General features: G+C 41.9%; 52 protein-coding genes, 1 rRNA gene, 2 pseudogenes and 1 riboswitch (1 of these 56 running past the window's edge). Of the genes and pseudogenes, 43 read left to right on the forward strand and 12 right to left on the reverse strand.

All coding sequences use genetic code 11. The features are described 5' to 3' along the window. Together rrf and H5123_RS16770 are read left to right on the forward strand one after the other, a co-directional pair. Positions 1–102 (forward strand): 5S ribosomal RNA (gene rrf / locus H5123_RS16765); the annotation flags it as partial. 1,026 nt (positions 103–1,128) lie between these two features. Next, entirely contained in the window at positions 1,129–3,495 is a 2,367-nt protein-coding gene (locus tag H5123_RS16770) for a bifunctional diguanylate cyclase/phosphodiesterase (protein ID WP_259395686.1), read from the forward strand. Here H5123_RS16770 and H5123_RS16775 read toward each other — a convergent pair. Together H5123_RS16775 and H5123_RS16780 are read right to left on the reverse strand one after the other, a co-directional pair. Continuing rightward, complete coding sequence (locus H5123_RS16775) at positions 3,461–4,435, reverse strand: alpha/beta fold hydrolase (protein ID WP_124017784.1); 975 nt, start codon at positions 4,433–4,435, stop codon at positions 3,461–3,463. The genes H5123_RS16770 and H5123_RS16775 overlap by 35 nt on opposite strands. Before the next feature lie 60 nt (positions 4,436–4,495). Continuing rightward, on the reverse strand, positions 4,496–6,304 hold the full coding sequence (locus H5123_RS16780) for a DUF885 family protein (RefSeq protein ID WP_182698743.1): 1,809 nt from the start codon (positions 6,302–6,304) through the stop codon (positions 4,496–4,498). 215 nt (positions 6,305–6,519) lie between these two features. Here H5123_RS16780 and add point away from each other — a divergent pair, with 215 nt between their 5' ends. Beyond that, positions 6,520–7,518 carry an adenosine deaminase gene (gene add, locus H5123_RS16785; protein ID WP_182698701.1) on the forward strand — a complete coding sequence of 333 codons (999 nt, stop codon included), beginning with the start codon at positions 6,520–6,522 and terminating at the stop codon, positions 7,516–7,518. Positions 7,519–7,589: 71 nt separating this feature from the next. Here add and hemN read toward each other — a convergent pair whose 3' ends face one another. From hemN to H5123_RS16800, 3 genes are all read right to left on the reverse strand, one after another. Next, a complete protein-coding gene (gene hemN / locus H5123_RS16790; protein WP_124017782.1) occupies positions 7,590–8,966 on the reverse strand; it encodes an oxygen-independent coproporphyrinogen III oxidase in 1,377 nt (458 codons plus the stop codon). 297 nt (positions 8,967–9,263) lie between these two features. Next, positions 9,264–10,013: an NRDE family protein gene (locus H5123_RS16795; RefSeq protein ID WP_182698702.1), complete on the reverse strand. Its 750-nt coding sequence runs from the start codon at positions 10,011–10,013 to the stop codon at positions 9,264–9,266. 44 nt (positions 10,014–10,057) lie between these two features. Then, positions 10,058–11,644: a metal transporter gene (locus H5123_RS16800; protein ID WP_182698703.1), complete on the reverse strand. Its 1,587-nt coding sequence runs from the start codon at positions 11,642–11,644 to the stop codon at positions 10,058–10,060. 316 nt (positions 11,645–11,960) lie between these two features. On the opposite strand from H5123_RS16800, the gene H5123_RS16805 reads away from it, so the two are divergent. The 3 genes from H5123_RS16805 (at position 11,961) to H5123_RS16815 (ending at position 15,971) form a co-directional block, all read left to right on the forward strand. Beyond that, positions 11,961–12,557 (forward strand): YhgN family NAAT transporter, encoded by a 597-nt coding sequence (locus H5123_RS16805; RefSeq protein ID WP_124017779.1) that lies wholly within the window; start codon positions 11,961–11,963, stop codon positions 12,555–12,557. 262 nt (positions 12,558–12,819) lie between these two features. After that, entirely contained in the window at positions 12,820–13,131 is a 312-nt protein-coding gene (locus tag H5123_RS16810; RefSeq protein ID WP_182698704.1) for a hypothetical protein, read from the forward strand. Further along, a complete protein-coding gene (locus tag H5123_RS16815; protein ID WP_182698705.1) occupies positions 13,128–15,971 on the forward strand; it encodes an immune inhibitor A domain-containing protein in 2,844 nt (947 codons plus the stop codon). The genes H5123_RS16810 and H5123_RS16815 overlap by 4 nt, the downstream gene beginning before the upstream one ends. Positions 15,972–16,052: 81 nt before the next feature. Here the strand turns inward: H5123_RS16815 and H5123_RS16820 are convergent, their stop codons facing one another. Further along, positions 16,053–16,640, reverse strand: coding sequence for a chorismate lyase (locus tag H5123_RS16820; RefSeq protein ID WP_124017776.1), 588 nt, complete (start codon positions 16,638–16,640; stop codon positions 16,053–16,055). A 128-nt stretch (positions 16,641–16,768) separates the two neighbouring features. On the opposite strand from H5123_RS16820, the gene H5123_RS16825 reads away from it, so the two are divergent. Together H5123_RS16825 and rlmF are read left to right on the forward strand one after the other, a co-directional pair. Next, positions 16,769–17,170, forward strand: coding sequence for a flagellar basal body-associated protein FliL (locus tag H5123_RS16825; RefSeq protein ID WP_124017775.1), 402 nt, complete (start codon positions 16,769–16,771; stop codon positions 17,168–17,170). After that, a complete protein-coding gene (gene rlmF / locus H5123_RS16830) occupies positions 17,170–18,252 on the forward strand; it encodes a 23S rRNA (adenine(1618)-N(6))-methyltransferase RlmF (RefSeq protein WP_182698706.1) in 1,083 nt (360 codons plus the stop codon). The genes H5123_RS16825 and rlmF overlap by 1 nt, the downstream gene beginning before the upstream one ends. Here the strand turns inward: rlmF and H5123_RS16835 are convergent. After that, positions 18,249–19,103: a formate dehydrogenase accessory sulfurtransferase FdhD gene (locus H5123_RS16835; protein ID WP_124017773.1), complete on the reverse strand. Its 855-nt coding sequence runs from the start codon at positions 19,101–19,103 to the stop codon at positions 18,249–18,251. The two genes, rlmF and H5123_RS16835, sit on opposite strands and share 4 nt — an antisense overlap. A 341-nt stretch (positions 19,104–19,444) precedes the next feature. Between H5123_RS16835 and H5123_RS16840 the strand changes: the two genes are divergently transcribed. From H5123_RS16840 to H5123_RS16925, 18 genes and pseudogenes are all read left to right on the forward strand, one after another. Next, complete coding sequence (locus H5123_RS16840; protein WP_124017772.1) at positions 19,445–19,912, forward strand: DUF3305 domain-containing protein; 468 nt, start codon at positions 19,445–19,447, stop codon at positions 19,910–19,912. After that, positions 19,909–20,604, forward strand: coding sequence for a DUF3306 domain-containing protein (locus H5123_RS16845; RefSeq protein ID WP_182698707.1), 696 nt, complete (start codon positions 19,909–19,911; stop codon positions 20,602–20,604). The genes H5123_RS16840 and H5123_RS16845 overlap by 4 nt, the downstream gene beginning before the upstream one ends. Before the next feature lie 142 nt (positions 20,605–20,746). Then, positions 20,747–22,426: a 4Fe-4S binding protein gene (locus tag H5123_RS16850; RefSeq protein WP_182698708.1), complete on the forward strand. Its 1,680-nt coding sequence runs from the start codon at positions 20,747–20,749 to the stop codon at positions 22,424–22,426. 10 nt (positions 22,427–22,436) lie between these two features. Next, entirely contained in the window at positions 22,437–23,102 is a 666-nt protein-coding gene (locus tag H5123_RS16855) for a molecular chaperone (RefSeq protein WP_182698709.1), read from the forward strand. Positions 23,103–23,152: 50 nt separating this feature from the next. Further along, positions 23,153–23,350 (forward strand): formate dehydrogenase, encoded by a 198-nt coding sequence (locus H5123_RS16860; RefSeq protein WP_124017768.1) that lies wholly within the window; start codon positions 23,153–23,155, stop codon positions 23,348–23,350. Positions 23,351–23,366: 16 nt separating this feature from the next. After that, on the forward strand, positions 23,367–26,216 hold the full coding sequence (locus H5123_RS16865; protein WP_124017791.1) for a formate dehydrogenase subunit alpha: 2,850 nt from the start codon (positions 23,367–23,369) through the stop codon (positions 26,214–26,216). A 25-nt stretch (positions 26,217–26,241) separates the two neighbouring features. Further along, complete coding sequence (gene fdh3B / locus H5123_RS16870; protein ID WP_124017767.1) at positions 26,242–26,838, forward strand: formate dehydrogenase FDH3 subunit beta; 597 nt, start codon at positions 26,242–26,244, stop codon at positions 26,836–26,838. A 48-nt stretch (positions 26,839–26,886) separates the two neighbouring features. After that, positions 26,887–27,903, forward strand: a complete 1,017-nt coding sequence (locus H5123_RS16875) for a formate dehydrogenase subunit gamma (protein WP_124017766.1) — start codon at positions 26,887–26,889, stop codon at positions 27,901–27,903. Between the two features lie 336 nt (positions 27,904–28,239). After that, entirely contained in the window at positions 28,240–28,629 is a 390-nt protein-coding gene (locus H5123_RS16880) for a septal ring lytic transglycosylase RlpA family protein (RefSeq protein ID WP_124017790.1), read from the forward strand. A gap of 292 nt (positions 28,630–28,921) precedes the next feature. Next, positions 28,922–29,270: pseudogene (locus H5123_RS16885) on the forward strand (DUF1287 domain-containing protein). A gap of 222 nt (positions 29,271–29,492) precedes the next feature. Beyond that, on the forward strand, positions 29,493–29,858 hold the full coding sequence (locus H5123_RS16890; RefSeq protein WP_182698710.1) for a GTP pyrophosphokinase: 366 nt from the start codon (positions 29,493–29,495) through the stop codon (positions 29,856–29,858). A 191-nt stretch (positions 29,859–30,049) separates the two neighbouring features. Further along, complete coding sequence (locus H5123_RS16895) at positions 30,050–30,982, forward strand: hypothetical protein (RefSeq protein ID WP_182698711.1); 933 nt, start codon at positions 30,050–30,052, stop codon at positions 30,980–30,982. 95 nt (positions 30,983–31,077) lie between these two features. Beyond that, positions 31,078–31,776, forward strand: coding sequence for a polymorphic toxin-type HINT domain-containing protein (locus H5123_RS16900; RefSeq protein WP_182698712.1), 699 nt, complete (start codon positions 31,078–31,080; stop codon positions 31,774–31,776). Positions 31,777–32,099: 323 nt separating this feature from the next. Next, positions 32,100–32,897, forward strand: a complete 798-nt coding sequence (locus tag H5123_RS16905; RefSeq protein ID WP_182698713.1) for an EcsC family protein — start codon at positions 32,100–32,102, stop codon at positions 32,895–32,897. Between the two features lie 328 nt (positions 32,898–33,225). Then, a complete protein-coding gene (locus H5123_RS16910; RefSeq protein WP_182698714.1) occupies positions 33,226–34,149 on the forward strand; it encodes a formate/nitrite transporter family protein in 924 nt (307 codons plus the stop codon). 233 nt (positions 34,150–34,382) lie between these two features. Then, positions 34,383–35,096, forward strand: coding sequence for a ZIP family metal transporter (locus H5123_RS16915; RefSeq protein WP_124017760.1), 714 nt, complete (start codon positions 34,383–34,385; stop codon positions 35,094–35,096). A 312-nt stretch (positions 35,097–35,408) separates the two neighbouring features. Continuing rightward, positions 35,409–36,278: a DMT family transporter gene (locus H5123_RS16920; RefSeq protein ID WP_182698715.1), complete on the forward strand. Its 870-nt coding sequence runs from the start codon at positions 35,409–35,411 to the stop codon at positions 36,276–36,278. A gap of 428 nt (positions 36,279–36,706) precedes the next feature. Then, positions 36,707–37,039 carry a multidrug efflux SMR transporter gene (locus H5123_RS16925; RefSeq protein ID WP_124017758.1) on the forward strand — a complete coding sequence of 111 codons (333 nt, stop codon included), beginning with the start codon at positions 36,707–36,709 and terminating at the stop codon, positions 37,037–37,039. Positions 37,040–37,246: 207 nt separating this feature from the next. On the opposite strand, the gene H5123_RS16930 is transcribed toward H5123_RS16925, so the two are convergent. Next, a complete protein-coding gene (locus H5123_RS16930) occupies positions 37,247–38,410 on the reverse strand; it encodes an iron-containing alcohol dehydrogenase (protein WP_182698716.1) in 1,164 nt (387 codons plus the stop codon). 253 nt (positions 38,411–38,663) lie between these two features. Here H5123_RS16930 and H5123_RS16935 point away from each other — a divergent pair, with 253 nt between their 5' ends. From H5123_RS16935 to H5123_RS16960, 6 genes are all read left to right on the forward strand, one after another. Next, entirely contained in the window at positions 38,664–39,533 is an 870-nt protein-coding gene (locus tag H5123_RS16935; RefSeq protein WP_124017756.1) for an AraC family transcriptional regulator, read from the forward strand. A gap of 58 nt (positions 39,534–39,591) precedes the next feature. Then, positions 39,592–39,915 carry a N(4)-acetylcytidine aminohydrolase gene (yqfB, locus tag H5123_RS16940; protein WP_182698717.1) on the forward strand — a complete coding sequence of 108 codons (324 nt, stop codon included), beginning with the start codon at positions 39,592–39,594 and terminating at the stop codon, positions 39,913–39,915. 355 nt (positions 39,916–40,270) lie between these two features. Beyond that, complete coding sequence (locus H5123_RS16945) at positions 40,271–41,608, forward strand: coproporphyrinogen III oxidase family protein (protein ID WP_124017754.1); 1,338 nt, start codon at positions 40,271–40,273, stop codon at positions 41,606–41,608. Positions 41,609–41,698: 90 nt separating this feature from the next. Continuing rightward, on the forward strand, positions 41,699–42,544 hold the full coding sequence (locus H5123_RS16950) for a PfkB family carbohydrate kinase (protein ID WP_182698718.1): 846 nt from the start codon (positions 41,699–41,701) through the stop codon (positions 42,542–42,544). Positions 42,545–42,821: 277 nt separating this feature from the next. Beyond that, entirely contained in the window at positions 42,822–43,514 is a 693-nt protein-coding gene (locus H5123_RS16955) for an MOSC domain-containing protein (protein WP_124017752.1), read from the forward strand. Between the two features lie 41 nt (positions 43,515–43,555). Next, positions 43,556–43,915 (forward strand): DUF4870 domain-containing protein, encoded by a 360-nt coding sequence (locus H5123_RS16960; protein WP_124017751.1) that lies wholly within the window; start codon positions 43,556–43,558, stop codon positions 43,913–43,915. A gap of 93 nt (positions 43,916–44,008) precedes the next feature. Here the strand turns inward: H5123_RS16960 and H5123_RS16965 are convergent, their stop codons facing one another. Together H5123_RS16965 and H5123_RS16970 are read right to left on the reverse strand one after the other, a co-directional pair. After that, complete coding sequence (locus tag H5123_RS16965) at positions 44,009–45,928, reverse strand: methyl-accepting chemotaxis protein (protein WP_182698719.1); 1,920 nt, start codon at positions 45,926–45,928, stop codon at positions 44,009–44,011. Between the two features lie 216 nt (positions 45,929–46,144). After that, on the reverse strand, positions 46,145–47,794 hold the full coding sequence (locus H5123_RS16970; protein WP_182698720.1) for an electron transfer flavoprotein-ubiquinone oxidoreductase: 1,650 nt from the start codon (positions 47,792–47,794) through the stop codon (positions 46,145–46,147). Between the two features lie 231 nt (positions 47,795–48,025). Beyond that, a riboswitch (molybdenum cofactor riboswitch) is annotated at positions 48,026–48,158 on the forward strand. Here H5123_RS16970 and moaA point away from each other — a divergent pair. The 11 genes from moaA (at position 48,146) to H5123_RS17025 (ending at position 56,816) form a co-directional block, all read left to right on the forward strand. Further along, positions 48,146–49,126, forward strand: a complete 981-nt coding sequence (gene moaA, locus H5123_RS16975) for a GTP 3',8-cyclase MoaA (protein WP_124017748.1) — start codon at positions 48,146–48,148, stop codon at positions 49,124–49,126. It overlaps the preceding riboswitch by 13 nt. Before the next feature lie 131 nt (positions 49,127–49,257). Next, a complete protein-coding gene (moaC, locus tag H5123_RS16980) occupies positions 49,258–49,689 on the forward strand; it encodes a cyclic pyranopterin monophosphate synthase MoaC (RefSeq protein ID WP_404948325.1) in 432 nt (143 codons plus the stop codon). 64 nt (positions 49,690–49,753) lie between these two features. Continuing rightward, positions 49,754–50,002 carry a molybdopterin synthase sulfur carrier subunit gene (moaD, locus tag H5123_RS16985; RefSeq protein ID WP_124017746.1) on the forward strand — a complete coding sequence of 83 codons (249 nt, stop codon included), beginning with the start codon at positions 49,754–49,756 and terminating at the stop codon, positions 50,000–50,002. 1 nt (position 50,003) lies between these two features. Further along, positions 50,004–50,471 (forward strand): molybdopterin synthase catalytic subunit MoaE, encoded by a 468-nt coding sequence (moaE, locus tag H5123_RS16990; protein ID WP_182698721.1) that lies wholly within the window; start codon positions 50,004–50,006, stop codon positions 50,469–50,471. Positions 50,472–50,579: 108 nt separating this feature from the next. After that, complete coding sequence (modA, locus tag H5123_RS16995) at positions 50,580–51,362, forward strand: molybdate ABC transporter substrate-binding protein (RefSeq protein ID WP_404948326.1); 783 nt, start codon at positions 50,580–50,582, stop codon at positions 51,360–51,362. Further along, positions 51,362–52,042, forward strand: coding sequence for a molybdate ABC transporter permease subunit (gene modB, locus H5123_RS17000; RefSeq protein ID WP_124017743.1), 681 nt, complete (start codon positions 51,362–51,364; stop codon positions 52,040–52,042). Before modA ends, modB begins: the two co-directional genes overlap by 1 nt. Continuing rightward, on the forward strand, positions 52,026–53,138 hold the full coding sequence (locus H5123_RS17005; protein WP_182698723.1) for an ABC transporter ATP-binding protein: 1,113 nt from the start codon (positions 52,026–52,028) through the stop codon (positions 53,136–53,138). Before modB ends, H5123_RS17005 begins: the two co-directional genes overlap by 17 nt. Positions 53,139–53,628: 490 nt before the next feature. Next, a complete protein-coding gene (locus tag H5123_RS17010) occupies positions 53,629–54,105 on the forward strand; it encodes a hypothetical protein (RefSeq protein ID WP_235781676.1) in 477 nt (158 codons plus the stop codon). A 13-nt stretch (positions 54,106–54,118) separates the two neighbouring features. Then, on the forward strand, positions 54,119–54,796 hold the full coding sequence (locus H5123_RS17015; protein ID WP_182698745.1) for a response regulator transcription factor: 678 nt from the start codon (positions 54,119–54,121) through the stop codon (positions 54,794–54,796). A gap of 67 nt (positions 54,797–54,863) precedes the next feature. Further along, positions 54,864–56,105, forward strand: a complete 1,242-nt coding sequence (locus H5123_RS17020) for a HAMP domain-containing sensor histidine kinase (protein WP_182698724.1) — start codon at positions 54,864–54,866, stop codon at positions 56,103–56,105. A 36-nt stretch (positions 56,106–56,141) separates the two neighbouring features. After that, on the forward strand, positions 56,142–56,816 hold the full coding sequence (locus tag H5123_RS17025; protein ID WP_182698725.1) for a TIGR01621 family pseudouridine synthase: 675 nt from the start codon (positions 56,142–56,144) through the stop codon (positions 56,814–56,816). A gap of 58 nt (positions 56,817–56,874) precedes the next feature. Here the strand turns inward: H5123_RS17025 and H5123_RS17030 are convergent. Further along, positions 56,875–57,075, reverse strand: a pseudogene (locus H5123_RS17030) (diguanylate cyclase domain-containing protein); the annotation flags it as partial. 45 nt (positions 57,076–57,120) lie between these two features. After that, a protein-coding gene (locus H5123_RS17035) for a diguanylate cyclase (RefSeq protein ID WP_182698727.1) crosses the window boundary here: on the reverse strand, positions 57,121–57,671 show its 3' end. The gene runs 658 nt beyond the window's last position; 551 of the gene's 1,209 nt are visible here — the last part of the coding sequence; its start codon lies beyond the right edge, outside the window; it ends in the stop codon at positions 57,121–57,123.

The raw sequence follows: 57,671 nt of genomic DNA on the forward strand, positions 1-57,671 counted from the left end.
AGCTGTGGCACCACCTGATCCCATTCCGAACTCAGAAGTGAAACACAGTATCGCCGATGGTAGTGTGGGGTCTCCCCATGCGAGAGTAGGTCATTTCCAGGCGCCAAATAAAACAGCAAGGCCACTCTAACCGAGTGGCCTTTTTGTTTTTGCCTTGAAACCTAAGCAATTAGTCAGTATGGCCAGTATGCCCATGCGAGAGTAGGTCAGTTCTAGGTGCTAAAGAACACAGCAAGGCCACTCTACTCGAGTGGCCTTTTTGTTTTGTGCCTTAAACCTAGGCAGTTAGTCAGTGTAGCCAGTATGCCCATGCCAGAGTCGGTCAGTTCCAGGCGCCTAATTGACTTGAAAGAGTCGTGAAATAGCCCGCTATTATGTAGCGGGCTTTTTACGTCTGTAATTTGAGCGTTAAAGCTGTTCTTGGGCCTAAGCCATTGACCAGTCTGGTTGATATGCCCATGCGAGTGTCCGTAATTTTACGTCTATAGTTAAAATATTTTCGAGTTATCTGATGTTTACCTGTGCACATTAAGTAAACCAGTATTGCTGTATGATCGATATGCTCAGATGAGAGATGATGGCTGTAAGCTACAAACTGATGTATCAGGCTTTTGTTCTAACTGACTAACATTGAACCTTAGTTAACCTAAATAACTTATTGTCTACTTGTTCACATTTGGCTGTTAGATGGTTAATCTAGTCATCTCATGGTTTTGCAGTTTGATTAGATAAAGCTCAGCGTTATGCAATAAGTTGTTTCGTTTGATTTATTTTAGAGTTCGTTACACCAATAATATCCTGAGTGTTTATTGTCATGGTGCATGTTTTATCTAGGTAAATAAAATTACACTTACAGCAGAAACAAGGTAGAGTATGTAGATCGATTTAAAGCTCCTAATAAATCAATAGTTTTTTATTTTGTATATGTTATTCGTCTTCATAACTATTGCTTTACTTGTTGATAAGATAACCGTTAGCGTATCTTCATATATTTAATTGGGTGGGTTTATTTTGCCTCGTTTGCCAAAAATTTCTCTGTCTATAATTGTCCCTGTGTGTGTTTTCACCCTCTACTTCGGCTTAGTATCTGGAGAGTATTTTTATGAGCATGCTGAGCTAAATGATCAGTTGGCATTAAGACAATCAGAGCAAATACAGAAAGACTTATTCAGAATGCGTCATGTGGTTGAATCTTCAATATTGATGCAAGATCCTGAACGGATAGAGCAGGAGGTTGCGTTAGTTTCAACCGATCAGAATATGATGGTCTATGTGATCCTTGATTCAGATAGTAAGATTCAATTTGCGAACCATATTATTTGGCGAGAAAGTAATGCTACCAATGTGTTAGAAGGTTATTCTGCTGATTTGCACAGAAGTGTTGTCAGCAATAATAAATCTTATTTAAAGGTTAACTTTGATCGTCTATCTATCCAAGCCTACTACCCTGTTAATGCGAATTCACGTTACAGTTATTCAAACTCCGTTGAACTGATTTACTTAGAATATGACATTGCTAATATATTAGCTGAAGCTGTTGATAGTCTCTTAAAGCGTTTTATGGAGATATGGGGCATAGGCGCTTTGTTACTGTCGTTATTTTGCGTGATGTTGCACTATTTGCTTATTCGGCCATTGAGCCAATTAAGCCAAGCCGCCAAAAACCTTGATTCACCTGATTTTAATACTGATATTGTGTGTGCATCAACTGAGTTGGTTAACTTACGAGATTATCTAAATCAAGTTAATGGGCGACTATCTCGAAGTAAGAAGCGTCTTAATGATGCTGAGCAACGCTGGCTATTTGCTGTTGAGGGGGCACGTAATGGTATTTGGGATTGGTGTATTTCTACTGGTGATGTGTTTGTTTCTGATCGTTGGAAAGATATCATAGGCTATCAGCCTTATGAGCTCGATAATGATTATTCTGTGTGGGAATCTCGTTTACATCGCGATGATAAAGCACAGGTTTTAAATACACTACAGAATTATATTCAGAATCAACATGAATATTATGAGAGTGTTTACCGTTTACGCCATAAAGATGGCCGTTATATTTGGATTCTTGATCGTGGGAAAATTGTTGAGTGGGATGAACTCGGTCGACCACTGCGTATTATTGGTACGATAACAGATGTTTCTGATGATGTTAAAAATCAATCAATTACCAATGAAAAACAAAGTAATAGCGGCCTTACGGATATCATTAATCGTGACCTATTAGCTGATCAACTGTTCGACCTACAAGTTTTCAGTCGTGAAACTGGCCAGTTCTCTGCACTGTTGATGATTAATTTAGATAATTTTAAATTAATTAATGATGGCTTGGGACGCCAGCTTGGTGACCGATTATTAATGCAGATAGCGGCAAGGTTATCAGCTACTTTTTCCAGTGTTGGCCAAGTTGCACGCCTTGGCGCTGATGAGTTTGTCTTTTTAGTCAAAAACTTTGGTAATGATATCGATCAAGCAAATAAGCGTGCGCTAGCATTGGCAAGCGAAGTTAGACAGTTGATTGGGCGTAGTTTTACTATTTCAGATCAAAACTTATCCATTACTGCTCGGATTGGATTAGTCGTTTTTGATGGTATTGAGTCTTTAGAGCCGCAAGTATTACTGGCTCGTGTCGACAGCGCTTTAGAACAAGCAAAAGAGAGTCGTTCTAATGGTTGTGCTATTTATCAATCTGAATCTGTTCAGCATCAGGTTCAACCATTTAAATTACAAAACGAATTGAAACTTGCGATTCATAATCAGCAAATGTCATTAGTCTATCAACCCGTTGTCGACCAGGCTGGACAGCTCAATAGTGTAGAAGTTTTGATGCGTTGGTATCATCCGCAGTATGGCTACATTAGCCCACGCAAGTTTATTACATCTGCTGAGTTGTCTGACTGTATCTTTGAGTTAGAGTTGTGGGCGTTAGATCAAGTTTGTGAAATGATTAAAACACTTCAACAAGCTAATGCAACTATTCCTATAATGTCGTTAAATATATCATCACGCCATTTTCATCAAGATCACTTTGCTAATGTGATAATGAATCGAATTAACGCAGCACAAATATCTCCATCGTTACTTCAATTTGAGTTAGCGGCAGATGTGTTTGTGGTAAATGCGAGTGTCGCTAAAAACAAAATTGCTGAGTTACAACGATTTGGTATCAATATTGCGATGGATAATTTTGGCAGCGGATCTTGTGCGGTTTATTTGCTGCAAGGTATTCGTTTTTCACAAGTGAAACTAGCAGCCGTTTACCTTGAAGACATTGAATTTAACCCTGAAACCTTCAATATTGTTAATGCTATTATTGAGTTTGCAGCTAAATTAAATTTCCCTGTTGTGGCTAAACAGGTGGAGAATAAGCAGCAACTTAATTTATTAACACACGCAAAATGTACTTGGTTCCAAGGTTATATTATTAGTAGGCCATTAGATAATGACGACATCATTCAATTGATTAAGACTCAGCTATCTTTGAGTGTTGTGCCATAAAATCGATAGCATAAGAAAGCGCAATATTACGCATTTTATCACTTTCAATAAACACCTCGTGATACGCGCCTTCAATGACGACTTTATGACAATGATTACTGAGTGTTTGATTTTGTGACTCGTTACATACAATCCTATCTTTCTCAGCTTGCAAGATTAATATCGGGGTTTGGCTGTTTTTAGCATAGCTAATCGTGCTCTGCGCCGCATTCATTGCTTCAAGTAACCAATGATTCGTGGGCGAGCCCAATTGCACCTGAGGATTTTCCTCAAACACGTTGCGATAGTGCTGGTAGCGATATTGGCTATGAGTGAGAAGATTTCGCTTAAAGCTATCGGGTTTGTAATGAGTACCACCAAGCACAAATGTACTGTGAACTTTACCTGCTTCAAGACGATTGTTATCAAGTTTTTGAGCTAACCAATGGACAAGTGATTTCGCAAACGGTAGCCGTATACCAAACATTGGTGCTGAAAATACCGCTGCTGCAAATGTTTGTGGGTATTGATTAAGGTAATCACTTGCGATGGTACAGCCCATTGAGTGGGCGATACAAAATAACTCATCATGCTGTTGTGGACTAACTATTTGCTCGATAAATTGAGCCAAGTCAGCAGTGTAATCGCTAAAGTTTTCTACATAACCCTGAAATGGATTATGGGTGAGTCTATCTGATAAGCCTTGGCCTCGATGATCTAAAGCGTAAACGCTGAATCCTTGTTGATACAAATCGAACATCAATTCTTGATACTTTAAATAAGATTCAACTCTGCCATTGCTGATCACGATAGCGCGTTGCTTATTGGGGTGTTCGATCATTGCATAGGCAATGTTTATATTATCAGGAGTACAGAAACTCGATTGCTGTACTTGCTGCCAAAAGTGTCGCTGTTCGCTGGTATCGAGTTTTAATTCTGATGAAAATTTCATGTAATGCATTGTGATTAAGCCAGTATGTTTGAATCTAAAATAATATTTAATTTCTGAGTGTTGTTTAATTTATACCTTGCTTGTCTCTTCTATATTCGCCTGCTGGCGAGTGATAAACTCATCAACCATTTGCTCTAGTACCGTCATTGGGATGGAGCCATTTTCTAAAATAGCATCATGGAACTTTCTGATATCAAAATCCTTTCCTAATGCTTTCTCAGCTTTGGCGCGCAAGCGTTTTATGGTTAATTCACCAATTTTGTATGATAGCGCTTGGCCCGGCCAAGAAATATAGCGATCGATTTCCGTGGTGACGTTGTGCATTGAAAGGGCTGTATTACTGGCCATAAAGTCGATCGCCTGCTGGCGACTCCAACCTTTAGCGTGCATGCCTGTATCAACGACTAGTCGCGCTGCCCGCCACATTTCATAGGTTAAACGGCCAAAGTTGCTATAAGGGTCTCGATAAAACCCTGCTTCAACACCTAAATATTCTGAGTATAAACCCCAACCTTCACCAAATGCAGAGATGTAACTGTAACGTCTAAAATTGGGTAAGTCAGTGAGCTCTTTATTGAGTGAAATTTGCAAATGATGCCCTGGAACGGCTTCATGTAACGTTAATGCTTCTAGCTCGTAAAGTGGTCGTTTATCCAAGGCATAAGTATTGACCCAATAATAGCCGGGCTCGTCGTCACGGTTTGAGCCAGAGTAGCGCCCAGTAGTATATTTAGGTGCTATTTCTGCGGGCACTGGCGCAATACCATAAGGGGTGCGGGGTAATTTTCCAAAATACTTAGGCAATATGGCATCGGCTTTTTTGGCAATAAACGCTGCTTCTTTAAGTAGCTCATCTGCCGTTTTGGGATAGAACTGTGGGTCGGTGCGTAAGAATGCTAAAAATTCAGCAAAACTGCCCTGAAAGCCAACATCTTTAATGACTTGCTCCATTTCTGCTCTTATTCGCGCGACTTCTTGCAATCCAAGTTGATGGACTTCATCTGCTGTCATAGGCAGTGTGGTGTAATATTCCACTCTGTTTTGATAAAAAGCTTTACCATCCGGTAAGGCGGAGGCGGCAATATCTACCCGTGCATTGGGAATATATTCTTGAGTCATAAAATCATAAAACTGCTGATAAAGTGGCAGTACAATTTGCTCAACAGTTTCCCGACCTTGTTTGGTTAACGCTTGCTTTTCTGCTGCGCTAAAATACTCTGGATAGTGGGTAAACGGTGTAAAGTAACCACTGGCCTCAACAGGCACAATAAACGCGCTAATGCTGTCTTCAAAACCATTTAAGGTGATTTTTGCTGGGGTGATGCCACTGGCTAAGCCTTGTTTGAGCCAGTATGTTTGCTGAGCAAAATAGCGCGGTAGTTGTTTAAGTTTGGCTAAATAATGCTGATAATCCTCAACACTACTGAAACGTGCTTTAGCAATCGATGCGATGTAAGCATGGAAACCACTTTCTGCCGTAATAGGTAAATAGTGGTCATGAAAATGATACATATCGATGTCATTTTGTAGCTGGTCTTGCAAGATTTTGGCATTGATGACATCAGATTTTGATAACTGTGTTCGATCAAGTTGTTTGAGTGTATTGAGAATTTCGACAGTCTGTTGGTTTTTTTTTGCTAAGGTTTCTGCAGATAAATCGTCAAGCTTTCCTACTGCTGTCGCATCACCTAAACTGGCGGCTAACTCTGGAGAATAGGCTAAATTAAGAGCCCAACTCTGGTCTATAATCACTTGCAAATCTGGCGCTATCAGTGTCTGTTGGCCTACGATTGATTCATTAACTTGAGTCGTCAGCGTATAGCTATTACAAGCCGATAAACTTAACATTATCAGTGCCGGTAGGATCAGTAAGCGCATCGATAGTCCTTGATGTTTTAATCTGTTTGTCAGCATTAGAGTATGCCCGATTTAAGCATAAAAAACACATCACAAATAAGTATGTTTTTTTGCTGTTATAGATTCCATATAAAAATATTGGTCATCAGAATTTATATCAATACATGTTAAACTTAGTGCTATTCTCTGACCGACAAAACTAAACTAACGGCAGGGTAAGTTTATAGGGGTTAATTATGATAGATAAAACCATTCCGCTGGTTGATTTGCATCGACATTTAGACGGCAATGTTAATGTAAAAACCATTTGGGAATTAGGCCATCAACACGGTATTCAGCTACCCGCTAATTCGCTTGAAGAGCTTGCGCCATTTGTGCAAATCCAAGGTAAAGAAAACAATCTAGTGGATTTTCTCAAGAAACTCGATTGGATGGTGGCAGTATTAGCTGATCTTGATGCTGTGAAACGTGTTGCCTATGAGAATGTTATTGATGCAGCATCACAAGGTTTAGATTACGCTGAGTTGCGTTTTAGTCCATATTACATGGCGATGAATCATAATTTGCCCATTGAAGGTGTCGTTGAAGCCGTTATCGATGGCGTACGTGCCGGTGTAAAAGAGCGTGATATTCAGATTAACCTGATCGGTATTATGTCGCGTTCATTTGGACAAGAAAAATGTCGCTTAGAGCTTGAAGGCATACTTGCTCATCGTGACAGCATTGTCGCGATGGACCTAGCCGGAGATGAACTTGGTTTTCCTGGCGACTTATTTACTGAGCACTTTAAGCGTGTTCGAGATGCAGGATTACACATTACTGCTCATGCTGGCGAAGCCGCGGGTGCTGAAAGTATGTGGCAAGCCATTAACGTTCTGGGTGCGACACGAATTGGTCATGGCGTGAATGCGATTCATGATCCTAAGTTGATGGAGTATTTGGCTAAGCATCGTATTGGAATTGAGTCATGCCCAACCAGCAACTTACATACGTCTACCGTTAAAGATTATGATGTTCATCCACTGCGTAAATTTATGGACGCAGGTGTATTGATTGGTCTTAATACCGATGACCCAGGTGTGAGCGCTATTGATATCGCGCATGAATATCGTGTGGTTCAATCTGAAATGGGTTTCAGCGATAGTCAACTGGCGACATTGCAACGCAATGGTGTTGAAATGGCCTTTATGTCTGACAGTGACCGCAAAGCGTTATACGCTAAAAAAGCTAAGTAAATAGCGAGTATGAATAAAAATAGCCAGCAAATGCTGGCTATTTTTGTATTCTACTTTGTATAAACAGTGAGTTAAATTACTCTTGAAAACTGCTGTTGACGGGCTTTTTGGCGATAATAGACATCAAAGCACATGCAAATATTACGAATAAGTAGCCGACCGGTCGGGCTTACTGTGAGCTTTCTGTCAGTAATATTGACGAGCTTATCATCGATAAAAGTTTGTAATAGTTTGAGATCTTCCACAAAATATTCTTCAAAGTTTATCGCAAATTTCTGTTCAATTTTGGCCATGTCTAAATCAAAATGGCAGATAATTTGTTTAATTACCGCACGGCGAATTTCGTCATCGTGATTTAAACTACACCCTTTCCACAAAGCATGACCATTAGCATCAATCGCTTCGTAATATGGACGAATGTCTTTTTGGTTTTGGGCATAACAATCGCCAATTTGGCTAATAGATGACACACCTAAACCAAGTAAGTCACATTCTTCTTGGGTGGTATAACCTTGGAAATTACGATGTAATTTACCGGCATTTTGTAATTTTGCTAACTCATCATTGGGCTTAGCAAAATGATCCATACCAATAAATTGATAACCTGCTGCGGTTAACGATTCAATCGTTTGATGCAGCATATCTAATTTCTGTTGTGGCGATGGCATATCGACTTCTTTAATTTTACGCTGCGCCGCAAAACGCGATGGCAAGTGCGCATAGTTAAAGACAGATAGACGATCGGGAGAAAGCTCAATAATTCGGGCTATCGTTTTAGCAAACGTTTCGGGAGTTTGTAGCGGTAATCCATAAATTAAATCAACGTTAGTTGACACAAACCCGAGTTCTTTTGCTCTAGCCATTAAGTCGAAAATAAATTGTTCGTCTTGCTCACGGTTAACGGCAACCTGTACTGCTTTATTAAAATCTTGTACACCAATAGACACTCGGTTAAACCCAGCTTCTTTTAAGGTATCAAGCATGCTCAGCTCGATTTCTCTAGGGTCGACTTCAATAGAGTATTCACCTACATCTGCAAAATTAAAGTGTTCTTTAATCAGTGCGGTCAGTTTTAGAATTTGTTCAGGGTTTAAAAATGTAGGTGTACCGCCACCCCAATGCATTTGGGTTACGGTGTAATTTTTGAATAATGGTGCACGTTTAATAATTTCAGTGGCCAGATATTCAATGTATTGATCGGCTTTGTGTGCGTGGCGAGTAATAATTTTATTACAGCCACAGTAATAGCAAAGCTTAGCGCAAAAAGGGATATGTACGTAAAGCGACAGTTTGTCTGATTTACTGTTTTGAATGGATGTCAGTAAATTCTGCTCAGTAAAGGCATCGTCAAACTCTAGTGCGGTCGGGTAAGAAGTATAACGGGGACCGCTGTAATTGTATTTTTCGATCATCGACTGATCCCAACTAATCTGAGTGGGCTGCTTCAAGGCGTGTCCTCCGGTGGTAAATTAGCAACAGGCGAATTATGCAATGTTCATGATCAAATAACCTTGATCTAGGTTGTAAAAATGAATGTTGCCTAGTGGAATAAAGGCACTTGAGCTAAGTCTTATATTGAATCTTAGTGGTAATGCGGGCTGGGTCACAGTTTGCGATAGCCAATGTGAGAGGTATTGAGCAGTAAGTCTGTCTTAAGGGTGAAGTTAACCTTAGATTGGGATATTGGTTAGGTCAAAGGTGATGATTTTTTAGCCAGCAGGTTTCATCTATTAACCCTGTTGCGGTTAGTTAATACTAAAGTGCTGAGTACCTAAATTACGCGCTTTACCATCATATCTCACTTCAGTAAGTTGTACATTTCCGCTTTTATGTTTCAACACTATGCTGGTTGAGCGAGTACCGTATTCTTCATGCTGGATAAAAATAGCAGACAATAGACGTTCCCACTCAAGGCTAATACCTGTTTGAGGTAAATCTTGATCCTTTGGTTGTGAGGTATCTCGCATGATAGCGAGTAATTGGTCTATGCAAGGTGTCTGCATTTGCTTGATATAGGTTTGCAGCTGTTGCTGGCCTTTAGCCATTTTAGGCCATATATCATCCAATGCGCCGTTACTTACCGCATGAAATCCAGGCTCGAGTATAGTGGTAGTTGATGTTTTACTGTTAAAGCAGAAGAGTTGGTTGTGGTGTTCGAAGACTAAATTAAACGGATTATAATTAACCGAGTGTTCAGCTAGCCATTGACTATTAACGTGCTGTTTTGTTAGCGCATCAACCACTAATTCCCCACGACTGCGAACGCCATTTTGCAGTTCAATGGAGCGAATATTGGTTATTCCTGCAAATTGGCCTTGCTCATTAATGCCTAACCAAGTGCCGCCAGCTTGCTTGTCTTGCCCAGCAATAATGGCAGGATGAGTTGGCCAGCGATACGCTGGTTCAGTTGCTCTGTGATGAAATTCGTCACGGTTTGCACAAATAATTAAGGGGTAGTCGGGATGCGCCTCAACGGCAATAAATAAAATACACATAGCGGCCCCCTTAAATATATTGTCATCATTAGCGACTAAATAGATTAATGATGATGTTTATGTGTCGATGCTGAGTCATGATGATGTGGCGCTTTAATGTCTGATGGATGGCCGTGATCATGTGGATGTGACACTGATTTGAGGTTAATCATCAAACGGCTTAAAAATTTGCGCGGCCCGAGCCTAAGTAAACTGGCACCAAACAATAAAACTATGGCCACTAAACCAACAATGTTAGCAGACTCTGGTAAGTGTAATGTTAATGTTGAACTCAATGTGAATTGATCTGCCGCCATTAATCCTAGCAGTAAAATTCCGCCTAACATCAGCCCTTGTTTCCAATTCATTAACTTCAATTGACCAATACTAATTACTGGTGCGGCCAATAAAGTAAAGGCTACCGCAATTTGGCTCCAACCACTGTAAGCCAGAGATAAAGCCAAAATTACCGTGCCTAAATTACAAAAACGCATTGGTAAAAAGACTAACAATAAAATAAATACCTGCAATGCAGGGTTTGCTAGTGGTACAGATGGATGACCAATCAGATTTGCTAGTACTAAACTAAGAATTATCCAAGGCGCACTTCGGTCGACTAATTGGCTAAAACCAAAACGCCATGGTGACTCTGATGCTGTTGGATGTGGGTCGGTTATCTCGACTTGCGTTAGGGTCATGAGTGCCCCTATAGCGAATAATCCCAGAGCTTGATAAAGCGCAAACCAAGGCCCTAATAATAAGATGGTAATTAATAATGCTTCCGGCCCCGCTAATCGCTGTAACCAACGTAGTCCCAAGGACGGATGAGAGGGGCGTAAACCAGATGCAAACCGAGCCGTAGCAATAAAATAGCTGCCTAATAAAATCGGTGAGATGGTCAGTAACCAACTCATAAATTGCTCTGAACCATGATTTTGATGAGCATGTTCATGGCCGCCAGTATCCATCAATAGCAGTAGCGCTAATAATCCTAAGCCTAATAAACTGCCAATACCGGCTTGGTATTGATATTTGCCCTGCTTGTCTTCTTGTTGATGACCATGAGGTTGATGTAATACCACGTGTAAAATTGAGCCGGTAACAAAGGCTTGCAAATAAACGGTATTTTCAAGGCTCAATTGGGCTAATAGGTGTTCACCTGCAAAGTAGCCGACGCTGGTTAGTATCATCATTGCCGCTAATACAGCACTGGCCCATCGATTACCCACTTGTGGTTTGAGTAACCACCAAATGGCGACACCAACAGGTAAGCGATGCATGATCACGCCTAAGGCCAGCAGTGTTGAATTGCCATCCTGTTGCGCCAAGACCATGGCTCCGCCGTCGGTCACTGTGTGTAACAGGAGCCCGGCAATACCTAATGTGAGAGTGATGTTATGGGTGATATCTGAATAGCGATGAAACAGCTTTTCACTGGCTGTTGGTCCCCAAACGCCGAGCATGACAAACAATAGCGTGATGAATCCACCATGCTCCAATAGCTCAGGCAAAATATGGATGAGCACTAATCCGCCAAGAGAGACAAAAATGAACCCATCTAAGCCCTTTTGCAATCCGCTACCTGATGCGAAGAAGCGATAAAAAAGTGGCCCAAACAGCAGTGCAACACAACTAGCAATTAGATAGAGCATGTTATCCAGAAATCAATCGAAAAAAACAACGCAGTATATCATTTTAAACCAGTATTGTAGCGTGTGAATCTATTAAGCTGAAAAATTTACCTAAAGAGGGGGCTAATTTTGATCGCGTTTTTGGGCATGAGGTTGAAAAAGTTTTTTAGATCATAACTTTGGTAGTAGTGGTGCGGCTATTTATTCGGGGGTATTTGTTGCAATCATTTACGACGATCACCTTACGATTAGCAATAAAGTAGTGGTTTGCATCGCAAATATTGTGCTGTTAGGTATACAATGTAGCCTATGTTTTTTAATTAAAAGATTGTTGTCCATGGATATTTTTTCTGCAGCTGTCATGTTGTTCTTGATTATGGATCCGCTAGGTAATTTACCTATATTTGCTTCCATATTACGTCATATTGACCCCAAAAAACGTCGTAAAGTCTTAATCCGTGAGCTATTGTTTGCGCTTATTATTATGTTGTCTTTTTTGTATGCTGGCGAAGCTATCCTTAACTTTCTCAACTTACGTTCTGAATCCGTGAGTATTGCGGGCGGCATTATCTTGTTCTTAATCGCGATTAAAATGATCTTCCCATCGCCGGGCGGTGTTGCAGGATTAGCCGCCGGGGAAGAGCCTTTTATTGTCCCTATGGCAATCCCATTAATGGCAGGACCATCTATTTTGGCGGCATTAATATTACTGGCGCACACAGATAGTAGTCGTATGATTGATTGGACCATAGCACTGGTCTCAGCATGGGGAATGAGTGCAGTTATTTTAATGTTTTACAAGTTGTTTACTCGCATACTTGGTGAGAAAGGCTTAATCGCAGTAGAGCGGTTAATGGGGATGGTTTTAGTGATGATCTCGGTACAAATGTTACTTGATGGGATATCGAATTATATTAATTCCGCCACGAATTAAGCCATTATTTCTCGATAGGTTTTACAGACTATACACTTCGTTTGAAAGATTAAAAAATCAATCTGTCTACCTAGTACTGGTTATTCGTAGAGCGTTAAAGCCGACCTAATAGGGTCGGCTTTTTTGTTTTAGAAGCAGAATAAATCATCGTTTATATTAATTTTTAAGCGAACGGGAACATTTACATTAAAGAATGTCTAATTTAATTGTAACCCATAGGTTGCAGCTGTTAATGTCATGTAATTATTGTTTGGGGTGAATTATGAAATACATTATCGTCATGCTGGGACTGGCTTTTATGACCTTACAAGGTTGTCAAAATCCATCGGTGGCATCAAACGTAGACGAGCAAGCAGCCGTAACTAAACCATTAATTAAAGACTGTGGTCCAAGTGCAATGCCGCCTTTACGTGATAGGACTAAATTAATTGAAAACTTGCGCGTGAAAGGACTCATCACCGCCGATATGGACCAAGTACAAGTCGATAGAATTGTTGCTGATTACATCACCAAACGTCAAAAAGCATTTGAAAAATGTCACAAACCAACACTTAATACAGGGAAGTTAAAATGAGTAAGTTGACCAAATATCAAGGGTTAATTGTTTCAACGTTATTACTGGCATGTAGCAGCATGGCAGCACTTGCGGCTCCGCAAACAGGCACCCCAGCAGATGGTGGATTGATTAATGAACAGCAAGTGCTGTACTGGTTAATCAAACGTGGTGAAGTGGCAGCCGATGCCAGTGATGTTGAAAAACAAGCGGCAGTGGACGCATTTGTGAGCCGTGGCCGTCACACCACATTCAAACCTGCAGCGATTGAAGTGAAAGCTGAACAATTGCGGGTTAAACGTGCAGCACAAAAAAACACCAAAAGTGCGCAATATGCCGCTGCAAATAACAAAGTATTAGCCGATCAAGATATTACCAAAACGGTAAAGGTGTTAGCTGTGTTGGTAGACTTTCCAGATTTACCTCATGATGCCAACCAATTAAAGGCTGGCGATAGCGACATGTATTACAGCAGCTACCCAGCAGCACATTATCAACAACTGTTATTTTCACAAAACGGTTTTGCAGGTCCAAGTAACCAAACTTTACAATCGGCTTATCAGTATTTTCAGGCGGTATCGGGTAAAAGTTTCCACTTTACCGGAGAGGTAAGAGATTGGGTCACAGCAGATCATGACGCCGCATACTATGGCGGTAATAATGGCAATGATGACGATAATGCAGTACCTGAGCTCGTTAAAGAGGCGGTCACGAAAGCTGTCGTTGGGATGACCGATGCTGAGCTAGAGAGTTATGACATTGAAGACCCTTTTGATATCGATGGCGACGGTAATTATGATGAAGCTGACGGAATTATCGACCATGTAATGTTGTTTCATTCTAGTATCGGTGAAGAAGCTGGTGGTGGGGTGTTAGCTGATGATGCTATTTGGTCACACAGATTTTATGTGGATTCCAACACCAATGGCTATGTTATTCCTGGGCGAGGTGGTTTAAAGGTATTTGGCTACACAGTACAACCTATCGATGCTGCCGCAGGTGTATGTACTCACGAGTTTGGTCATGATTTAGGCTTACCTGATGAGTATGACACCACTAACAGTGGCGATGGTTCACCTGTAGGAGCTTGGTCATTAATGTCTGGTGGTAGTTGGACTGGCAGTATTGCTGGGGCTCAACCGAGTGGCTTTAGCCCTTATGCAAAATCTTTTTTACAACAAAAGTACAAAGGTAAGTGGGTTAATGAACAGCATATTTCATTGGCTACTTTAACCAGTAATGGCACTGCGGTAAAGCTAAATCATGCTGTAAATAGTGATGCCATCAACCAGTTATCGATTGCGCTGCCTGCTGAAAATATCGCCTTTAAAGCGCCATTAACAGGTAAGTATCAGTATTATTCAGGTCAAGGTGACATGATGAATAATGCTATGTCGTTCAATGTGTCATTACCATTAGATACGCCGTTAGCATTATCATTTCAAGCTCACTGGGATATTGAAGATGATTATGATTATGTACAAGTTCTGGTTGATAGCGTAGCAATAGAAGGTAACTACACCAGTTCAACTAATGCCGTTTATCCAGCAGTAAAAAACTTTATTAGCGGAAAATCGAGCAACATTAGTACCGCAGCGGGTTTAGATGCTTGGGTTAACATGAACTTTGATTTGAGTGCTTATGCCGGCCGAGATGTGCAGATCAGTGTGGTCTATAAAACCGATGAAGCTGTTGGCGATTATGGTATGGCTATTGATGATATTCAGTTAATTAACCAAGGTTCAGCGTTTTATATTGATGGCGCTGAGGCTGATGGTATGGCGACATTGTCTGGTTTTAGCCGTATTGAAGATAGTCTTCCTGGTAAAGCGAGACGTTACATTGTGCAATTACGCAGTCATCAAGGTGTAGATGCCGGACTGGTTTATGACAATTATGAACCTGGAGTATTATTGTGGTTAGAAAATTTTAACCAAAATGATAATAATGTTTCAGATCACTCAGGCAAAAGCTTAATTGGTGTAGTCGATGCAGACCAAAATTTGATTGGTGCTCAGCGGACTGATGTGCAAATTCGTGACGCAGCATTTAGCTTGTACCCACAAAGTCCTTATGTTGGTGACAGCCACCTAGCCGCTGAGTCTCTGTTTGACGACAATCGCGATTACAGTGCGCCGTTAAAACAACAAGCCGGTATGATATTGCCAGAGCTTGGATTGACCATGCAAATCACTGAACAAGCCAGCGACAGCAGCACTGCAACCCTTGAGTTTGCCTTATCTGATAGCAGCGAGTTGCCTCCAGTATCCTTAGTTGCCGAGATGAAAGTGCAAGCTTCAGGTGCCGATGTTAGCTTTAATGTGATTGTCAGCGGTGGCAGTGATTACAGCTATGCATGGTCGTTTGGGGAAAACAATGCCACTAGTAGCGATACTGCACCAAGCTACACATATTCAGCATCGGGAGACTATATTGTCAGTGTGCTGGTAACTGACGCGGCAGGTAATACTGTCACCGCAACTGACACGATAAGAGTGGTGATTCAGCCTTTAGCTGCATTTACCTTGAATCAAACCGATCTAACAGTAGCGCTGACTAATATGTCTAAGCAAGGTTTTGGTAATTTGACTTATTTGTGGGATTTTGGTGATAGCAGTAGCAGCACGGTTGAAAATCCAAGCCATACTTATAGCACAGGAGGGACTTATACCATTACGTTAGTGACCACAGATTCTATTGGTAATGAAGTGACGGCTAATCAAGTTATAACGGTGTCGTCGCCAATAATTACAGCTACTACGTCTACAACGACAACTGACAATGGCAGCAGCGGTGGCAGTTTGGGATGGCTAACTATATTGATGCTGAGCTTGTTTGGCTTCTTACGTAAGCGGGTTTAATCATCACCCTCTAAAAACGCCCTCAAGGGCGTTTTTAGATTAACGATACCAGATCGCCGAGTGAGGCTGAGTTAATCTTGTTCAACTTTGATTGATGTATTCGACCGCCGCAGGCAGAAAAATCTCGCTGACAATCAGTTGTGAACCATACAGATTAAAATAGCGACGACGGCCCCATAAGCTACTGTTAACTTTTTGATTTAAGCTGGTGGCTAATGCAGCTAAACGCCCGCAGGTTTCAAACTGGGCTACTTCAATATTGCCGGGAGTAATGTCTGGGCTATTAAATAATAATTCACCTAGTGGACGAGTGCCAAGACGGGTGAAATCATTAGGTTGATGACCATTATTCTTGTGTTGTGAGTCGAGAATGATTTGTGGGATCAGCGTGCGGGCAAATACCCATGGGATGCCATCAAGACACAATAATACTTCACGGATCCAAACTGGGTCTGTTTGAGTGGGAAATTCATCTGCTAGAGGCTGAAGTAAATGTTCGCCTAACACTCTTACTTCGAAGAGTTTACAGTGTGTCTTAAGACGTTTGGTTAAACTTCCGGTCGCTAATAACCAGTCTTTAAGTTGGCTGTGGGGCAATGAGTCGATTTTTTGTGGCGAAAACCAATGAATTGATTCACCATAAGGAAAGCTAGTACTGGTCACATTCATTTAAAACTCGTTACAATATATGTCAACGGCAGTAGTCTATCATGTCAAAGATGAGCAAACACTCCTAAGGGAGTGAGCAATATAGCTTAATTTAAGTAACGTTCCACATCGACGGAGTTTATCTCACTATGAAAAAATTGGTTTCAACGTTAGTTATGCTGTGTTGTTTGGCATTTAATGTCCATGCTGCAGATGAGCCTGCTGTTGAAGATTATGCATATTATGGCTTTGAGCCTGATATTGTTACTAACTATATTTCTAATCGTAAAAAGTTAGGTTTTGTTAAAATTAGTGTTGAATTGATGGTAAAAGATCCTAATGATTTAATGAGCTTAGAGCATCACGATCCTTTGCTTCGCTCGGCCATCGTTGAGATTTTAGGTAATCAATCGGAAGAAAAGGTTAAATCCTTATCTGGACGTGAGGAAATTCGCCGTGAATGCTATGAGATGATTAACCGCTTAATGGAACAAGAAGTCGGTCGTCCTATTGTGGTTAACTTACTCTTTACTAAATATTTATATGATTAATGGCTCGTTCAATAACGCAGTTGCAGCGAGCAAATCCTGATATGACTAAGCGTTCGCCAAACAAGCCAGATGTGAAAAGACATTCCGCCTCAGCAGCGTCCAGTAAACCTGTGCTGTCAAAAGCGTTGCATTCGCGTAATGCCCATAAACAGGGGTATGATTTTGACGCACTGATAATCGCAGTGCCCGAGTTGGCCGCTTTTGTTCGTCCAAATCCTTACGGTAACGCCTCTATCGATTTTGCCGACCCTCACGCGGTAAAATGTCTCAATACCGCTTTATTATTGAGTGAGTACAATATCCGAGGTTGGGATATTCCTAATGGGTATCTTTGTCCGCCAGTGCCTGGTCGTGTTGATTATTTGCATTACATTGCTGATTTATTAGCCGTTAATGGCAAGGTAATTAAAGGGGCGAGTATTCATTGCTTAGATATTGGAACGGGCGCCAATGGTATTTACCCATTATTAGGGATTCAAAGCTACGGTTGGCAATTTGTCGCATCGGATATTGACCCTGTTTCTATCGACAATGTGGACCAGATCGCCCAACAAAATCCGCAAATTTCAACTTATTTGCAGTTAAGGTTACAGCAACAACCCGAGCATATCTTTAAGGGGATCATTAGCGCAGATGAACGGTTTGATGTCAGCTTGTGTAACCCGCCGTTTCATAGCTCTTTGGCTGAAGCATCGGCAGGTACATTACGTAAAGTCACCAATTTAGCTAAAAGCCAGCAGAAAAAGCATGGCCAACAATCAAGTCAACTCGCCGTGAGCCAAGTTAAGCCTACGCTCAATTTTGGCGGTCAAAAAGCCGAGTTATGGTGTGATGGTGGCGAGCAGAAATTTTTGGCCAACATGATTAAACAAAGCCGCGACTATGCCAGCCAAGTGCTATGGTTTACCTCATTAGTGTCTAAGTCAGAAAACCTTAAACCTTGTTATCAATTACTCAAACAGGTAAACGCTGTTGAGGTAAAAACCATTGAGATGACACAAGGTAATAAAGCCACACGCATTTTAGCGTGGAGTTTTTTAACCCCAGCGTTACGTCAACAATGGTCTACATTAAGGCGTTAATCTTTGATGGCATCAAATGTGATGGTTTCACAGCCGTGATACACCAAAAAATGTCTGCCTTTGGCGCGAGCAATTAAGGTGATGCCCATTTGTTTAGCCAAGTCTAAACCCATTTGAGTCACGCCACTGCGCGACAGTAATACTGGTATGCCCATCTTGGCGACTTTGATCACCATTTCTGATGTTAACCTACCGGTAGTATAGAAAATCTTATCGTGTCCTGATTGCTGATCCAACCACATATCGCCCGCTAAAGTATCGACGGCATTATGGCGTCCTACATCTTCAACGAAGGCTAAAATTTTCTCATCTTGGCATATTCCACAACCATGAACTGCACCTGCATTTTTATAGGTTTCATTGTAAGCACTAATATTACTGAGCAGATGATAAATAGTCGATTGTGTCAGCGATGGAGTCGGTAAACTTATGTCATCTAATCCTTGTAAAAATCCTCCGTAAACAGTGCCTTGACCACAACCGGACGTAACTGTCTTTTCGGCTAGTTTCTGCTCAATATCTTCGGATACTTCTTTGGTGATCACCGCAGCAGAACTGACATCCCAATCAACAATAACTGACTCTAATAAACTTAAATCGCTAATAAACCCTTGGTTTTTTAAATAACCAAGGGTTAATGACTCAGGTTTTGCGCCTAATGTCATCAAGGTCACAATCGGACGCCAATTTAAATAGACAGTTAATGGGCGTTCACAGGCAACAAATTTATCGACGATTACGCCTTGTTCGTTAACCGCTTTCACTGCAATGGTCAGTGGTACTTGAGTATTAGTTTTAACAAACTTTATCGCATCGCGCGTTAAAGATGTGGCTGAAACAGATTGAGTCATAAGTGAGATAGCCTCTTAATGGGTCTTTAATTGATGGACTGAGCGGCAGCATTTACTTGCTTCAACATTAGAAAGCATAGCAATTATTATTCCCGAAACTGAAAACGACTTGCCTAAGCGTGATCTAGCGCAAATCTTTACAAATTCAATATTTTTGCCGCGTATTTATGTCCCATCTAAAATGACACTATGGACATATTGTCCTATCCTTATGAAGGATTTAGGGATCTAGTTCAAAGTTAATTTACTTTTTAGTTGGCACTATTTTTGCTTTTACTTTAATAAATAATCAAATCAAGTGTATTTCAATACACACTTTCATGTCAGAGGTAAGCATTACCATGCAACACACCGACACGATTTGGCCGATGTATGTTTCACTCAAAAAGGTGCCAATCCAAGTAGGGCGCTGGGCATCGGTTCGCTGGGAACTTGACCAAATGGTTCCTGCAACACAACCGCAGCCTGAAAACTCTGTCTTAATACCACTTGAATTATATAAAGATCAACGAGGTAGTTATCGTATTAATCTCGATATGGATAATTCAACACTCTATATCGTTTGTGATGAACTGATTGACGGTACCTGGGTACCAGCAATGATCTCTGCCGACCAACATGTCAGTGCCGGTTGCCTTGAATCTGATACACCCGTGCTTAATATTCCTATGCCCAGTGCAATTGCGTGCTGGATAGAAGCATTTATCACTCGTCATGGCGAGGTTGAGATCAGTGCTCATCGACGCAAGCATGTTAATCGTCGTAAAAATGAAGGTCCAAGTGCAAATCACTCCGGGAAAATCCAATGAGCGATAACACAAAAGGTCTTCTTAACCGTTGGGAGATTAGACGTCAACGGGTTGCTGAAGAGGCTGAGCAAGAAGAATTATTGCAACATGCGCGAGAAAAACCTGATGACTTCAACATACTAACAGCGGAAGTCGACCAAGATAATAACGTGATAGATGCTGATGAGGTGGCAGAGTCTGAACCGTTACCCGATCCCAGTACCATTGAAGTCGGCGGTAGTTTTGCTCGTTTTATGGCTAAAAGTGTTGATCCAACCACTAAAGCCGCAGCGTTAAGAGCCTTATGGAAACAGCCGCAATATGGTCACATTGACGGGCTTATCGAATATGCGCTGGATTATACCAATCAACCGCTATTGTCAGCAGATGTATCCGCTGAGTTAGCCAGTAAAGTGTTTCGTTATGTCATTAAAAAAGAACCGCCAGAACTTGAATTAGATCCAGAGGCCGTATCGACTGATTTATCTGCAACAGAACTTGCCCCAACGGATTTAGCCCCAACCGATTTGGCAAAAACCGAACTTTCTGAGCAAACCAGACCTATTTCCGAAGAGGAGTCTATTGCTTCAACGGATGCAGATAAGCCAGAGGATGAACCACAAACCGCGACGATATCGCCACAAGAACAACCGCTTTGTCACAATGATGACCTGATAAAGCAAGCCGTCGCCAGTGATGAGGCGAAAGCGTAATAACAGCAGTCACTGATGATGTGACCTAGATGAAAGCCGTTATGTAAAGATCTACAACTAGTTATACGATCAGCAATAAGCGTGAACAGTGAACTGAGCTATCACTGTTAATGAGGTATAAAAACCGAGAATTGGGAACGCAATGAGTATCAGAAAAAACCAGCCACAGCTGAAACAAGCACGACAACAGGTGATGGCGAAGACGCAGATTTTGCAAAATTTAATACCGCCTACCGTTAGTTATACTACCCAGGGGCATGTGCTCATTATTGGGCCTGAAGATCTGGCACGTTTAGCGGCGGACAAATTGTCTACTATGGCAAGTCGAGTAATTTTAGCCAATGAAGCGATCACTAGCCAAGATGAAGTCCATCTTGAAGCCGTGATGAATGCGGCGGCTGATGTCGAAAGTTACTACAATAAATTGACCAGTGTTAAAGGTTTTCTAGGCCAGTTTCAGGTCAAAGTTGAAGGTGATACTGGGATTACAGATTTAAGCGTTGTTGCTATCCGTCAAGCGCATTTTGATATCGTGCTCGATTTAAGCCACAGTCCCTGTATTAATCTAGAAATGCTTCCTCCAGGTTACTTTTATGTTGGCCAAGACTCTGCATTACTCGCTGATGCTATTGCCAATATTCCAGAGTTAATAGGAGAGTTTGATAAACCACGTTATGTTCGGGTTAATAGTGATATTTGCGCCCATGACAAACATGGTCTAAACGGTTGTAATCGTTGTTTAAATTTTTGTCCTGCAGATGCCATTAGCAGTATAGCGCATAAGATTGAAATTGATCCTTACCTTTGTCATGGAGCCGGCAGCTGTACCAATACATGCCCAACAGGTGCACTGAGCTATGATTTACCGACCCCAGCATCGTTGCATACTTACCTTGAAAAGCTTATCAGTCGCTATCGTGAAGAAGCCCAAACTGCCCCGGTTATCTTGTTTCATGATAATGAAGCTGGCACTGAATTGATTTCGGAGCAATTAAGCGGTGATGTGTTACCCGTCGCAATGGAAGAAATAACCGTAGCGAGCATAGATCATTGGTTAGCGGCATTAGCCAATGGTGCCCGCGAAATTTTAATCTTACAAACACCAGCAACAGCACCGACATTACTGCAAATGCTCAAAGGTGAGTCTGCATTAGCTAATCGTATTCTCGACCAAATGGGCCAGCCTCAACGGATCCGCTTAATTACTCCGTCAGATCTAAGTCAGCTAGATGATGCACTCGCGGTCAGCTTAACTTGGCCTGTGATTATGCCGATGATGTTAACGGCAGCAGAACCTAATACTAATGTAAAACGCAGCATCATATTTCAAGCGATTGACCACCTCAATAGTCAAGCCGCAGCCGTTGATGATGTGCTCGTTATGGCGAATATTCCATACGGTATGGTGAGTATCAACAGCGACAAGTGCACCTTATGTTTGTCATGTGTCTCAACATGCCCAACCCAAGCTTTGAAGGATGGCGGTGATGCTCCGGCACTGAAGTTTGTTGAGCAAGATTGTGTGCAATGTGGGTTATGTGAAGCCGCTTGTCCCGAAAACGTGATTAGCTTAATACCACAAATTAATTTTAATCAGTCAGCAAGACAACACGTTCAAGTATTAAAAGAAGAACCTGCATTTGAATGTATTCGATGTGGTAGTGAATTTGCAACTCAATCAATGATACACAAAATGGTAGAAATGGTCGGCGCCCATAGTGCGTTTAGCGCCAATATTGAGCGTTTGAAAATGTGTGGCGACTGCCGAGTAAAAGACATGTTTGAAGACATCCTTGACGATCCAGAAAAGCAATTGCAATAAGAGATCTCTTATGACCGAAGCAGGAAGACAAGTAAGTGAGAATGATCAGTTAAGAGCCGATATATATCAGTTACTGGCAGCGTTGTTACGCCGCCAACCTAGTGCTGAATTATTAGCGTTCTTAGCCGATTTAGAGGTAGAGGCCGAGGATGGCAATACCATGAGTCAAGCATGGAATGCGTTAAAACTCGCTGCAGCAAACAGTGATACCAACACCTTAGAAGATGAATACTTTGCTATTTTCTTGGGTGTAGGCAGTGGCGAAATTATGCCATACGGTAGTTGGTTTATGACCGGCTCGTTAATGGATAAACCCTTAGCTGCATTGCGCGGCGACCTGATGCAACTTGGCTTTGAACGTGAAGAAAACGTTAAAGAGCCAGAAGATCATGTTGCGGCATTATGTGAAGTCATGGGCTGCTTAATTTTAGAAGCACCAGGTTATCGCCAATTAGCGTTTTATCAACGTCATATTGGTAGTTGGATTATGCGTTTTTGTGACAACTTAGCCAACACGCCTAGTGCTCATTTTTATCAAAGCGTTGCACAATTAGCTAAAGCGTTTTTTACCGCTGAGGCCAATGAATTTGAACAACTGAGTTTAAATATTCCGGTGAATTGTCCAGGTAGTGCTGACTTAGAACCGCTTGAACAAGACGTTGTACAAATTAACTAAACCGGGTGATGGCTTATTTTGCCTCATCTTTTTATCAACAAGGAGACAATATGAAAAAGCAAGCTTCCGACATGGGTCGCCGCCAAATGCTAAAAGCATTAGCGCTCGGCACAGCGGCAGGTGCTGTGGCTAGTGTTAGTGCACCTGCACTTGCCCAAGTCACTAAACCGTCTGCAGAAGAGCCTACGGGCACTAACTATCGCGAAACAGAGCATATTCGTAATTATTATGCATCGTTAAGCAAATAACAAAGGAGAGTGTGTGATGCGATTAACCCGCAAAACAGACACGGCCACCAAAGCTGAAAAGCCAGGCCTAGGTCTTAACCGACGTCAATTCCTCAAGTCTGCCAGTTTGGCGACGGGTGGTATTGCAGCGGCTTCAATGCTTGGCGCAGGTATGATGCGTAAAGCAGAAGCTAAAGATGTCCCACATGATGCTCCAACCGAGATAAAACGGACAATTTGTTCTCATTGTTCAGTAGGTTGTGGTGTTTATGCTGAAGTTCAAAATGGGGTATGGACTGGGCAAGAGCCTGCGTTCGACCATCCATTTAACCAAGGAGGTCATTGTGCCAAAGGCGCTGCATTGCGCGAGCATGGTCATGGTGAAAAACGCTTAAAGTATCCGATGAAGTTAGAAGGCGGTAAGTGGAAACGTCTATCATGGGAACAAGCTATTAATGAAGTGGGCGACAAAATGGAGTCGATTCGTCAAGAGTCTGGTCCTGATTCCGTTTACTTTATGGGTAGTGCTAAATTTTCCAATGAACAATCTTATATGTATCGCAAATTAGCAGCGATGTGGGGCACTAACAATGTCGATCACTCAGCTCGTATTTGTCACTCTACCACGGTAGCCGGTGTTGCAAACACTTGGGGCTACGGTGCGCAAACTAACTCGTTTAACGACATCCGCAATTCAAAATGCATGATGTTTATTGGTTCTAACCCATGTGAAGCTCACCCTGTGGCGATGCAACACATTTTGATTGGTAAAGAACGCGGTGCCAAAATCATCGTTGTTGATCCACGCTTTACCCGAACAGCAGCTAAGTCTGATGAGTATGTCCATATTCGTCCAGGTACCGACATTCCATTTATTTATGGTTTGTTATGGCACATTTTCGAAAATGGCTGGCAAGATGATTCGTTCATTTCTCAACGTGTATACGGCATGGAACGTATTCAAGAAGAAGTGAAAAAATACACTCCAGAAGAAGTTGAACATATTGCTGGTGTGCCAAAAGCTCAAATGTACCGTGTTGCGAAAATGATGGCAGAAACTAAGCCAGGCACTATCGTGTGGTGTATGGGTGGTACTCAGCATCATATTGGTAATGCTAACACTCGCGCATATTGTATTTTACAGCTTGCCCTTGGCAACATGGGTATCGAAGGCGGCGGAACGAACATTTTCCGTGGTCACGATAACGTACAGGGTGCGACTGACTTTGGTTTGTTATTTGATAACTTACCAGGTTATTACGGTTTAACCTCTGGTGCATGGGATCATTGGGCCAATGTGTGGGATCTGGAACCTAAGTGGATCACCGAGCGTTTTGACCAAGGTGAATACTTAGGTCAATCACCTCAAACATCAGCGGGTATTCCTTGTTCGCGTTGGCACGATGGTGTGTTAGAAGACAAAACCAAGATTGCTCAAAAAGATAATATTCGTCTGGGGTTCTTTTGGGGGCAGTCAGTTAACACTGAAACCCGTGGTCGTGAAGTGCGTGAAGCGCTAAACAAAATGGATACCATTGTGGTCGTCGATCCATTTCCAACTATGGCTGCAGTAATGCACGAGCGCCAAGATGGAGTGTATTTATTGCCTGCGGCAACTCAGTTTGAAACCTATGGTTCGGTTTCGGCTTCTAACCGTTCTTTACAGTGGCGTTCGCAAGTTATTGAACCATTATTTGAGTCATTACCTGATCATACAATCATGTATAAATTGGCTAAAAAATGGGGCGTAGAGGACCAATTCTGTAAGCACATCAAGGTCAATGGTGATGAGCCATTAATAGAAGACATTACCCGTGAATTTAATACAGGTATGTGGACTATTGGTTATACAGGCCAAAGCCCTGAACGTTTGAAAATGCACCAAGAAAATTGGGGCACCTTTGACGTTAACTCGCTGGAAGCACCCGGCGGCCCAGCTAAAGGCGAAACCTATGGTTTACCTTGGCCATGTTGGGGTACACCAGAGCAGAAACATCCAGGTACTCAAATCTTGTATCGCACCGGACGTGAAGTTAAAGACGGTGGTGGTAACTTCCGTGCACGTTATGGTGTTGAACATAACGGCAATAATATTCTTGCGGAAGGTTCTTTCTCAAAAGGTTCTGAAATTCAAGATGGTTACCCAGAGTTTACTGCCGACATGCTAAAACAGCTTGGCTGGTGGGATGACCTAACAGCAGACGAAAAAGTTAAAGCTGAAGGTAAAAACTGGAAAACTGATATCTCTGGCGGTATTCAACGTGTGGCAATCAAGCATGGTTGTATCCCTTATGGTAACGCTAAAGCGCGTTGTATCGTATGGAACTTCCCTGATGATATTCCATTACATCGCGAACCGTTATACACACCTCGTCGTGACTTAGTGGCTAAATACCCAACCTATGAAGATCGGATGGTAGCGCGTCTACCAACACTTTATAAAACGATTCAAGACAAGGATTTTGCTACTGATTTCCCAATGGCATTAACTACTGGTCGTTTGGTTGAGTACGAAGGTGGTGGTGAAGAAACCCGTTCAAACCCATGGCTTGCAGAACTGCAGCAAGAAATGTTCATCGAGATCAACCCAGCAGATGCTGCTGATCGCGGTTTACGTGATGGTGATGACGTGTTTGTTCATAGCCCAGAAGGTGCCAAAATTACTGTTAAGGCTATGGTGACACCGCGTGTTATTGCGGGTGAATGTTTTATGCCATACCATTTTGCTGGTGTATTTGAAGGCAAGAGTTTGGTCAAAAACTACCCAGAAGGCACAGTGCCTTATGTGATTGGTGAATCTGCCAATACCGTAATGACCTATGGTTATGATGTCGTAACGCAAATGCAAGAGACCAAGTCTAGCTTGTGTCAGATAAGCAAAGCCTAAACACTTGATGAGGAGATAAGCCATTATGGCAGTCATGAAATTTCTGTGTGACACCAAACGCTGCATCGAGTGTAACGGTTGCGTCACAGCATGTAAAAACGAAAACGACTCTGCTTTAGAGTGGGGTATTCAGCGTCGCCGCGTGGTAACGCTTAATGATGGTGAACCAGGAGAAGCGTCAATCTCAGTAGCATGTATGCATTGTACCGATGCACCATGTATGGCTGTTTGTCCGGCCGACTGTTTCTACCGTACCGAAGACGGCATTGTGCTCCACAACAAAGATACTTGTATCGGTTGTGGCTATTGCTTTTATGCTTGCCCATTTGGCGCGCCGCAGTTCCCTAAAAAGACTGCATTTGGTAGTCGCGGTAAAATGGATAAGTGTACTTTCTGTGCTGGTGGCCCAGAAGAAGATCATTCAGAAGCCGAGCGTCTCAAATATGGCTCAAACCGTATTGCTGAAGGCAAATTACCAATGTGTGCTGAGCTTTGTTCAACCAAAGCTCTGTTGGCCGGTGATGCAGGCATAGTGTCTGATATTTATCGTCAACGTATGGCTGCACGCGGTAATCCAAATGTGATTTGGGGCTACAATCCTAAAACAGGTGAAATGGTTTAACCCAGAGCAATGGCTGCGATAATTTTCGCAGTCATATAAGGAGTGACAATGTTAACTTTAACGTTAAACAAATCACTGCGCAGGATGTTTGCTCTGTTGGTTCTGTGTATGGGATTGGGGTTGGTTACATCGACGGTTTATGCCGCCGATGAACAATCAAGTCAGCAACAAGCAAAGTCTAAAACCAGTGATGCAGATCTCTGGCGCGCAGTAAAAGCTGGCGAACCCGGATACAGTACAGACAAAGGCCTTGATGCTGATGTTCTGATTAATGTATCGGGTAATGAAGGCAAAATATTGCGAAATACTTACCTAAAACCAGCACTTGGCTTAGCCATAGTGGGGGTTTTTGGGGCCTTTTTAGTGTTTTACTTAGTCAATGGTCCATCAAGATTAAGTAAGGGCTTTTCAGGCAAAATGGTACTTCGTTGGAGCACAGCCGATCGTTGGTTACATTGGATTATGGCAGTATCTTGCCTAACCATGATGCTAACAGGTGTGATTATTATGCTTGGGCGACATCTCTTAGCCCCATATGTCGGAGACGGTATATGGGCAGGGGTTATAGCCTTCAGTAAATTTGCCCATGATTGGTCTAGCCCCATTTTTATGGTGTCTTGGCTAGCATGTATCATCAAATGGATGCCACTACAATTTTTCAAGATGTATGATTTGAAATGGTTTTTAGTGGTTGGCGGCTACATTAACTTTGGTCCGTTTAAAGGCAAACACCCAGACAGTGGTTTTGCCAATGCGGGTGAAAAAATGTGGTTTTGGACCTTAGCTATTTTTGGTCTAAGCATCAGTCTAAGCGGTATTATGTTAGTGTTTCCGACACTGGATTTGCCGCGTGAACTGTCGATGCTCGCTTTGTTGATACATGGTCTTAGTGCGACGATCTTAATCGCATTTACCATAGTGCATATTTGGATGGGAACCGTACTCAGTGAGGGCGGAATGGAGTGCATGTTATCGGGCTATTGTGACGAAAACTGGGCTTCACAACATCATAATGTGTGGTATGACGAAATCAAAGCCGATGGTACTTTAAAATACAAAGAGTAACCCTGGCACTCTGGTGTTAGTACACTAGTTGATTGCAGATATAAAACACCTCGTTAGGTCACTGACAAGGTGTTTTTTATTGACCATTTTAACTGCGTTATCGGCTTTTTAACGGCATAATGCCACCCAAAAGTCTCAGTTTTATCACTCATTGTTATGGTTATGGGCCAACGATTCTTTGCCAAAACAACTTTGAGAGATCAACAGACTGTAATCAAAATAACGGTTTCATTTGAATCATTATTCAAAGTCAGTTAGTGTTTCTGACATTATTAAATTACAAGAAAACGAGTAATTTAGTCGGCTCGTTATGTGAACACACTAAAAAGACAAACCATGGTCGCTATTTCACGAAAATTTCAGTTTTTAACGTTTTCCATTATGTTGGCAGGCTGTTCTTCGATGCCGGCTGATGTTGGTGGCAATTGGATCGGTTTTACTGAGTCTGGCCAAGCCTCACATTATGCAGATAGATACCAAAATAAGAAAACGGCTAGCGGGGATCTCTATCGCCACAATCAAAAAACAGCAGCCCATAAAGATTTACCATTCGGTTCAAATGTAAAAGTCACCAATATTAATAATGGTAAAAGTGTTACCGTCAAAATCAATGATCGTGGTCCGTTTGTTAAAGGACGCATCATTGATCTTTCTAAGTCGGCTTTTAGCAGTATAGGCAATGTATCTACAGGTCTTCTTGACGTTAAAATCGAAGTGATCCGTTAGCGGGTACAAAGCTTGCTGTATACGTGAGTGTAAATATGTTTAGTCTGGCTTAGTAGCATAGGTTTTCAGGGTTTAGCAGGTGAATGTTATATTCTAAGGATGGTTAGTGGGACAGTCAGTACTGTTTTGCGTGTTATTTTTTAGTCCAGTAATTCATGCAGTAGACTTTCATCACGATATTGTCTCGAGTTTGCTTAATAGAACACCCCAGCAGATTTTGTATGACGGTTCTTATATCTCAATACCATTATCTCAATGGTGATGTAGCTAAAATATCTGTGTATGCACAAATATGATTATTCGAGTCTACCAAGGAATTGGTACTGATTTGCAACAACTAGTGCACCAAGATAGGCGTACACTTTTCTCTTTATCCTTCTCAAAGACTTTGGGGTCTGAATTCTACAGATAGAAATATACACCAGCGACGTGCTGCTCATTTGCAGACGTTCTTTAAAAGGCATGGTAAATCGTTAACCATTAGGGCTCATGATTCTGCTTATGCTGTTGGCGATATTGTTACTTGGATATTGCCAGAGAATTTACCTCATATTGATATGGTTATCGCTCAGGTTGACGCTACAACCGGTAATCCTATGATTGTTCATTATATTGGTTTTGCGCCTAAAATTGATTTTTGATTATGACATGGCTAGGCATTATCGATTTGAACCATCGAAATTTAACCACTAAGTAATGGCTTGGACTATTATTTAAAGTGACGGTCGTACGGCATTAGTGGCTGGTTGTGCAACGTTAATATTATCAAATAAACAACGTTATTTACTGTTGATTTGCTACCAAAGATAAACAGATATTATCTGGTGCTTCTAAGGATAAATGATTAACCCTAAAGAGAAATTATGCACATCATCGAGAAATCATTAGCAATCGCTTTACAAGCTTATTCGGGGAAACAAGATAAGGCAGGGAAAGCATATATTCTTCATCCACTTAGGGTCATGGCCAAAATGGATACTGAATACGAAATGGCTGTTGCCTTGCTTCACGATGTTATAGAAGATTCTGATTATACTGCTGAGTATCTCCTAGAAGAGGGTATCCCATTAGATGTAGTAAACGCATTGCAATTGTTATCTAAGAGCGGTGATGAAAGTTACCATCAATTTATCAATCGCGTTACCGCTAATCCATTGGCGGTCAAAGTTAAAATCGCTGATATTGAGGATAATATCAATATTTTACGTTTAAAGGTTATTGATGCATAAGATCTTGAGCGGATGGCTAAATACCATGCCGCCTGGAAGACGCTGCAAACTTTAACGCCCATAACGTCATAAAATTAAAAAGTTTTCGTTACACCTGCTATTGTTGAGTAATTAAGCTAACATTCACTATTGTCTAACCGTAGTATTTGCATGAAATAAATAGGACTGGCTTTAAAAACGAGAGAGTTAATATGGATTTTAATTTACTGCGTTTGTGTGTGTATTTACTTTTTCTAAGTCTATGTCACCTAGTTTATCTCCCTTATGCTTGTGCAGCGGATAAGTTCGTTATAAATCACTCCGACTCAGAAAGTGATCGACGCTATCAATATACTTATGAGCTGTTAGATTTAATTATTCAAGAGACCAATGCCGATTTTGGGGATGCTTCTATTGAAGTGACGAATCAGGTGATGAGTCGAAATCGGATATTTAAATCATTACAGGATGGCCAAACGATTAATGTTATGGCCGAAGCATCAAATGAAGAGTGGAATACAAAGCTCATTCCAATCCCTATCCCCATCCGCAAAGGCATTCAAGGGTTTAGAGTTTTTATTATTAAAAATGAAAATAAAAACTTGTTGGCCAATATTGATTCACTAGAGCAATTGATGAGGCTGCGAACCGGTTCAGGTAGTCAGTGGTCTACCAGGGTTGCTATGAAACAAGCAGGATTCGATGTGGTGGAGAGCGCGCAGTACGATAGTTTATTCAATATGCTTTCAAAAGGACGTTTTATCACATTTGGGCGTGGAGTGAATGAGGCTTATCAAGAGGTTGAGTTATTTCAAAAGCGTTATCCTGAATTAATCGTAGATGAACATATTGTGCTTAATATCCCTCTGGCGACTTATTATTATGTATCGCCTACAAAGCCTAGGTTAGCGAATAGAATCAAGGTTGGTTTACTGAGAATGATTGAAAATGGCAAGTTTGATAAACTTTTCTATCAATGGCATTGCGAGTACTTAATGCGAAGTCAGCTTAACAAACGCAAATTATTTAAAATTAGTAACCCGCTGGTAGTCGAATCACAAATGACTTCGATTATGGGTAAAGACTTTTTGTTTAATTCAAGTTTGGATGCATCATCTATCTGTCAAAAGTACCTTAAACCATAATAACCAATGACAAATGGTTCAGTGAGTATTCTCTAAGTCGTTAAGAATACTCATTTATGCCGATTTAACCACTATTTGGAAATATTACTGCCGTTATGCTAGAGATTAACTATTCTATTGGTGACCTAAAAACCTCGATGCTGGTTGTAGAAGATCATCATTTTTACCTTCTAACTGAGGTATGGGTAAAGGCTGAAGAGCTGAGCATCGGTGATAAAATAGTTGCCTGTAGTGATGCTGTCGCTGAGATAGACAAGATCAATAAAGTTGAAGATTCACATCATTGCCAAGATTTAAAAATAAGCCACAATCATAATTATTTTGTCACCACTACTCGTCCGGCTTTTCATGACACGCTTTGCGATAGGGCGCCAATCGATAAACTTGAACTTATGGCCTATGAGTTGGCCAATAGACCCTCTAACTATCCTGATGGTAGGCTAACCGGTTACCATGGTGGGCCTTGGGTTGCGGCTAAATATTTACATCGCGATCCCGACAAGGAAGTTATCGGTTGGGGCCGAGCCAATGACAGCATGTGCGCTGAAGATGCAGCTGTAAGTGATTTGAGGCAAAAATTGGGTGATGCGATTGTGCTACATCGAAGTAATGTAACTATTTCTCATGCCTATTTGAGAAAATATACTAAAAAAGGCCGCTTTGTGAATACAATGAGTCCTTGTATTCACTGTCGTGATAACTATGGTAGTGCACTAAATGACCTCACAGTTGGTGTGAGTAATTTAGCTAAAGACGGTCGTGATTATTTGCCCCTAGTCGAAGAGTCATCCTAAGTTACCTATGGATTGACCACCCGAAACTCCAAATCAACAATCCCAGTTCAGCTTGAGATTAAGCCTATCTGCATATTTTATATCGCTCGATTTTATTGCACTAATGAATAAATTTTGCGGCAGCAATTATCTGGAAAACCTGACAGATAATGATTGTCGCAAGCGATGATGTTGGATTTGGTAATAGGAAACTGTAGGCTTATTGTTGAATAAGAGCTTTAAGTTGATTTGCAACCGACGCTATTTTACGTCAAATTAGTTTCAGTGATTTAGGTTTATTATAGAACTGCTCAGGTGCCTTGTCTCACTACTAAGGAATTTACGTGAATATTTCAGAATCACACAAAAAAGAGCTTTTGGTTGCTAAATCGCTATTAGAAAACCCTGGGCTAGCGGTAAAAATAACTAGCTTTATAGGTACTCCTATTGAAAAAGGTTTAGCGTTACTACCTGAAAACTGGAATAAAAATATTGCCAAAGTCACAGAGAAATCGCTACTTAAAGCGTCTGATGCGGCGATATTTACAATGAAAGATATTCCCGGAGAACAGTCGTCTAATGTTTGGCATAAATTAGGCGTTGCGGTGAGTGGTGGTATGGGTGGTTTTTTTGGCTTAGCTGCAATTGCCGTTGAGCTTCCTATTTCGACAGCAATAATGTTGCGCTCTATCGCTGATATTGCTCGAAGTGAAGGCGAGTTGATTACTACGCTGGAAACCAAGATGGCTTGTTTAGAAGTCTTTGCATTAGGAGGCGCAAGTGATTTGGATGATAGTAGTGAATCAGGATACTTTGCCATACGCGCTACGCTAGCTAAATCTGTGTCTGAAGCCACTGAATTTATGCTTAAAAAAGGGCTTACCGATGAGGCCGCGCCTATTCTAGTTAAGTTAATTACTAAAATCGCTGAAAAGTTTGGCGTTCAAGTGACGCAAAAAGCTGCAGCTCAAGCTGTACCCGCTATCGGCGCAGCTGGTGGCGCTGTCATCAATACTTTGTTTATTGATCATTTTCAAGACATGGCCAGAGGGCATTTTATTGTACGAAAGTTAGAGCGAGTATACGGACATGAAAGTGTAAAAATCGCTTATAAATCGTTAGCTCAAAAGGGCAATAGATAACTTCACATGCGCAATTCATTTTGATAGCAAGCGTATTTCATACGCCAGTTTTATTACGCTGATACGTCAATTGGCTTTGTGTGCTAAATCAATTACTCGTTTGATATCAGTGATGCAAACCGTTCGGTTTGGACTGGCTTAATTCATCTCTTATATTCAATAGCGGTTCTGTAAATACAAGCTCGCAGGTACATTATCGACCAGTAATACCCTAGCCAGACCATTATACTGCTCGCTGTGTTTGTTGAATAGATGACATAAAGCATCTATTCTTTATGCACTTAGCTATAACATCAAGCTGGATTATTAGTCAGAGAAGGATAGCAATATGACACAACCTGTACCTGAACAGGCCGCTAATACTAAGTCGTCAACAACCGACGATCTACAGCCAAACAACAAGGCTGTTAAACGTGAAGAGCGGCAGAAGCAGTCAACAAAAGTAGAGATAGCGTTGACAGGTTCAGAGCGTGAAGCTGTGGATGAGCATGGCAGTCTTTCATCACTCACCGTCTATTCTATTATTCTGCGTGAAGGTCAGGAGGAACTGCAGCGGCCGCTACTCTCTTTGTGGTGGTCTGGTATCGCGGCTGGTATCGGTATTTCATCATCGGTGTTGGCTGAAGGTATCATCCGAAGTAATCTAGGCTCCGATCACCCTTATTTGTCGCTCATTGAAAGCCTTGGATACACTTTTGGTTTTGTACTCGTCATTTTAGCAAGACTGCAGCTGTTTACTGAAAACACCATCACAGTCGTACTGCCGCTGCTAGCCAGCACAACACAGCGTCGTCTGGTGTGCACTGCTCGCTTGTGGGCTGTGGTATTGGCCGCTAATTTCGTTGGCACTTTGTTTACCGCGGCTATTTTCGTTCACGGTAGCGTTTTAACAGAAGAGATCCTTAGCGCGGTTCTCCAGATATCACGCCATGTCGCCGAGTTAACGCCGGCAGAGACACTGATGCGCGGCATTCCGGCGGGCTTTTTTATAGCCGTACTGGTGTGGATGTTGCCCTCGGCAAAAGGGTCTGAAGTGCTGGTTATTATTATGTTTACATGGTTAATTGCAGCTGGAGGCTTTACTCATGTTATTGCTGGCTCCAATGAAATATTTAGCCTTGTTGTCAATGGGGAGATGAATATGTTCACTGCGCTATCACACCATATCGGTCCCATGTTACTGGGCAATATTATTGGCGGTACAGGGCTGTTCGCCATGTTAGCTTATGGCCAAGTTAGAGAAGAAATGTAAATTTCATATTGAAACAGGTAATGTTGTCTATTCTCAACATGGCTGACATGGCTGACATGGCTGACATGGTTGTTTTTATATGATTTATTGGAGCCATTTCATCAGGCGCTTGATTTATAATGAGTCAGCACCTGTCTTAAATGATGACGATGTTGGATGACCCATATCGTCTCACATAGCTTAGTCCTGTTATGCAGGTTACAGCAGCGTAATACTCTTTTAAGGATTTAATCATGTCTTTGCTGCTAACGGTTTTAGCAACCACATTGCTTGCTGGTTTGGCTATGCCATTAGGGGCCTTAATTGCCCGTTTTGAGAACGTCAGCAGTGAGTGGCTTGAGCAGGAGTTTAGGCACAGTGTCATGGCTTTTGGCGGTGGAGCACTATTGTCTGCCGTTGCTTTGGTTTTAGTACCAGAGGGTATAGCGCATCTTAAGCCATTATCTGCTTGTATCTGGTTTATGGTCGGTGGGCTGAGCTTTATGGCCCTTGATATTTACCTGCAAAAAATAGCGACGCCTGCTAGCCAGCTTGCTGCAATGCTGGCTGACTTTATTCCTGAGTCCATTGCTCTGGGAGCCGCATTTGCAACGGGCAGCAGTAATGCATTTTTACTTGCAGGGTTAATCGCGCTCCAAAATGTGCCAGAAGGATTTAGTGCTTATCGTGAGTTAAATGGCTCTTCTGCTTTTCGGCCCCATAAAATTATCCTTATGTTTTGTTTTATGGCATTGCTGGGCCCCATAGCAGCAATGTCTGGCTATTTATGGCTTTCAGAGTCGCCAAAAGTGATTGCCGCAGTCATGCTGTTTGCCTCTGGCGGTATTCTCTATTCAATATTTCAAGATTTAGCTCCTCAGGTAAAACTAGAACAACGTTGGGCACCGCCAATGGGAGCGGTATTAGGGTTTTGCCTTGGTATGCTGGGGTTAATGTTAACCGCATAATCAATACTATCGTTAGGTAACATTGGACAATCTCCAGACGACAAAGGGAGTCAACCAAAAGGATGATGCTCAGTTAACTTATCTACATTTAACCATCGTTGTGCCAGTCTTTATGTCGAGTAGATAATTAACTCTGTGAATTTTTGCTTAGCCGGTCGACGGCCTCACATATCATTAACCTCTGTTGTTATCTTTTCGGTATCTGAATGATATAACTTGTGTGACAGACGGTAATTATTGCTGCAGGGTTTTATCTGTCTCAGGTAGAATGCCGACCCAGCACTTCGTTTTTTATTTTTGGATATCCTCTAAATGCAAATCAATCGTGTACTTCTGACCGCTGTCGGTAGTGTTTTACTGGCTATGGTGACCATTCAATCCGGCGCTTCTTTAGCAAAGCAACTTTTCCCTTTGGTTGGGCCAGAAGGCACCACCGCTTTGCGTTTAGGCTTTGCTGCTACCGTACTTTGGTTGGTTTTTCGCCCATGGCGAGCATTACCACAAGGCCGAGATTGGCAGAGTATTATTATTTATGGCCTATGTTTAGGTGGGATGAATATCCTGTTTTACTTAGCTATTGATCGCATTCCTCTGGGGATAGCTGTTGCGCTGGAGTTCACCGGCCCTTTAGCGGTCGCTTTATTTGGCTCTAAGCGCAAAAGTGATCTGTTTTGGGTTGCCTGTGCTATTGCGGGGATTTTGCTGTTAATGCCTGATTTATCTAGCGCACAAGGGCTTGATCTCACTGGTGCATTAATGGCATTAGGCGCCGGAGCATGTTGGGCTGGTTACATTTTGTTTGGAACTCGCACAGGCAAGCAAGCATCAGGTGGCATCACCGTTGCCTTAGGCATGACTGTTGCAGCAGTCGTTCTGGTACCTATTGGCGTAGTTAGCCAAGGCATGGCATTACTGAGCTGGGAAGTGTTACCGCTTGGATTATTAGTCGGGGTGTTATCCAGTGCTTTGCCTTATTCTTTGGAAATGGTGGCCTTGAGAAATATGCCGACACAAGCTTTTAGTGTGTTGATGAGTTTAGAGCCTGCAATTGCCGCATTGGCGGGTTTTATTATTTTAAGTGAGCAATTGACCTTGCTCCAGTGGGCCGCAATCGGTTTAGTGATTATCGCCTCTATCGGCAGTAGTTTTACGCCTAAAAAAGCCATTGAGATGGGCGTGTAGCTTTGTTTATAGTTTTTGTTTGCTTAATACATTGATATTTATGCTTTGGCTTGTCGTTAAAGTTGCTACGAGCCACAATGGCTAGCTTATGCTGGCTGTATGTTTAGGGTTAACTTTGAAGCTGTAATTATAATTTTTCGCTCATTGATTCCAGCTATGGATTCTAGGTGTCGCCAGCCATATTTTTCACATCTTGTCGCTCATCGTTTTTATCGCCGATAGGTCACAGGCACAATGATCAAGATAGCAGCTTAATGTTTTCTGCTTACAACCGTAATGTTATCGATTAATAAATGGCGATGTTAGCCACGTATTATGTGGTTGTTAAATCTACTTGTGGCGCAGAAGAGGAGATAAAAGACTAGACTGTTTTTTTATTATTTAGGCTTTATACTTCCCGGCTGTTTTGTCTTTATAGAATGTAAAACATGAAAAGTTGGATATTTTTAAGTGTGGCCATTTTAACTGAAGTGGTAGCCACTTCAGCGCTAAAAGCCAGTGATGGATTTTCAAAATTAGCGCCTTCAATCGTAGTTGTTGTCGGCTACGTATTATCTTTTTATTTTTTATCTCTCGCACTAAAAAGTATTCCTGTCGGTGTTGCTTACGCTACTTGGGCTGGACTGGGTATCGTATTAATTACACTTATTGCTTGGGTGATGTATGGGCAAAAATTAGATTTAGGTGCACTGGTGGGGATGGCGTTCATTTTAGTCGGTGTCGTTGTGATGAACTTATTCTCAAATGTGACTCCGCATTAGCGCGTTAACTAATAAGTAGGCATGAGCTATTGAGTCCTAGTCTGTTAAGTAACGGTATTGATTAGCAATTTATGGTGCGCATTCGTCGTCCGTTTCGAGGCAATAAAAAGGGCTTAACAATGATAGTCATTGTTAAGCCCTTTTTTGTATCAGTGGTAACTCAAGCCCAAACGATCAATGAGTTTATCGTTTGGGTTATCAGTACTATTACCACGCCATGTCTAAAATCTTGCGACTGGTAGCTAAATCTACTTTGCCGCTTTCAGATAATGCCGTCATACCGTGTGCTTCTAAAGCATCTATCACTAGGCCAAGCTGATCTTGAGTGACACCATGATCGCGCAAGCGTGTCGGTAACCCTACTTGCTTGAAGAACGCCTCTGTTTTATCAATCGCTTGATCTACACGGCTGCCTTCATCACCTTCAGTAATATCCCAAACGCGTGCAGCGTATTGCACTAATTTAGCGTGCTTTTGCTCTTTTAATACGCGCCATAATGATGGCAACACAACGGCTAAGGTTTGCGCATGGTCAATATGGAATAATGCAGTTAACTCATGGCCAATCATGTGCGTCGACCAATCTAAAGGGACGCCAGTGCCGATCATGCCGTTTAAGGCCGATGTTGCACTCCACATTAAGTTAGCACGAGCATCATAATTGGTTGGTTCTTCAACCGTAATAGGACCAACTTCGATTAGGGTACGTAAAATACCTTCAGCCATGCGGTCTTGTACACGGGCATCAACAGGATAGGTCGCATATTGCTCAAGTACGTGTACAAATGCATCGACTACACCATTTGCCACTTGGATTTTTGGTAAGCTAAAAGTCAATTCTGGATCAAGCATGGCAAACGTTGGGTAAACGCATGGATGATTTACTGGGAATTTACCACCTTTATAGCTGACTACTGCAAAGGCGTTCATTTCAGAACCCGTCGCAGGAAGCGTTGCAATAACTCCCAGTGGAATAACCTTGTCGTTAGCCACGGGTACCGGTGTAAAGCCGTGATGTAATAAGCTTGCCGTGTCGCCATCAAACTGAGTCGCTAAAGCGATAAACTTAGTACCGTCCATCACTGAGCCACCACCAACAGCGAGTAAGAAGTCGATGTTTTCTTTACGAGCAACTTCAACCGCTTTAATGAGTGTGTCGTACTTAGGGTTCGCTTCAATGCCGCCGAACTCAAATACTACGCGGTCACCTAATGCAGCTTTAACTTTATCTAATGTGCCAAAACGCTGAACGCTGCCACCGCCATAAGTGATTAATACTCTTGCATTGGCTGGAACAAGCTGATCTAACTCTGCGATACGGTCTTTACCGAAAACAACATGTGTAGGGTTACGATAATCAAAATTAAGCATAATAGACGCCTTTTGGTTTTGCGCTGAAACAAAGAGTTGGCTTCTTGTGTATATAGGTTTTTTATACACAACAGCAACGATAAATCATCTGGCTATGATAGCCCTTTGAGTCAAAATAAACATACACAGAACTATCATGTTAATGCCTATTTCTATCTATATTGTATAAATTTGATGGTTTTTAGATAAATTAAATACCTTTTTCTGCTTTTTTGCTAGTATCAACACCATGATTTATTCTGAGGGGAATGGTATGAGTGAGATAGCAAGATTAATGGCGCCGCTTGCGCCTAAAGAAGGCGTTAATCATACTCATTTAGCGGGTGTTAATGTATTTCGTAGCTCGCAGTATGGCGCGCGTGGACCAATGTGCTACTCGCAAGGTGTACTCATTGTTGGCCAAGGTAAAAAGCGGGTTTACTTAGACAATCAAAGCTTCGATTACGATCGCCAGCGTTCATTAGTGATGACGGTACCATTGCCGGTAGAGTGTGAAACCTTCGCCAGTATTGAAGAACCGGTATTAGTGTTGATGGTTGATATCGACTTAGTACAGCTTAATTATATTATTCGGCTGATGGACGAGCATAATCAAATCCCCAAAGATTTAAATGAATCGCGTCAGAGTGGTTTTTTTGTTGCAGACAACACTGAAGACATGGATTGTAGCGTGATTAGACTATTGCAAGCATTGCAATCACCGCTTGAGGCTAAAGTGATGGGTGAGGCGTTAGTGCTTGAGCTGTTATATCGTTTGTTAGACTCACCTAACGCAGCGCCATTGTATGCATTATCCTTAAGCCACACACGTTTATCTAGGGTTGAAAAAGCCCTCAGTTATATTCATAAGCATTATGGTGAGTCGGTCGAAGTCGACACATTAGCCAGCCTAGTTAATATGAGCCCGTCTGCATTTCATCGTTGCTTTAAAGAAGTCACCGCATCTTCACCGATACAATACTTGAAGAAAATTCGCCTGAATAAGGCAAAAGCATTACTGCAACTGCAAAAACTCAAGGTCAAAGAGGTATCGACACAAGTGGGTTATGAAAGTACTGCCCAGTTTAGTCGTGAGTTTAAACGCTACTTTGATCAAAGCCCGGGCGAGTGCGCTAGGTTATAATATTTTATATCGATAAGGTGCTATAAACCCATCTTATGTTTTCTGTTAAGGTTTCCTTATGTCAGCTGCGCCAACGCAAATTACCTTTTTTGAATTTTTAACGCCGTTAGTCGCATCTGGACTAAAGACCATCACTATCCGCGATATAAGCGAGAGCCATTACCAACCTGGTAGCCAAGTTGAGGTGTTCACTCTCGAAACCCATATTAAAGTGTGTGACATTATGATTTTGGCGGTTGAGCCATTAGCCTTTGCTGATATTAATGAGTTTCATGCCACCCAAGAAAGCTTGCCATTAGCAGAGTTAAAGCTGCTTATTCAGAAGGTCTATCCTAATCAGCCAACATTATTTATGATTTCATTTAAATTGGTTGCAGCTTAATCGCTATTATTTCCCTAAATGCTGCACTAAGACTAAGACTAAGAGTAAGAGTATCCAGATTCTATTTTATTCCTAACCAATTATTCGATAGTGCGCGATCTAGCCTTTATTTTATCTGTTTGTTTTGGTTGCGGCATAAACTGTTTCATTGGCGATCCAACAGCAGTGTCTAAAACATGATCTGCTTAACAAATGGGTAAGGATAAGCGTGTTAGTTTATGTATTTGTTGGCGAGTTCGCATTTTAGCAATTTATAAAGTGTTATTTTGATTTCCTGCATCTACAGTGCGTCTTTTATTTAGCGCTTTTTATCAATGGTTTTTGCTCTCAGTGACTCATTCAGTTAGGATTTTTTATGTCTCCAATTATTCAATCAGCCAGTCATGAGCTGATTAAACCTTATCAGTCAAATATTACGGTACCCAATTGGATGATCAGTTCTATGGAGCGGGTGATGCAATATTATGTTGATAAGAATTTGCGTCTCGACACCATCTCAACAGACCGCATGCCTAAGCCCGTTGAAGGCAAAAAATACATGTTGTACGCACACATTCCGTTTTGCCATACCTTGTGTTCATTTTGTACTTTTCACCGATTTTTATTCCGTGAAGACAAAGCGCGCGAATATTTTGTGGCGCTGCGCAAAGAAATGCAAATGGCCAAAGATTTAGGCTATGAGTTTGAATCTATGTACATTGGTGGCGGAACGACTACCGTACTTGAAGATGAATTAGCCCGCACAATTGAACACGCAAAAAATCTGTTTCCTGGCATTAAAGAAGTCTCTTGTGAGTCGGATCCACAACATTTAGCCAGCCCTGAGTTTAAGCAGTTAAAAGGTTTGGTCGACAGAATGTCGATTGGGGTACAAAGCTTTGACGACGGCATTTTAAAAATGACTGATCGATTAGATAAGTTTGGTTCAGGCCAGCAAACCTTTGACCGCATTATGGCAGCTAAAGAGCTATTTCCGATCATTAACGTTGATTTGATTTTTGGCTTTCGTGGGCAAACAGAAGAGATTATTCGGTCTGACCTTGAAATGGCGTCTAAACTCGATCCGCGCCAAATTACCACTTATCCATTGATGATCACCCATCAAACGCGTAAAAGTGTCAAAGCAGATCTGGCAGCACCTCATGGTGAAATGGTTAATCAGTACCGCCAAATTTTAAATCGCTTAACTGGGCAATATACTCAATTGTCTGCATGGGCGTTTGGTAAAACTAATGATGAAGGTTTTGATGAGTATGTGATCGACTATGATGAATATCTTGGTGTCGGTTCAGGCTCATTTAGTTTTTTAAATGACACCTTATATGTAAATACTTTTTCGCTAAAAAAATATCAACAACGTATTGCTGAAGGTCGAATGGCTGTTGAGCAACAGAAAAAATATCAGCTAAAAGAAGTCATGCAGTATCGTTTTTTACTGGGGATGTTTTCTGGGCGTTTATCGCGTCAATATTTTCGCGATACTTTTAACGTTAATCTAGATACCGCCTTGTTTAAAGAAATGGCATCAATGAAAGCGATGGGGGCACTGAAAAATGATCCTATTAATCCTGACAAACTGATTGTGACCGACAATGGCAAAATGCTCGGATTATTGATGATGAAGGAGTTTTACTCGGGTATGGACAATGTGCGTGCCCAATTACGTCAACCACTTGCTGAAGCGGATATGTAATCCTGTGCTCAGCCACCAAAGGCCGTGTTAATCACGGCCTTTTTGTTATACTCAAGGTTCTTTTTCACTACACTTTTTTAGGTGAGTTGCATGGCTAATATTCTTTTGCTTGCCAATATTAATTGTGATCGCATTCTAATGCTTGATAAACCCTTACAAACCGGTGGTCGATTTCATTATCAAGACGGTGGGTTACGTTTAGGCGGTGGCGGCGCGAACACTGGCTTAGGTTTAGTATGGGCCCAGCACAATGTGTCATTGGTGAGTGAGGTTGGCAGTGATGATATTGGCGATTGGATTTTAGCTAAGGCCAGCACTTTAGGGCTTGATTGTCGCTTAGTGCATCGTTTTAATGGCAATACGTGTGAGATGCTATTGGTGATGACCCCAGATGGTGAGCGCACCATTATTCGCCCTCAGCGACCTATTTTTGAACTGCCAGTGCCGCCTAAATGGCATCATTGGGATGCCTTTTATATTAACTCTTCGGCAAAAGGTGCTGGTGTTTGGGCGGCAAATGCTATTGCATCCAATCCTAACTGCAAAGTGATATCTCAACTGGCGAAAGATGAACGTAACCGTCCTTGTCATGTACTCATCGCGTCGATTACCGACATGCAAGGACGCTGTAATCAAGACCCATGGCTATTTGCTTACGCGATTGCGGGTGATGCATTGGAGTACTTTATTGTCACCGATGGTGACCAGGGAGCTATGGTGTACAGTGCCGACGGTGAACAACATGTGCCCGCGGTTACTGCTGACGTTATTGACACCACTGGGGCCGGCGATGCTTATGCTGCTGGGGTTATTCATGGTTTATGTCAGCAGATGTCAATTACCGATGCAATGCATGAAGGCGCTTTGTGGGCCTCATTTGCCGTTGCCACCCAAAGCTCAATTCCTGGCGAGGCCTTAAAACAGTACTTAAGTTAACGGCTATGAGTAATGATTAACTTTGAGGATGAATACATGTCTATACACATGACTAAAATAGTCTTCGATTGTCATTTAAGTGTCATTGTTAGCGCTTATGATAAGCCCGTCTAAACAACTTTTATAGTGTCGGATGGTTAAGATCATTTTCCACTATGTTTTTAAGTATTATCTCCCATTATATTTATGGCCTTACTCTTCCCCGGTAAGGCTTTTTTTTGTCTGAAAATTGGATATATTGGCACTCTGTAATCATGTTTAAGCAAGGACCCGCTGGATGAGTAAGCTATGGGTGAAAGGTATTTCTGGGTTATATTTAGGTGATCAAGTGCAAATGCATAATGGTGTTGCCAGTTGCATTAACCAAAAACATATCGCTAAGCAGTTGACCGTGCAATTTGATCGAGTTATCGGTAATAGCGAGGCTGATCCTAAGCATCATGGCGGGCTAGATAGAGTGCTGCATCATTTCCCGCGAGAGCATTATGGTCAGTACCGCCGCTGGGATTTAATGTCGACCTTTTTTGATGCACCTTCAATGGGTGAGAATATCAGTACTGTCGGCCTTAATGAGGCGCAAGTTTATATTGGTGATATAGTCCAAATTGGCGATGTGACATTACAAGTTACCCAGCCGCGATCACCTTGTTTTAAACTCAACTTGCAATTTGGTCACCCTAAATTTGCTTTAGCAATGCAAGAAAGTCGCATGTGTGGCTGGTTTTACCGAGTGCTATCGGAAGGCGATATTAATCCGAATGACAGTATTGTTTTGTTAGAAAGAAAAACGGATATCAGTGTAGCTAAAGCGATGCAGATATATTTTTTAGCAGAATTTGATGCTGCGCAATATCAGATACTGCTTGAATGTGAAGGTTTAGCGCAAACTTGGGTTAACTCATTACAGCGCCGACTTGATCAACAAAGTATAGAAGATTGGGCGATGCGCTTGTATGGCAATGCCAGTTAGTTAACCATAATATTATAAGAAATCTTGATAAGGAATATCACATGACCGAACTAACAGACACATTATCCAAAGACGCTAAAAATATGGGATTATTAGTACATGCCGCCAGTTTTGTCGGTTATATTTTCCCTCTGGGCAGTGTTCTTGGGCCGTTAATTATCTGGTTAATGAAGCGAGACGAGTTTGAGTTTGTAAACCAATGCGGAAAGAATTGCATTAATTTCAAACTAAGTTTAATGATTTATGCCTTAGTGTCTGGGATATTGATTTTTATTGGTGTGGGCGTATTACTACTGGCAGCGTTAGCATTACTCGACATTGTTTGTACCATTATCGCAATGGTGAAAGCCAGCGATGGCAAAGCTTATCAGTATCCACTGACTATTCGGTTTCTGAAATAACTAGCATGATAAATATATCGTGATCGGCAACAACCATGAGCATAAAAAACGCCACTCAAATGAGTGGCGTTTTGTTAAAACGATTTATCGCATTTACACTTTAAAACGAGCAACTAGGGTATCTAGTCGAGTGGCTAATTGGTTCAATGATTCACTTGCATGTGCAGCGGCATGAGCTGTTTCTGCGGTACGTTGAGTAATATCGTTGATTTCAGTCACATTACGATTAATGTCTTCAACCACAGTTGATTGCTCTTCCGTCGCGGCTGCAACTTGTATGTTCATATCGCTAATCAGTGCAATTCGTTCACTAATACCGCTTAATGACTGGCTCGCTTCATCAACAGCTGTAACACCCTCATGCGATCGGCTGCGCGATTGTTCCATAGCACTGACTGCTCGCGTCGTTTCTGATTGAAGTTTATCAATCATAGTTTGTACTTCGTTAGTCGAAGCTGCCGTACGAGAAGCTAAGTTACGGACTTCGTCTGCAACAACAGCAAAGCCTCGTCCAGCTTCACCGGCTCGAGCCGCTTCAATTGCCGCGTTCAGTGCCAATAAGTTAGTTTGCTCTGAAATTGCACGAATAACATCTAAAATACTGCCAATCGATTTAGTGTGCGTCGCTAATGATTCAATCACGTCACCGACTTGTTTGACGTCTTTAGATAGTTGATTAATGGTTTCACGTGCCCGTGTTACGACTTTCTGACCTTCAATTGATTCCGCATCTGCATCGCGGGCCGTGACTGCGGCTTGAGCAGCGTTAGTTGCAATTTCATTAACCGTAGCGCCCATTTCGTTAATTGCGGTGACCACCATAATCGTACGGTCTTTTTGTAATTGGCTGTCATCTAACGTCTGGTGTGACTGATTTGATACATCAATAGCAGATAAACCTAGTTGTTGGCTTGTGCTGGCCACTTCCAGGACCGTATCTTGGATCTTACTGATAAAGCTATTAAAACCACGAGCAAGCTGAGCAATTTCATCATCACCATTAACGGGTAGTCTTTGACGTAAATCGCCTTCGCCTTCACCAATGTTGCGAAATAGCTCGGCAATATGAGCAATAGGGCGGCTGACGGAACCTGCAACCGCAATCGAGATGGCTATAAATACCACTGCAATAAGAATGGTCCATATTAAGATCTGATAAGCGGACTCTTGTAGTAAGGCAAAGACTTCAGCTTCAGGCACTTGAGCCACTAAATACCAATCCATCGATTCAATATAGCTACTGGCAATCAACATGTGTTGGCCATCAACTTCTGCTTTAACTAAGTTAAAGTCACTTTTATTTAGCAGTTGGTTAGTATTGGCATTAGGGTATAAAGTGCTGAGCTTAGCCTTACCTACTTTATTGGTATCTCGATATAGTTTTACGTCACCTTTAGCATCCACTAAAAAGACAAATCCAGTGTCTTCAATTTTGAATGAATCTAATAAGTTAACCATATCATCTAGTGATTTAGCTAAGCCAACAAGCCCACGACCATTTGGCTGCTGATAGTTAATAAACAGTTTGACTTCACCATTGGCTTCGGTAAAAACATTGAGCATGCGCTCTTGTTTACTGTCGCGGTAATCAAAAAACCAACCGTCTTGCTCAGGGGTTAATACCCGTAAAAAGCCGTCTTGTGTATAGTAAGCTGCGGTTTCGCGATCGGCGTAAGACGCTTGAGCTAAGCCGTACTGATTTTTTAGGTCATTTAATTGTGCGATGACGAGGCTTTCTTGGTCCGCTGGGCGACCATTTTGGAGCCAGCCAAGCAACATTCTGCTATTGGCTAGTTGCTCCGCGGCATTCATTAAACTGCTAATTTGCAGGTCTACGTCATTGCGGATTTGCATGACTATGCTTGGCATTTCTGAATTAAGCATACGCTGCTCGACGATTTGCTTCGCACTGCGTTGACTCAGTAATCCGACTAATATTGTTGATAGCAGTACAGCAACTGTCACTGTCAGCAATATTTTTTGTTTAATGGTAAGGGTATTAAATGTGCTCATCTACAACAGCCTCTTGGGGTATATCTATGATATATCGGACACAATGCCAATAAATTGATAGTTATTTTGCTCTTAAGTTAATTAAGTAAACAAAATAGTCTTTTTGCGTAGGTTGTTCTGATTTTATGTGAGTAATAATAGTCTATAAAACAAAAAAAACGCACCTATATTTAAGTGCGTTTTTCGGCGGAGCTAATATTTTAACTATTGGTTAGCTTACATATTTGGGTAGTTTGGCCCACCGCCGCCTTCTGGAGTGACCCAGGTAATATTTTGGCTCGGATCTTTGATGTCACATGTTTTGCAATGAATACAATTCTGAGCATTTATCACAAATTTTTTGTCGCCGGCTTCTTCAATCACTTCATATACGCCTGCAGGGCAGTATCGTTGCGCGGGTTCATCAAATTTAACTAAGTTGACCGAAATCGGAATACTTTGGTCTTTAAGGTGTAAATGGCACAGTTGATCTTCTTCGTGATAAGTATTCGACAGATATACTGAAGACAGCTTATCGAAACTTAATTTACCGTCAGGTTTAGGATAATCAATCTTATTGTAATCACTGGCTAGGCCTAAAGTTGCGTAATCAGGGGTGGTATCCCTAAAGGTCAGCGGAAATTTACCACCAAACCAATTTTGGTCGATGTAATTAAAAGCGCCACCGACTATGGTGCCAAACTTATGTAATGCAGGACCAAAATTACGTGATTGATACAGTTCATCGTGCAGCCAGCTTTCTTCAAAACGTTGTTGGAAGCAATCGAGATCTTTACCACCTTCGATACCAGCCATTAAGCCTTCGCCTAACACTTTGGCTGCGATGATCCCACTCTTGATCGCGGTATGGGTGCCCTTAATTTTAGCAAAGTTAAGTGTGCCTGCATTACAGCCAATAATTAACCCACCAGGGAAGCTCATTTTAGGCAGTGAATTTAAACCACCTTTAGCAATGGCACGTGCACCATAAGTTAAGCGCTCACCGCCAGTTAATGTTTTGGCAATCACTGGGTGAGTTTTATAACGTTGAAATTCATCAAATGGGCTGAGGTGAGGGTTTCGGTAATTTAAATCAATAATTAACCCCACTGCAACTTGGTTATCTTCCATATGATATAGGAATCCCCCTCCAGATGAACCATTCACTAGAGGCCAACCGCCGGTGTGAACGACTTTACCTTGTTGGTGTTGTTCAGCAGGGATTTTCCAAATTTCTTTAAACCCTAAGCCATAATGCTGCGGTGTTTTGCCATTGTCTAAATGGTATTTTTGGATCAGCTGTTTACCTAAATGCCCCCGACAACCTTCTGAAAAAACGGTGTATTTAGCATGTAATTCCATGCCTGGCATGTAGCTGTCTTTGTGTTGACCATTTTCGCCAACGCCCATGTCACCAATTAAAATACCTTTGACACTATTGTCTTCATTAAACAGTAATTCACTGGCGGCAAACCCGGGGAAAATCTCTACGCCAAGTGCTTCAGCTCTATTAGCTAACCAACGGGCTAAGTTACCGACACTAATAATGTAATTACCATCGTTGTGCATGGTTTTAGGCACAAAGCTGTTTGGTATTAAGCGCGATTTATTCTCTGAGTTAAGCAGATAAATTTCGTCATGAGTGACTTTAGTCGTTAGCGGGATATCAGATTCACGCCAATCATTAAATAATTCGTCCAATACATCCGCTTCAAATACCGCTCCCGATAAAATATGTGCGCCAACCTCAGAGCCTTTTTCTACCACGCAAACGGTGATTTCCTTGTCGGCATCTTTAGATATTTGCATTAAACGACAAGCTGTTGCTAAACCTGCAGGGCCAGCACCGACTATTACTACGTCGAACTCCATTGACTCGCGTTCCATGTTGTCACCTTTCAAAGTTTCCCGTTCATCGCGGGTTTATTGTTTTTCTACAACGATAACTAAACGATCGTTTATCTTTTTAGTTACCTTACCGCAAAATTCACTTTTGTCACAGTAGCAAACATAATCTTGTCAGGGTGAGACGAGTCACAAATAGTTAACGATATAATCTTTTTCATTAAGATATTTACTAAAGGGGTATTTGTTAAAAGGCAATTAGGCCTATAATTGGATCTGACGGTTCTCCGAGCTTTGTGTCCTAAGTCAATGATATGGGCAGTTAGCCGTGGTAATTTTGCCACCGGGGTGAGTAAAGAAATGCATTCACCTCCCACACTTGGAAAGGTTAACATGTCCCAATTACAAGATAGTTTTGGTCGAAGGTTTCACTATTTACGAATGTCAGTCACTGACGTTTGTAACTTCAAATGTTCCTATTGTTTGCCAGATGGGTATAAACCCGATGGCAAACCGAGCTTTTTAACCCTCAATGAGATTGAAAATCTTGTTGCAGGCTTTGGCGCCGTTGGCACTCAAAAAGTTCGTATCACTGGTGGTGAGCCCACTCTGCGCAAAGATTTCACTGATATTGTGCGGATTGTTGCGGCGAATCCCAATATTAATACCGTAGCAATGACCACCAATGGTTATCGTTTACAGCAGAATGCTAAAGAATGGTATGAAGCTGGTTTACGGCGTATTAATGTTTCCGTTGATAGCTTAGATCCTAAAATGTTTTATCAAATTACCGGCGAAAATAAGTTTGATCTTGTTATGCGCGGTATTGATGCTGCATTGGAAGCGGGTTTTGAGCGGGTTAAAGTCAACGCCGTATTACTTAAAGGCTTAAACGATAAAGATTTACCACGGTTTTTACAGTGGATTAAACATATACCTATTGATTTACGCTTTATTGAGTTAATGGAAACGGGCTTGGGTCGCGACTACTTTAATGCGCATCATTTAGCTGGCGTTGATATCAAAAAACAACTTGAGCAGCAAGGCTGGTTATACGATTTACCGAGCGTTGATGATGGTCCTGCACAGAACTTTAGTCATGCCGACTACCAAGGTCGTATCGGGCTAATTATGCCCTATGCTAAAAACTTCTGTGCCAGCTGCAATCGCTTGCGCGTATCAGCCAAAGGTAAATTACATTTATGCTTATTTACTGAAAATGGCCTAGATTTGCGCGATTTATTGCAAGACACTTCACAGCAAGATGAGTTAATCACTCGGTTACACGGTCAATTAGCGCAGAAAAAAGAAACCCATTATCTACATCAAGGTATTACCGGTGTGACTCAGCATCTTGCCTCTATTGGTGGTTAAGCGGTTATTGAGCTAAACCGACTGATGCGGACATTTTTGTGACGCTCAGTCGATAGACATTGAATTTTTATTAAGGCAGTAGCAGCATGAGCAATCGTTTTACCCATATTAACGCCGATGGCAATGCCCACATGGTTGATGTCACTGAAAAAGCCGTCACTGAGCGCGAAGCCCGCGCAGAAGCCTTTATTGATATGGCTCCCACTACCTTAGCGATGATTATGAATGGCAGCCATCACAAAGGTGATGTGTTTGCTACCGCACGTATTGCCGGTATTCAAGCGGCTAAAAAAACTGCTGATTTAATACCTTTATGTCATCCGTTAATGCTGACTAAAGTGGAAGTTGAGCTTGAAGCTCAGCCTGAGCACAATCGTGTGCGCATTACCAGTTTATGTAAGTTATCGGGTAAAACCGGTGTTGAAATGGAAGCGCTAACGGCTGCTTCTGTCGCCGCCTTAACCATTTACGATATGTGTAAGGCTGTACAAAAAGACATGATTATTTCTCAAGTTCGTTTGCTTGAAAAACGCGGCGGTAAATCTGGCCATTTTCAAGCTTAAGCTGCCTTATATGAGCTAACGTTCATCCAATATGTTTTATGAATAAATGCATTGAGAGACCACTATGATCCAAGTGTTATTTTTTGCGCAAATTCGCGAGTTACTCGATACCGCTAAAGTCGAACACAGTGCCGACAATATAGACACCGCCGAAGCATTACGCGCTGCGCTTGCTGCCACTGATGATAAGTGGGCTAAAGTGTTGGCATCAGACAAATTGCTGGTGGCGATTAATCAAACCATGAGCCAATGGGATTCGCCTGTAAATGACGGTGATGAAGTGGCCTTTTTCCCTCCGGTCACAGGAGGGTAATATGGAACAGAGCAATCAAATTATTGTCCGTGTGCATGCTGAAGATTTTAGCGTTGCCGATGAGTATGCGCTCTTGGCTTGCGATAATCAGGATGGTGCAGTAGTCAATTTTGTTGGCAAAGTTCGTGACTTTAATGATGGCTGCGCCGTAACCGATCTAACCCTAGAGCATTATCCTGGAATGACAGAGTCGGTTTTATTACAGATTAGCCAGCAGGCTTGTGAGCGGTGGCCGTTAAACAAAGTGACCATTATTCATCGAGTGGGTACGCTAACGCTTGGTGAGCAAATAGTCTTTATCGGTGTCACCAGTGCCCATCGTAAAGCCGCTTTTGCAGCATGTGAGTTTTTAATCGACTTCTTAAAAACCAAAGCCCCTTTTTGGAAACTGGAAGCGGGCGATACAGGCAGTAAGTGGGTTGAAGCGCGTGATAGCGATCAACAAGCAGCTCAAATGTGGAAAAAGTAATATTGTTCCGTATTACTCTTATACAGCAAGGATAATCTCTCAATGCCTTTCATTAATAGCATTACTCCAATTTTTTATCGGCTGGCACAGTATATTAACGCAAGTGGTATGGCGGCGTTACTGGCGACGGTTGGTGTGATTGGGTTCAGTTCTGCAAGCTTGGCCAGCGATGCTCCGGCCATTGCTGCAGCGGCTAATATTAAGTTTGCAGTAGATGAAATCGCGATGCGTTTTCAACAGCAAACAGGCTTGGAACTGCGGATTAGTTATGGTTCATCGGGTAATTTTATCACCCAAATTCAGCATGGTGCTCCATTTGAGATGATGCTCAGTGCTGATGAAGGTTATATTGATAAGTTACATCAAGCGGGCTTTACTCAAGACGAGGGCATTGTTTATGCCATCGGACGTTTAGCTCTTGCTGCTCCTAAGGCTTCGCCATTGATTTTAGACCCTGAGCTAGTGGGCTTAAGGCAGTTAATCGATGATGGAAAGCTATCTCGTTTCGCCATTGCCAATCCAGATCATGCACCTTATGGAGTGAGTGCCCGTGAAGTTCTCAAAGCAAAAGGTTTATGGGATGCACTCCAGCCGATGCTGATCTTAGGTGAGAATGCCGGACAAGCGACCCAATTTACCATTAGTGGTTCCACTCAAGGCGGTATAGTGCCGTTATCCTTGGTGTTAACACCTGAGTTTGCTAAGCGCGGTAACTACGTGATTATTCCAGACGTGTTATTTCAACCTCTTAATCAACGGATGGCATTGATGCCACAGGCATCTGAAACGGCCGAGCTATTCTATCAATACATGCAATCTAATGAGGCGCGGCAAGTGTTAACGCAATTTGGATTTAACTTACCTAAGCCTGTCGTTAAGCAGGGTGACTAATGGATTGGCAAGCGCTGTGGCTGTCGGTAAGATTAAGTTGTTTTACCGTTGTAGTGTTAATTCCGCTGGCCATAGTGGTTGGGCGATGGTTAGCGTACCGTCAGTTTAAGGGCAAGTCATTGCTTGAGGCTCTGATCATGGCACCATTAGTATTGCCCCCGACTGTTATTGGCTATTACTTATTGGTCGGTTTAGGCAATCAGAGCATGATTGGCCAGTGGGTTGAACAATTAACAGGTCAACAACTGGTGTTTCATTTCTCAGGGTTAGTCATAGCCTCTATTATTGTTAATATTCCCTTTGCTGTTCAGCCTATTCAACGTGCGTTTGAAACTATTCCTATTGATATTCGCGACGCTGCGGCTTGTTGCGGTATGAGCCGATTACGGATTTTTTTTCGAGTTGAGTTACCCATGATTTGGCCTGGTGTATTAACCGCCCTGGTACTGTGTTTCTCCCATGTGCTGGGTGAATTTGGTGTGGTGTTAATGCTGGGCGGTAACATTGCGGGTGAAACTAAAACTATCTCAATAGCCATTTATGATAGTGTGCAGGCATTCGATTTTGATTCGGCAGGGATGATGTCTTTAGTCTTATTGTTGTTTGCGGTAAGCGCATTAGCACTCACTACCAGTATGTCGAGGCGTTTAGGAGGGCATTATAATGCCTCGCCACGCTGATCTTACTTGTGATATTTCACAAACACTACCTATTCCATTGAAAGCGCATTTTAGTTGCCAAGCGGGTGAGGTCTTAGCGGTTGTTGGCCCATCGGGTGGTGGTAAAACAACACTACTGAGAATGATTGCTGGTTTGACATTACCGCAACAGGGGCAGATTCATTGTGGTGAACAGTTGTGGTTTGATGCACAACAGTCGATTTCACTCACACCACAGCAACGACATATTGGTTATATGCCGCAGCATTTTGGTTTGTTTCCGCATTTATCGGCGTTGGATAATGTCATTTCTGGGCTTGATCATGTGCCCAAAGCCTTAAGAAAGCAACGTGCACTAGATTGGTTGGAACGTGTCAATTTGCATGGATTACCTGATCGTTTACCCGCACAATTATCGGGTGGACAGCGCCAACGAGTTGCGCTTGCGCGAGCGCTGGCACGTGAGCCGGCTATTTTGTTATTAGATGAGCCCTTTTCTGCAGTAGATAAAGAAACTCGTGAGCGCTTATACATAGAGTTAGCGCGTTTGAAGCAACAACTATCCATACCGGTAATCATGGTAACCCATGATATTCATGAGGCCTTGTTACTGGCCGATAAAATGATATTAATTAGTCAGGGTAGGATGCTGCAACAAGGCAAACCCTTTGAGGTGTTATCTCATCCTAATGATGAGGCGGTTGCGAGACAGATGGGCTTGAGAAATATTTTTGATGGCCAAGTTGTGTCACAAGATATTGAACGCAACATCACTCAGTTTACACTGGGTGATGAGCTCATCGTCTGTGATAGCGTCCCCACATTAGAGATTGGTCAAGCTATTCGTTGGGTTATTCCCAATCAAGGGATTCGCTTTAATGCCATTAGCAGTGGTCGTCTGTGCAAGAGCATAAATAAGTTAGAGGTATTCATTGAATCTGTATTGATAATGGGCGAATCCTCTCGGGTGATCGCATCAGTTGTTGGCATAGGGTCAATCATTAATGCTGATGTACCAACTCATTTAGTGCAAAAGTTATCAATCGCGGCAGGAGTGCAAACGACCATAGCGCTCAAGTCAGACCAAATTCATATTTTAAATATCAGAGACAGTTGATCTTTTAAGATGAATGCAGCCAGAAGGGGACGGCTAAACGATTTTTCCCTTTAGTTATAAGGTATTTTCTCAGAATGGCTAAGTGCCACAACTTATGTCGTATTAGAAACTGTTTATCTCGAACCCAATTTAGCCATCAATGTTCAACAGCCCTTTGTCTTAACTTGGATCGGTAATTTATTTTAAATAACTTTTTAGCTCAGTTTGCTGCGCCGATTAGCTTGTGAGACGCATCAGTGCCGAATAAGATAACACAGCCTAATATTGGCGCGAGTTTGATCACTCTATTCGATCTTTTATACTGATTTTATGTCATAAAATGGCGCTTCAGCATCATTTAAAATGGTATTTATGATCAATTATTAATCTTAGATTTCTTGGGACTTTGGCTGCTCTTAGGTAAAGTGGGCAGGTAATAAAATTTTCAATTATATAGAGGCTCGTGATGGTTCGGTTGCTGCTAGCAATATGCTTTCTTCCTTGTGTCGTGATGGCCACCCCATCTATGCATTCCTTATTGATAAATGGTAACTTTTTAAAGCCCATTTCTGTCATGGAGCAATTAGAGCAACAAGATCAAGGTACAATTTGTGACTTTGATGTTGACGTCGAGGAAGGCTTGCTGGTATATAAAATTTCTATGGTTAACGTAGAAACCCACCGAATCAATAAATACGAATATCGTGCCTTAGACGGTATATTATTAACTGAAAAATCGTCTGCCTACGCAAGTGATGATACTGGTCAAGTTAATGCTGCTAAAATGCTCGAAGCTAAACATATGAAGTTTTCAGAATTAGTGACTCTTGCGATAGAAAATCAGCAAGGATATTTAACAAAGGCAGAATTGGACCACGATTTATCAATTAGTTATCTCGAATTAAAATTACTCAATCAAGATAGTAGAAGTACCATTGCTTTCGATATTGAAACTCTACGTCCTCTACCTCTGCTCAAATGGGATTAAAGACTCTATGACTATGCGTATTTTACTGGTTGAAGATGATGCTACTACATTAAAGTATGTAGCTGATGGATTTACTGCTCAGAAATATCAAGTCGACAGTGCGACGGATGGCCAGGAAGGCCTGACGTTAGCCAAACATAATCAATATGATTTATTGATCCTCGACCGTATGTTGCCTAAGTTAGATGGCTTAACGTTATTATCAGCTCTGCGTACCAGTGGCAACAAGACACCGGTACTTATTCTATCGGCCTTGAGCCATGTTGATGAACGCGTAAAAGGTTTACGTGCCGGTGGTGATGACTACATGACTAAGCCATTTGCGTTTGCAGAGCTATTAGTGCGTGCGGAAAAGCTTGCTCAACGTAATGTAGTTGAACCTGCTGCTACTGATATTGAAGTGGGTAGTCTAAAAATGGAGTTGTTAACCCGTAAAGTTACCCTTGATGACAGCGAATTAATGCTTCAACCCAAAGAATTCCAATTACTTAAATATCTAATGGAGCATCCTAATCAAGTCATTAGCCGCACATTACTATTTGAAGCAGTATGGGACTACCATTTTGATCCTCGTACTAACGTGATTGATGTGCACATTGCCAAGTTACGTCGCAAGTTTGAAGAGCTTGGGCATGGTGAGCTAATTGAAACCGTAAGAGGGGCTGGATATCGCCTTTGCAAAAGGCATTAAGCCTTACCAAAGTAGTGCGTGGCGGATCACGCTGATCTTCTCTACATTAGTAACAATATTGATTGTTATGCTGGTGCTTAGTCTCTATCGACAGCTAGTGATTGAGCAACAAAATCAGGTAGATAAACATCTTGCTGCAGAAATGCAACGTTATCAACAGTTGGCTTTAACAGTCAATCGCCGTAGTTTTGCTGCTCAAATTCGTGCTGCCGATCCCAAAACAGCCTTGATTGCCTGGCGCAACAGCGTTGATATGGTCGGCGCACTGACTTTTTTACCTGAAAACATGCCGCAACTGCCTGAAACCAGAGATTTCCCTATTTTTACCGGCGGTCCAGATAAGCTGCATATTCTCACCGGTGGCCTAGTTATTACCCGTTATGGTCCAGTCCTTATTGCGACGCGAACTGATCAGTTAGCGGCACTAATTGAGAAATTCATTAATGCTGCTTTCTGGGCGGTGGCATTTACCTTAGGACTGACACTGGCATTAGGGTATATTTTCTCAAAAGCCATTCTTAGACGACTGGTCGAATACAACCGCTTAAGTGAACAAATTGAAGCTGGACACTATGAGACGCGCTTGCCGGTAAGTGAAAGCCAAGATGAGTTTGATATGCTTGCGCGGCAATTTAATTTGGTGCTCGACACATTAGAGCAAAACTTGCGTGCGGTTCGGGGTGTAACCGATAACATTGCCCATGATTTACGAACCCCGTTGTCACACTTACGTATCGGGATTGAGCTATTATCGCAAAAACCTACCGCTGAACTTGCTGATGCCACCGCTGAGTTACTCGAAGAGTTAGACCACTGCTTGGGAACATTTGATGCCATGTTATCGTTAACTCGCATTGAAGAAGGCCAGCAAATGCTTGATTTACAGCCTGTGAGTTTGCAGCAAATCTGTCAAGATTTATTCGAAATGGCGGAAGTGATTGCCGAGAGTCGCGACCAAGTGCTGAAAATCAGCTTAGAAGATGATATTCAGGTTAATGGCGACAAGTATTTGCTGTTCCAAGCCTTGTTTAATCTGGTTGATAACGCGATCAAGTATTCCCCAGACGGTGCAACAATTAGCATTATCCAACAGGGGAAGCATATTCAAATTAGCGACAATGGCCCGGGTATTATTGACGAAGATAAAGAGCGAGTATTTGATCGCTTAGTCCGTTTAGACCCTAGTCGTCATTACAAAGGCACTGGGTTAGGTTTGTCGATGGTGAAGGCCATTCTATCGCGCCATAAAGCGACCATTTCACTACACGATAATAATCCGGGTTTGCTGGTGAGTATTCACTTTAAATAATAGTGCACTCGGCATTTAATCCTGGTTGGATAATTTATGTATCAACTGCTCAGTGATCAAACAGATTTTATTATTATCAGTAAGTCTGCCAATGTCCATTTTCACAGCCAAGATGGCACTGCTGGAGTGATTGCTCAGGCTGAGGCTGATTTAGGTTATAAGCTTTATCCGGTTCATCGCCTCGATACGCCTACATCTGGTTTATTGATTGTGGCTAAATCGCCACAAGCGGCCAATGTATTCACTCAGATGTTTACTCAGCATCAAGTACAAAAATATTATTTAGCCATTGCCTGTGGTAAGCCTAAAAAGAAGCAAGGTTGGATTGTTGGCGATATGGCTAAGTCGCGTCGCAGCATGTATAAATTACTGCGAACCACTGATAACCCCGCAGTTACACAGTTTTTTAGTCAGAGCATTGCCCAAGGAATACGGCTGTACTTGCTCAAACCGCTCAGTGGTAAAACTCATCAATTACGAGTGGCTTTAGCCAGTATTGGCGTGCCTATTTTAGGCGATCAACTTTATGGTAATGAGCTCAGTGATAGGTGCTATTTGCATGCGTACAGTTTGCATTTTAGTTATCTAGATAAGACTTATGTTTTCCAACATGTGCCATCATTCGGAGAACACTTTCTATTGCCTCAATGCCAACAACTTATTAGTAATCAGTGGCAATCGCCGAGTGATTTGTCTTGGCCAAGTAAGTGATAGTTTTTTCTATTAACAAGAATATCGGTGCATTTTTATTACCCAAGTTGAGGTTTACCTAACCTACTGTTGCAATACAATTGCGGCCGGCATTTTTTGCATCATACATGGCTTTGTCGGCTTGGGCTAAAATGTGCTTAATGGGGTTTTTTGGGGTGACAATAGCGCAACCAATGCTTGCCGTTATACTAAGCCTCTCTTCACCAGTATCAATTACCAGTTCTGCAAGTTCTTGCTGACATCGTAAAGCCATTTCATGCGCCTGCGCTAGTGTGAACTAAATCTGCAAAAGGGCTCGTACTGACTATTGTCGGGTTGTGGAGATTATCTCATTGGCTTGCTCTATTGAGTCAAGCGAACAAATCGTATTACGCCCCCTACTTTTTGCGAGATACATAGCATCATCAGCTAGCTGTAATAGTTGTTCAATACTGAGGTGAGTTTTACAGGTGGCATAACCAATACTGAGGGTGGTGCTGATGTGTTTTTTTTGCCACACGATGACGCTTTCTTTAATTTTTTGTTGTATCTTTTCGGCCACAATTTGAGCCTCTTTTTTATTGGTTAACGGCAGTATGATGAGAAACTCCTCGCCACCATAACGACAAATAAAATCGATTTTACGCAGTGTGTTTTGTAACGTTTCAGCTGTGTGTTTGAGCACTTTATCACCGGCTAAATGTCCATATGTATCATTGATACGTTTGAAATGGTCTAAGTCGAGTACCATTAAGCTATAAGCTAAATCATTTCGTAACCACAAGGCATCAACCTGCTTGAGTTTGTCCAGTAATGCATGCCTATTCCATAAGCCGGTTAATTGATCCTTGTTAGCTAACCGCGCCACTTTGAACA

It is taken from the genome of Shewanella sp. SR43-4, assembly GCF_014163845.1.
In the GTDB taxonomy this organism is placed as follows: Bacteria; Pseudomonadota; Gammaproteobacteria; order Enterobacterales; family Shewanellaceae; genus Shewanella; species Shewanella vesiculosa.

What these genes read in the sequence shown, in the direction of transcription:
- H5123_RS16805 (WP_124017779.1), top strand. Translation starts at nt 11,961, where the DNA reads ATGGATATTTTTTCTGCAGCTGTCATGTTGTTCTTGATTATGGATCCG.
- H5123_RS16865 (WP_124017791.1), top strand. Translation starts at nt 23,367, where the DNA reads ATGCGATTAACCCGCAAAACAGACACGGCCACCAAAGCTGAAAAGCCA.
- H5123_RS16780 (WP_182698743.1), bottom strand. Translation starts at nt 6,304, where the DNA reads ATGCGCTTACTGATCCTACCGGCACTGATAATGTTAAGTTTATCGGCT.
- H5123_RS16775 (WP_124017784.1), bottom strand. Translation starts at nt 4,435, where the DNA reads ATGCATTACATGAAATTTTCATCAGAATTAAAACTCGATACCAGCGAA.
- H5123_RS16880 (WP_124017790.1), top strand. Translation starts at nt 28,240, where the DNA reads ATGGTCGCTATTTCACGAAAATTTCAGTTTTTAACGTTTTCCATTATG.
- H5123_RS17005 (WP_182698723.1), top strand. Translation starts at nt 52,026, where the DNA reads ATGCCTCGCCACGCTGATCTTACTTGTGATATTTCACAAACACTACCT.
- H5123_RS16860 (WP_124017768.1), top strand. Translation starts at nt 23,153, where the DNA reads ATGAAAAAGCAAGCTTCCGACATGGGTCGCCGCCAAATGCTAAAAGCA.
- H5123_RS16850 (WP_182698708.1), top strand. Translation starts at nt 20,747, where the DNA reads ATGAGTATCAGAAAAAACCAGCCACAGCTGAAACAAGCACGACAACAG.
- H5123_RS16845 (WP_182698707.1), top strand. Translation starts at nt 19,909, where the DNA reads ATGAGCGATAACACAAAAGGTCTTCTTAACCGTTGGGAGATTAGACGT.
- H5123_RS16875 (WP_124017766.1), top strand. Translation starts at nt 26,887, where the DNA reads ATGTTAACTTTAACGTTAAACAAATCACTGCGCAGGATGTTTGCTCTG.
- H5123_RS16945 (WP_124017754.1), top strand. Translation starts at nt 40,271, where the DNA reads ATGTCTCCAATTATTCAATCAGCCAGTCATGAGCTGATTAAACCTTAT.
- H5123_RS16925 (WP_124017758.1), top strand. Translation starts at nt 36,707, where the DNA reads ATGAAAAGTTGGATATTTTTAAGTGTGGCCATTTTAACTGAAGTGGTA.
- modA (WP_404948326.1), top strand. Translation starts at nt 50,580, where the DNA reads ATGGCGGCGTTACTGGCGACGGTTGGTGTGATTGGGTTCAGTTCTGCA.
- H5123_RS16825 (WP_124017775.1), top strand. Translation starts at nt 16,769, where the DNA reads ATGAAAAAATTGGTTTCAACGTTAGTTATGCTGTGTTGTTTGGCATTT.
- H5123_RS16960 (WP_124017751.1), top strand. Translation starts at nt 43,556, where the DNA reads ATGACCGAACTAACAGACACATTATCCAAAGACGCTAAAAATATGGGA.
- H5123_RS16815 (WP_182698705.1), top strand. Translation starts at nt 13,128, where the DNA reads ATGAGTAAGTTGACCAAATATCAAGGGTTAATTGTTTCAACGTTATTA.
- H5123_RS16965 (WP_182698719.1), bottom strand. Translation starts at nt 45,928, where the DNA reads ATGAGCACATTTAATACCCTTACCATTAAACAAAAAATATTGCTGACA.
- H5123_RS16800 (WP_182698703.1), bottom strand. Translation starts at nt 11,644, where the DNA reads ATGCTCTATCTAATTGCTAGTTGTGTTGCACTGCTGTTTGGGCCACTT.
- moaE (WP_182698721.1), top strand. Translation starts at nt 50,004, where the DNA reads ATGGAACAGAGCAATCAAATTATTGTCCGTGTGCATGCTGAAGATTTT.
- H5123_RS16895 (WP_182698711.1), top strand. Translation starts at nt 30,050, where the DNA reads ATGGATTTTAATTTACTGCGTTTGTGTGTGTATTTACTTTTTCTAAGT.
- yqfB (WP_182698717.1), top strand. Translation starts at nt 39,592, where the DNA reads ATGTCAGCTGCGCCAACGCAAATTACCTTTTTTGAATTTTTAACGCCG.
- H5123_RS16890 (WP_182698710.1), top strand. Translation starts at nt 29,493, where the DNA reads ATGCACATCATCGAGAAATCATTAGCAATCGCTTTACAAGCTTATTCG.
- H5123_RS16955 (WP_124017752.1), top strand. Translation starts at nt 42,822, where the DNA reads ATGAGTAAGCTATGGGTGAAAGGTATTTCTGGGTTATATTTAGGTGAT.
- moaC (WP_404948325.1), top strand. Translation starts at nt 49,258, where the DNA reads ATGGTTGATGTCACTGAAAAAGCCGTCACTGAGCGCGAAGCCCGCGCA.
- modB (WP_124017743.1), top strand. Translation starts at nt 51,362, where the DNA reads ATGGATTGGCAAGCGCTGTGGCTGTCGGTAAGATTAAGTTGTTTTACC.
- H5123_RS16915 (WP_124017760.1), top strand. Translation starts at nt 34,383, where the DNA reads ATGTCTTTGCTGCTAACGGTTTTAGCAACCACATTGCTTGCTGGTTTG.
- moaA (WP_124017748.1), top strand. Translation starts at nt 48,146, where the DNA reads ATGTCCCAATTACAAGATAGTTTTGGTCGAAGGTTTCACTATTTACGA.
- H5123_RS16970 (WP_182698720.1), bottom strand. Translation starts at nt 47,794, where the DNA reads ATGGAACGCGAGTCAATGGAGTTCGACGTAGTAATAGTCGGTGCTGGC.
- fdh3B (WP_124017767.1), top strand. Translation starts at nt 26,242, where the DNA reads ATGGCAGTCATGAAATTTCTGTGTGACACCAAACGCTGCATCGAGTGT.
- moaD (WP_124017746.1), top strand. Translation starts at nt 49,754, where the DNA reads ATGATCCAAGTGTTATTTTTTGCGCAAATTCGCGAGTTACTCGATACC.
- rlmF (WP_182698706.1), top strand. Translation starts at nt 17,170, where the DNA reads ATGGCTCGTTCAATAACGCAGTTGCAGCGAGCAAATCCTGATATGACT.
- H5123_RS17020 (WP_182698724.1), top strand. Translation starts at nt 54,864, where the DNA reads ATGCTGGTGCTTAGTCTCTATCGACAGCTAGTGATTGAGCAACAAAAT.
- add (WP_182698701.1), top strand. Translation starts at nt 6,520, where the DNA reads ATGATAGATAAAACCATTCCGCTGGTTGATTTGCATCGACATTTAGAC.
- H5123_RS16920 (WP_182698715.1), top strand. Translation starts at nt 35,409, where the DNA reads ATGCAAATCAATCGTGTACTTCTGACCGCTGTCGGTAGTGTTTTACTG.
- H5123_RS16820 (WP_124017776.1), bottom strand. Translation starts at nt 16,640, where the DNA reads ATGAATGTGACCAGTACTAGCTTTCCTTATGGTGAATCAATTCATTGG.
- H5123_RS16935 (WP_124017756.1), top strand. Translation starts at nt 38,664, where the DNA reads ATGAGTGAGATAGCAAGATTAATGGCGCCGCTTGCGCCTAAAGAAGGC.
- H5123_RS17025 (WP_182698725.1), top strand. Translation starts at nt 56,142, where the DNA reads ATGTATCAACTGCTCAGTGATCAAACAGATTTTATTATTATCAGTAAG.
- H5123_RS16840 (WP_124017772.1), top strand. Translation starts at nt 19,445, where the DNA reads ATGCAACACACCGACACGATTTGGCCGATGTATGTTTCACTCAAAAAG.
- H5123_RS16910 (WP_182698714.1), top strand. Translation starts at nt 33,226, where the DNA reads ATGACACAACCTGTACCTGAACAGGCCGCTAATACTAAGTCGTCAACA.
- H5123_RS16795 (WP_182698702.1), bottom strand. Translation starts at nt 10,013, where the DNA reads ATGTGTATTTTATTTATTGCCGTTGAGGCGCATCCCGACTACCCCTTA.
- H5123_RS16930 (WP_182698716.1), bottom strand. Translation starts at nt 38,410, where the DNA reads ATGCTTAATTTTGATTATCGTAACCCTACACATGTTGTTTTCGGTAAA.
- H5123_RS17010 (WP_235781676.1), top strand. Translation starts at nt 53,629, where the DNA reads ATGGCCACCCCATCTATGCATTCCTTATTGATAAATGGTAACTTTTTA.
- H5123_RS16810 (WP_182698704.1), top strand. Translation starts at nt 12,820, where the DNA reads ATGAAATACATTATCGTCATGCTGGGACTGGCTTTTATGACCTTACAA.
- H5123_RS17015 (WP_182698745.1), top strand. Translation starts at nt 54,119, where the DNA reads ATGCGTATTTTACTGGTTGAAGATGATGCTACTACATTAAAGTATGTA.
- H5123_RS16835 (WP_124017773.1), bottom strand. Translation starts at nt 19,103, where the DNA reads ATGACTCAATCTGTTTCAGCCACATCTTTAACGCGCGATGCGATAAAG.
- H5123_RS16855 (WP_182698709.1), top strand. Translation starts at nt 22,437, where the DNA reads ATGACCGAAGCAGGAAGACAAGTAAGTGAGAATGATCAGTTAAGAGCC.
- H5123_RS16950 (WP_182698718.1), top strand. Translation starts at nt 41,699, where the DNA reads ATGGCTAATATTCTTTTGCTTGCCAATATTAATTGTGATCGCATTCTA.
- H5123_RS16900 (WP_182698712.1), top strand. Translation starts at nt 31,078, where the DNA reads ATGCTAGAGATTAACTATTCTATTGGTGACCTAAAAACCTCGATGCTG.